General features: G+C 72.0%; 43 protein-coding genes (1 of these 43 only partly in view). 26 read left to right on the top strand and 17 right to left on the bottom strand.

Annotated features, from left to right (window positions below; translation table 11 throughout):
• Window positions 1–90 precede the first annotated feature (90 nt).
• Window positions 91–1,074 (bottom strand): helix-turn-helix domain-containing protein, encoded by a 984-nt coding sequence (locus tag AB0D85_RS45225; RefSeq protein ID WP_362334883.1) that lies wholly within the window; start codon window positions 1,072–1,074, stop codon window positions 91–93.
• Between the two features lie 130 nt (window positions 1,075–1,204).
• Between AB0D85_RS45225 and AB0D85_RS45220 the strand changes: the two genes are divergently transcribed.
• Window positions 1,205–2,017, top strand: coding sequence for a class I SAM-dependent methyltransferase (locus AB0D85_RS45220; RefSeq protein ID WP_362334880.1), 813 nt, complete (start codon window positions 1,205–1,207; stop codon window positions 2,015–2,017).
• A gap of 70 nt (window positions 2,018–2,087) precedes the next feature.
• Here the strand turns inward: AB0D85_RS45220 and AB0D85_RS45215 are convergent, their stop codons facing one another.
• Window positions 2,088–2,918, bottom strand: a complete 831-nt coding sequence (locus tag AB0D85_RS45215) for an SDR family oxidoreductase (RefSeq protein ID WP_362334877.1) — start codon at window positions 2,916–2,918, stop codon at window positions 2,088–2,090.
• A gap of 269 nt (window positions 2,919–3,187) precedes the next feature.
• Here AB0D85_RS45215 and AB0D85_RS45210 point away from each other — a divergent pair, with 269 nt between their 5' ends.
• Together AB0D85_RS45210 and AB0D85_RS45205 are read left to right on the top strand one after the other, a co-directional pair.
• Window positions 3,188–3,574 (top strand): hypothetical protein, encoded by a 387-nt coding sequence (locus tag AB0D85_RS45210; protein WP_362334874.1) that lies wholly within the window; start codon window positions 3,188–3,190, stop codon window positions 3,572–3,574.
• A 358-nt stretch (window positions 3,575–3,932) separates the two neighbouring features.
• A complete protein-coding gene (locus tag AB0D85_RS45205) occupies window positions 3,933–5,315 on the top strand; it encodes an MFS transporter (protein WP_362334946.1) in 1,383 nt (460 codons plus the stop codon).
• A 99-nt stretch (window positions 5,316–5,414) separates the two neighbouring features.
• On the opposite strand, the gene AB0D85_RS45200 is transcribed toward AB0D85_RS45205, so the two are convergent.
• Window positions 5,415–5,957: a DapH/DapD/GlmU-related protein gene (locus AB0D85_RS45200; protein ID WP_362334871.1), complete on the bottom strand. Its 543-nt coding sequence runs from the start codon at window positions 5,955–5,957 to the stop codon at window positions 5,415–5,417.
• A 228-nt stretch (window positions 5,958–6,185) separates the two neighbouring features.
• On the opposite strand from AB0D85_RS45200, the gene AB0D85_RS45195 reads away from it, so the two are divergent.
• Together AB0D85_RS45195 and AB0D85_RS45190 are read left to right on the top strand one after the other, a co-directional pair.
• Window positions 6,186–6,602, top strand: coding sequence for a hypothetical protein (locus tag AB0D85_RS45195; protein WP_362334868.1), 417 nt, complete (start codon window positions 6,186–6,188; stop codon window positions 6,600–6,602).
• A 58-nt stretch (window positions 6,603–6,660) separates the two neighbouring features.
• On the top strand, window positions 6,661–7,599 hold the full coding sequence (locus AB0D85_RS45190) for an ADP-ribosylglycohydrolase family protein (protein ID WP_362334865.1): 939 nt from the start codon (window positions 6,661–6,663) through the stop codon (window positions 7,597–7,599).
• Here the strand turns inward: AB0D85_RS45190 and AB0D85_RS45185 are convergent.
• Together AB0D85_RS45185 and AB0D85_RS45180 are read right to left on the bottom strand one after the other, a co-directional pair.
• Window positions 7,585–7,884: a hypothetical protein gene (locus tag AB0D85_RS45185; RefSeq protein WP_362334862.1), complete on the bottom strand. Its 300-nt coding sequence runs from the start codon at window positions 7,882–7,884 to the stop codon at window positions 7,585–7,587. The genes AB0D85_RS45190 and AB0D85_RS45185 overlap by 15 nt on opposite strands.
• A gap of 121 nt (window positions 7,885–8,005) precedes the next feature.
• Window positions 8,006–8,608, bottom strand: a complete 603-nt coding sequence (locus AB0D85_RS45180; protein WP_362334859.1) for an NAD(P)-binding domain-containing protein — start codon at window positions 8,606–8,608, stop codon at window positions 8,006–8,008.
• 349 nt (window positions 8,609–8,957) lie between these two features.
• Between AB0D85_RS45180 and AB0D85_RS45175 the strand changes: the two genes are divergently transcribed.
• Complete coding sequence (locus AB0D85_RS45175) at window positions 8,958–9,242, top strand: hypothetical protein (protein WP_362334856.1); 285 nt, start codon at window positions 8,958–8,960, stop codon at window positions 9,240–9,242.
• Window positions 9,243–9,455: 213 nt separating this feature from the next.
• On the opposite strand, the gene AB0D85_RS45170 is transcribed toward AB0D85_RS45175, so the two are convergent.
• Window positions 9,456–11,105 carry an alkaline phosphatase family protein gene (locus AB0D85_RS45170; RefSeq protein ID WP_362334853.1) on the bottom strand — a complete coding sequence of 550 codons (1,650 nt, stop codon included), beginning with the start codon at window positions 11,103–11,105 and terminating at the stop codon, window positions 9,456–9,458.
• Window positions 11,106–11,291: 186 nt separating this feature from the next.
• On the opposite strand from AB0D85_RS45170, the gene AB0D85_RS45165 reads away from it, so the two are divergent.
• Window positions 11,292–11,861: a hypothetical protein gene (locus AB0D85_RS45165; protein ID WP_362334849.1), complete on the top strand. Its 570-nt coding sequence runs from the start codon at window positions 11,292–11,294 to the stop codon at window positions 11,859–11,861.
• A gap of 106 nt (window positions 11,862–11,967) precedes the next feature.
• Window positions 11,968–13,803 carry an FAD-dependent oxidoreductase gene (locus AB0D85_RS45160; RefSeq protein WP_362334845.1) on the top strand — a complete coding sequence of 612 codons (1,836 nt, stop codon included), beginning with the start codon at window positions 11,968–11,970 and terminating at the stop codon, window positions 13,801–13,803.
• Between the two features lie 54 nt (window positions 13,804–13,857).
• Here the strand turns inward: AB0D85_RS45160 and AB0D85_RS45155 are convergent, their stop codons facing one another.
• A complete protein-coding gene (locus AB0D85_RS45155) occupies window positions 13,858–14,265 on the bottom strand; it encodes a MerR family transcriptional regulator (RefSeq protein ID WP_362334841.1) in 408 nt (135 codons plus the stop codon).
• A gap of 17 nt (window positions 14,266–14,282) precedes the next feature.
• Window positions 14,283–15,284 carry an NADP-dependent oxidoreductase gene (locus AB0D85_RS45150; RefSeq protein WP_362334839.1) on the bottom strand — a complete coding sequence of 334 codons (1,002 nt, stop codon included), beginning with the start codon at window positions 15,282–15,284 and terminating at the stop codon, window positions 14,283–14,285.
• A gap of 229 nt (window positions 15,285–15,513) precedes the next feature.
• Between AB0D85_RS45150 and AB0D85_RS45145 the strand changes: the two genes are divergently transcribed.
• Window positions 15,514–16,728 carry a cysteine desulfurase-like protein gene (locus tag AB0D85_RS45145; RefSeq protein ID WP_362334836.1) on the top strand — a complete coding sequence of 405 codons (1,215 nt, stop codon included), beginning with the start codon at window positions 15,514–15,516 and terminating at the stop codon, window positions 16,726–16,728.
• 41 nt (window positions 16,729–16,769) lie between these two features.
• On the opposite strand, the gene AB0D85_RS45140 is transcribed toward AB0D85_RS45145, so the two are convergent.
• The gene (locus tag AB0D85_RS45140; protein WP_362334833.1) at window positions 16,770–18,278 is read right to left on the bottom strand and encodes a tryptophan 7-halogenase; all 1,509 of its coding nucleotides are present in this window, start codon (window positions 18,276–18,278) and stop codon (window positions 16,770–16,772) included.
• Entirely contained in the window at window positions 18,275–26,674 is an 8,400-nt protein-coding gene (locus AB0D85_RS45135) for a type I polyketide synthase (protein ID WP_362334830.1), read from the bottom strand. The genes AB0D85_RS45140 and AB0D85_RS45135 overlap by 4 nt, the downstream gene beginning before the upstream one ends.
• A gap of 477 nt (window positions 26,675–27,151) precedes the next feature.
• Between AB0D85_RS45135 and AB0D85_RS45130 the strand changes: the two genes are divergently transcribed.
• Window positions 27,152–28,696 carry an FMN-binding glutamate synthase family protein gene (locus AB0D85_RS45130; RefSeq protein ID WP_362334827.1) on the top strand — a complete coding sequence of 515 codons (1,545 nt, stop codon included), beginning with the start codon at window positions 27,152–27,154 and terminating at the stop codon, window positions 28,694–28,696.
• Window positions 28,697–28,961: 265 nt separating this feature from the next.
• Here AB0D85_RS45130 and AB0D85_RS45125 read toward each other — a convergent pair whose 3' ends face one another.
• Window positions 28,962–29,939, bottom strand: a complete 978-nt coding sequence (locus AB0D85_RS45125; RefSeq protein ID WP_362334824.1) for a zinc-binding dehydrogenase — start codon at window positions 29,937–29,939, stop codon at window positions 28,962–28,964.
• Between the two features lie 137 nt (window positions 29,940–30,076).
• Here AB0D85_RS45125 and AB0D85_RS45120 point away from each other — a divergent pair, with 137 nt between their 5' ends.
• The gene (locus AB0D85_RS45120) at window positions 30,077–30,421 is read left to right on the top strand and encodes a helix-turn-helix transcriptional regulator (protein ID WP_362334820.1); all 345 of its coding nucleotides are present in this window, start codon (window positions 30,077–30,079) and stop codon (window positions 30,419–30,421) included.
• A gap of 174 nt (window positions 30,422–30,595) precedes the next feature.
• Here AB0D85_RS45120 and AB0D85_RS45115 read toward each other — a convergent pair whose 3' ends face one another.
• Window positions 30,596–31,492, bottom strand: coding sequence for an SDR family oxidoreductase (locus AB0D85_RS45115; RefSeq protein ID WP_362334817.1), 897 nt, complete (start codon window positions 31,490–31,492; stop codon window positions 30,596–30,598).
• A 140-nt stretch (window positions 31,493–31,632) separates the two neighbouring features.
• Between AB0D85_RS45115 and AB0D85_RS45110 the strand changes: the two genes are divergently transcribed.
• Window positions 31,633–32,220: a TetR family transcriptional regulator gene (locus AB0D85_RS45110; RefSeq protein ID WP_362334815.1), complete on the top strand. Its 588-nt coding sequence runs from the start codon at window positions 31,633–31,635 to the stop codon at window positions 32,218–32,220.
• A 5-nt stretch (window positions 32,221–32,225) separates the two neighbouring features.
• Here AB0D85_RS45110 and AB0D85_RS45105 read toward each other — a convergent pair whose 3' ends face one another.
• Window positions 32,226–33,032 (bottom strand): class I SAM-dependent methyltransferase, encoded by an 807-nt coding sequence (locus AB0D85_RS45105; RefSeq protein ID WP_362334812.1) that lies wholly within the window; start codon window positions 33,030–33,032, stop codon window positions 32,226–32,228.
• A 116-nt stretch (window positions 33,033–33,148) separates the two neighbouring features.
• On the opposite strand from AB0D85_RS45105, the gene AB0D85_RS45100 reads away from it, so the two are divergent.
• Together AB0D85_RS45100 and AB0D85_RS45095 are read left to right on the top strand one after the other, a co-directional pair.
• Complete coding sequence (locus tag AB0D85_RS45100; protein WP_362334809.1) at window positions 33,149–33,712, top strand: GNAT family N-acetyltransferase; 564 nt, start codon at window positions 33,149–33,151, stop codon at window positions 33,710–33,712.
• A gap of 162 nt (window positions 33,713–33,874) precedes the next feature.
• Complete coding sequence (locus tag AB0D85_RS45095; protein ID WP_362334806.1) at window positions 33,875–36,541, top strand: SpoIIE family protein phosphatase; 2,667 nt, start codon at window positions 33,875–33,877, stop codon at window positions 36,539–36,541.
• Between the two features lie 15 nt (window positions 36,542–36,556).
• Here AB0D85_RS45095 and AB0D85_RS45090 read toward each other — a convergent pair whose 3' ends face one another.
• Window positions 36,557–37,366 (bottom strand): SGNH/GDSL hydrolase family protein, encoded by an 810-nt coding sequence (locus tag AB0D85_RS45090; protein WP_362334803.1) that lies wholly within the window; start codon window positions 37,364–37,366, stop codon window positions 36,557–36,559.
• Between the two features lie 169 nt (window positions 37,367–37,535).
• On the opposite strand from AB0D85_RS45090, the gene AB0D85_RS45085 reads away from it, so the two are divergent.
• The 11 genes from AB0D85_RS45085 (at window position 37,536) to AB0D85_RS45035 (ending at window position 49,118) form a co-directional block, all read left to right on the top strand.
• Window positions 37,536–38,768: a histidine kinase gene (locus AB0D85_RS45085; RefSeq protein WP_362334800.1), complete on the top strand. Its 1,233-nt coding sequence runs from the start codon at window positions 37,536–37,538 to the stop codon at window positions 38,766–38,768.
• A gap of 32 nt (window positions 38,769–38,800) precedes the next feature.
• Window positions 38,801–39,502: a response regulator transcription factor gene (locus AB0D85_RS45080; RefSeq protein WP_362334943.1), complete on the top strand. Its 702-nt coding sequence runs from the start codon at window positions 38,801–38,803 to the stop codon at window positions 39,500–39,502.
• A 176-nt stretch (window positions 39,503–39,678) separates the two neighbouring features.
• Entirely contained in the window at window positions 39,679–40,104 is a 426-nt protein-coding gene (locus tag AB0D85_RS45075; RefSeq protein ID WP_362334796.1) for a hypothetical protein, read from the top strand.
• A 28-nt stretch (window positions 40,105–40,132) separates the two neighbouring features.
• Window positions 40,133–40,903 carry an ABC transporter ATP-binding protein gene (locus AB0D85_RS45070; protein ID WP_362334793.1) on the top strand — a complete coding sequence of 257 codons (771 nt, stop codon included), beginning with the start codon at window positions 40,133–40,135 and terminating at the stop codon, window positions 40,901–40,903.
• On the top strand, window positions 40,900–43,518 hold the full coding sequence (locus AB0D85_RS45065; RefSeq protein WP_362334790.1) for an FtsX-like permease family protein: 2,619 nt from the start codon (window positions 40,900–40,902) through the stop codon (window positions 43,516–43,518). Before AB0D85_RS45070 ends, AB0D85_RS45065 begins: the two co-directional genes overlap by 4 nt.
• A gap of 95 nt (window positions 43,519–43,613) precedes the next feature.
• Window positions 43,614–44,183, top strand: coding sequence for an RNA polymerase sigma factor (locus AB0D85_RS45060; RefSeq protein ID WP_362334787.1), 570 nt, complete (start codon window positions 43,614–43,616; stop codon window positions 44,181–44,183).
• Window positions 44,180–44,998, top strand: coding sequence for a zf-HC2 domain-containing protein (locus tag AB0D85_RS45055; protein WP_362334784.1), 819 nt, complete (start codon window positions 44,180–44,182; stop codon window positions 44,996–44,998). The genes AB0D85_RS45060 and AB0D85_RS45055 overlap by 4 nt, the downstream gene beginning before the upstream one ends.
• A gap of 20 nt (window positions 44,999–45,018) precedes the next feature.
• A complete protein-coding gene (locus AB0D85_RS45050; RefSeq protein ID WP_362334940.1) occupies window positions 45,019–45,828 on the top strand; it encodes an ABC transporter ATP-binding protein in 810 nt (269 codons plus the stop codon).
• Window positions 45,825–47,219, top strand: coding sequence for a hypothetical protein (locus AB0D85_RS45045; protein WP_362334781.1), 1,395 nt, complete (start codon window positions 45,825–45,827; stop codon window positions 47,217–47,219). The genes AB0D85_RS45050 and AB0D85_RS45045 overlap by 4 nt, the downstream gene beginning before the upstream one ends.
• A 25-nt stretch (window positions 47,220–47,244) precedes the next feature.
• The gene (locus AB0D85_RS45040) at window positions 47,245–47,820 is read left to right on the top strand and encodes a hypothetical protein (protein ID WP_362334778.1); all 576 of its coding nucleotides are present in this window, start codon (window positions 47,245–47,247) and stop codon (window positions 47,818–47,820) included.
• A gap of 143 nt (window positions 47,821–47,963) precedes the next feature.
• Window positions 47,964–49,118: a PP2C family protein-serine/threonine phosphatase gene (locus AB0D85_RS45035; protein ID WP_362334775.1), complete on the top strand. Its 1,155-nt coding sequence runs from the start codon at window positions 47,964–47,966 to the stop codon at window positions 49,116–49,118.
• A gap of 56 nt (window positions 49,119–49,174) precedes the next feature.
• Here the strand turns inward: AB0D85_RS45035 and snpA are convergent, their stop codons facing one another.
• Together snpA and dacB are read right to left on the bottom strand one after the other, a co-directional pair.
• A complete protein-coding gene (gene snpA, locus AB0D85_RS45030; protein ID WP_362334771.1) occupies window positions 49,175–49,972 on the bottom strand; it encodes a snapalysin in 798 nt (265 codons plus the stop codon).
• A gap of 543 nt (window positions 49,973–50,515) precedes the next feature.
• Window positions 50,516–51,637: a D-alanyl-D-alanine carboxypeptidase/D-alanyl-D-alanine-endopeptidase gene (dacB, locus tag AB0D85_RS45025; RefSeq protein ID WP_362334937.1), complete on the bottom strand. Its 1,122-nt coding sequence runs from the start codon at window positions 51,635–51,637 to the stop codon at window positions 50,516–50,518.
• A gap of 1,118 nt (window positions 51,638–52,755) precedes the next feature.
• On the opposite strand from dacB, the gene AB0D85_RS45020 reads away from it, so the two are divergent.
• Window positions 52,756–54,894, top strand: coding sequence for a transglycosylase domain-containing protein (locus tag AB0D85_RS45020; RefSeq protein WP_362334768.1), 2,139 nt, complete (start codon window positions 52,756–52,758; stop codon window positions 54,892–54,894).
• Between the two features lie 97 nt (window positions 54,895–54,991).
• Here the strand turns inward: AB0D85_RS45020 and AB0D85_RS45015 are convergent, their stop codons facing one another.
• Window positions 54,992–57,671, bottom strand: partial view of a CHAT domain-containing protein gene (locus tag AB0D85_RS45015; RefSeq protein WP_362334764.1) — the 3' portion only. 1,712 nt of this gene lie beyond the right edge of the window; only the last 2,680 of its 4,392 coding nucleotides appear in the window; the start codon falls outside the window, past its right edge; its stop codon occupies window positions 54,992–54,994.

Raw genomic sequence — 57,671 nt, 5'->3', positions numbered from 1 at the left:
GCCGTTTCGGGTCCCGCGAGCCGCGAGCCGCGTTTTGGGATCGGGACGGGCTGGGGACCGGGACCGGAATCGGAATCGGAGAGAGAAGTGTCAGACGGTCATGCGGAACCGCCGCCGGTAGGCCGCGGGCGTCGTGCCGATCTGCTTGCGCAGCGCGCGGTGGAGCGTCTCCACCGAGCCGAGTCCACACGCGGCGGCGACCTGGTCCAAGGGCTGGTCGGTGCCCTCCAGGAGACGGCGGGCCGCTTCCACTCGCGCGGCCTCGACGTAGGCGCCCGGAGTGGTTCCGGTCTCCTGGCGGAACACCCGCGCGAAGTGGCGCTCGCTCAGGCACATCCGTGCCGCGAGCGCGGCGGCGGACAGGTCACCGTCCAGGTGGTCGACGATGTACATCCGCAGCGCGTCGATGTCGCGGCGGGCCGCGGGCGGCCGGCTCAGCGGGACCGAGAACTGGCTCTGGCCGCCCTGGCGCCTGACGTACATGACGAGCTGCCGCGCAACTGTCAGGGCCACCTCCTCGCCCAGGTCCTCGGCGACCAGTGCCAGTGCCAGGTCCATGCAGGAGCTGATCCCGGCGCCGGTCCAGATGTTGCCGCAGCGCACGAAGATCGGGTCGGGGTCGACGGTGACCTCGGGATGCTCGGCCGCCAACTGCGCCGCGGTCGACCAATGGGTCGTCGCCGTCCTGCCGTTGAGCACCCCGGCGGCGGCCAGCAGGTGCGCGCCGCCGCACACCGACACGACCCGCCGGGCCAGCGGCGTGACCCGGGCGATCCACGCGACCACGTCGCCGTCCACGCGGGCGACCGCGCCGCCGGGGTCCGTGCCGATCGCCCCGGGGACCAGCAGCGTGTCCAGTACGCCGTCCACCTCGTCGAAGGAGAGGTCTGCGACCAGTCGTAGCCCCGCTGACGTGGCCACCTCGCCGCGAGTCCGCCCCGCGAGTTCGACCCGGTAGCCCGCGGCGCCGCCGGTCTCCCGGTCGGCCAGGGCGAAGACCTCGGCCGGGCCGGTGACGTCGAGGAGGTCGACGCCGGGGAAGACCGCGATGACGACGCGGCGGGTGCTGGACATGGGTCCATCCTGACCCGCGTGACTCGGAGGCGGCAATGACGGTCTGCTGGCAGATCCGGACATGACGGTCCGGCAGGTGAGTGCCACGGCCAGGTGAGTGTCACGGCCTGCCGGTGGGCAGAGGGAACGGATGGCGCAGACGGCGTTTGACGAGTCCGAGCGGCGGGCGTGGGCAGGGCAGGCCGAGGCCTACGCCGCGAGTTTTGCCAGACTGTGCGCGTATCCAGTGCCCGTGCTCCTTCGTGCCGCCAAGGTTCGACAGGGGGACCGGCTCCTCGATGTGGGGACGGGTACCGGCACCGTTGCCGCAGCCGCGTGGGCACGGGGAGCGAGGGTGACGGCGGTGGACGCCGAGCCGGGCATGGTGGCCCGGGCCGCGCGGGCGGTTCCGGAAGCCGATGTGCGGCTTGCGTCCTTGCCTCGTCTTCCGTTCCCCGACGACGAGTTCGACGTCGTGGTCGGCAACTTCGTTCTCAACCATGTCGGACGCCCTGGTGAGACCCTGCGGGAGCTGCGCCGGGTGACGCGGCCTGGTGGCCGTATGGCCGTCACCATCTGGGCAGCTCCTCCAGCGGCCGGGCAGGCACTCCTCGGCAGGGCGGTCCAGGCGGCCGGTGTCGCCCGTCCCGCTTTCCTGCCGGCCCTTGCGCCCGAAGACGACTTCCCGCGCACTGAGCAGGGCTTGGCCGCGTTGTGGGGCGAGGCCGGACTACGGAACGGTGTGTGCAGCACCCTGGTCTGGAACCATCGGACGACGCGCGAGGAGTGGTGGAGCGGACCGGCGGCCGGAGTGGCGACGATCGGACAGGTCGTCACCAGTCAGGCACCAGCGGTTGTCGCAGAGATCAAGGAGCACTTTGAGCTTCTGTGCGGCGAGTTCGCCGGTCCCGATGGCGTACTGCTGTTGCCCCACGCAGCCCTGATCGCGCATGGCCGGGCATGACGGCCGGGAGAGGAGGCGGAGGCGGCTTCGGGCGTGGGCGGCAACGACCGACCAGGTCTGCTGCCTTCCCTCAGACCTGCTGGCCGCCCGCTCCCGCGCGGGCGTCCCGGCGTCCTTCGCGTGTTCCGACCGTCGGACGCTGGTCGGGGGAGGTGATGATGCCGCCCGCTCCATGGAAGACCAGGTTGTTGGCGCTGATGCCCGGGCGGTCGAGGAGCTGGGCGAGCGAGGCGCTGATGAGCTCACTGACGTCGTCGCAGTCGAGGAGCGTTTCGGAGAGTGCGCCGTGGGCCAGCCAGAGAGGCAGCAACTCCTTGCGGGTGTCGAGATCGAAGTCGCGATTGAAGTCGGTGCCCGCGGTGTCTCCCACCTCCACCCGGGTGAAGCGGTGATGGGGATGCTCCAGGCGCAGGCTCAGCAGCGCCTGGTCAAGAGCGGCCTTGCTCGCGCTGTAGGCGCCGACACCGTGGTAGGGGCGCCCCACGCTTCGTGACGAGACGAACGCCGTGACACTGCCGGGGGACAGCTCGGGCAGCAGGCGGGAGGTGACCAGGAGGGGGCCCACCACGTTGGTGGCGAACAACCGTTGCCACACCGACGCGGTGGTCTTGGTGATCGGTGTGATGGGGGAGACGGCGGCGCAGTGCACCACCAGATCGATCCCGCCCAGCCCCGCGAGCGCCTGCTCGGCGATGCGCGTGCAGTCGTCGGGGTCGGCGAGATCCGCTGGTACGGCGAGGCCGTCCACCTGACCCGCGACAGCTTCCAGCAGGTCCTTGCGGCGCGCGGCGACAGCGACGCGTGCACCGCCGGCGGCGGCGGTGAGGGCGATGGAACGCCCGATCCCGGAGGACGCGCCGACGACGAGCACCCGTCGGCCGGTGAAGTCCGTCTGCGGCATGGAATCTCCCTGGGCAGGCAAGTAGGGGCAGGCGTCGCCGAGTCTCGGAGCCTCCGAAAGTGTATTGCTGTATCGCGATTATGAGAATGGTCTTCTCGTCCACCGTGTGTCTGCTTCTTCAATGCAACCGCTCCGGGCGGGTGGTTCGCACAGGCGTGCGAGTGGTTCGCCAGTGCCGCCGACGGTGAACGACCCGTGGCCGTCGGCACCCTGACGGTCGATCAGTTGATCCGATCGTCTGATCACGTGTCCGATGAATCGCCCATACGATGAGGAGACCCGCCCGTGCCACCCGGAAGATTGGCTCAACCGGCGATCCCGCCAGCCAGGCGGCGTGGACCTGGAACGGCACCCCCACCGCACCCGTCAGCGGCACCAGCACCACCGCCGACCAGCCCCGGCCGCTGGTGAACCGCCACCCGTCCGACGCGAGCCAGGACGACCTCTACGTCTCCTACGAGGACACCACCGCCCCGCCGACGGCGCAGGTCTTCGCTGAAGTCCTCCGCCAACTCGTCCGTGTACGGCTGGCCGGTGAACTTCACCGCGACGGTCACCCCCGTACCCGACGGCGGCACCAACTGCAGTTGTGTGCAGGTCGGCACGCCGAACCTGCTGCCCGGAACGCGCACCGTCACCGCCCGGTACAGCGGTGACGGCAACTACCTGGCGGGCGGCCTGGAGTCCGCCGCTCGGACGGTGACCTGCACCAGGACCAGCACCGGATCGGTGAACGTCGTGAGGGGGTCGCCGGCTAGGCGGCGCTGTCCGGCAACCACAGCGGTGCGCGGCTCCCTGATCTGCTACGGCAATGTCCCGCCGCCCACCAACGACGGGCATCCCAACTCCGTGACCGGCGCACGGCAGGGGCGGTGCGCGACCCTGGGATCACGAACTGGACCGCCATCACCATCCCGCATATGTCCCGTATTGTGACCTTTGGTGTCATGTCTCGGCGGATGGGATGGAGTTGGGTCCGTGGCGTTCGCGGAGTCGGCCGGTGGTGGTGAGTCGATGTCCTCTCCCGGGTCGGCTCAAGAGAACGCGCGACGGTCCCGGGCACCGCTGCTGGCGGTGTGCGCCGGGTATTTCATGGTGATCCTGGATGTCACGGCCATCAACGTCGCCGTGCCGGTGATCGGCCGGGAGCTGTCGGCCTCGCTCACCGGCATCCAGTGGATCACCGACGGGTACACCCTCGTCTTCGCCGGGTTCCTGCTGACCGGTGGCGCACTGGGGGACCGGCTGGGCAACCGTCGGGTCTTCTGCTCGGGCGTGGCGGTGTTCACCCTGTCCTCGGCCGCGTGCGCGCTCGCGGCGAACGCCCCGTTCCTGGTCGCGGCCCGGCTGGTGGAGGGGCTGGGCGCGGCCCTGATCGTGCCCGGTTCCCTGGCCCTGCTCCAGCAGTCCTACCCGACGCCGACCGCACGCTCACAGGCCTTCGGGCTGTGGGGTTCGATGGCGGGCATCGCGGCCGCCGCCGGCCCGCTGCTGGGCGGGCTGCTCGTCTCCACGCTGGGCTGGCGCTGGGTGTTCCTGATCAACCTGCCCGTCGGTGCGGCCTGCCTGGTGCTGACGCTGCGGCATGTGGCGCGCTCGCCCCGGCGCGCCGACCGGGCTCTGGACTGGCCGGCGCAGTGTGCGGTGGTGACGGCGGCGGCACTGCTGACCGCGGCGCTCAACGAGGCCGGACGGCGCGGCTGGTCCGATCCGGCTGTCCTCGCCGGGGTGGGCCTGGCCGTGCTGGCCGCCGCGGCGTTCGCGGTGCGCGAGCGGCTGGCGCGCTCTCCGGTCCTGCCGCCGAGCCTGCTGCGCTCCCGTGCGATGAGCGGTGGAGCCGCCATCGGCCTGCTGTTCAACTTCGGCTTCTACGGCATGGTGTTCACCGCCAGCCTCGAATTCCAGCACCAGCGCGGCTTCAGCGCCCTCGGCACCGGGCTGGCGCTGTTCCCGGCGGTGGCGATGACCATGTTCGCCTCCGTCCTGTCCGGACGGCTGTCCCGCCGCACCGGCGATCGTCCGCTGGTGATCTCCGGCATACTCCTGGCCGCCCTGGGGCTGGCCGGCTGGGCCGCGGCCGGAGCCGACCCCGCCTACCCGCTGCTGATCGCCCCGATGATGGCCGCGGGATTCGGTACCTCCTTCGCCCTCACCGGTTCGACCGCCACCGTGATGGGTGCCGCGCCTCCGGCGTACTCAGGCGCCGCCTCCGCGCTGTTCAACACCACCCGCCAGATCGGCAGCGCCACCGGCGTCGCGCTCGGCGGCAGCCTGCTCGCCACGGCCACCGACTACAACACCGGGCTGCGCACCAGCATGGCCGTCGGCGCGCTCGCCTACCTGGCCGCCGCGGGCCTCGCGTGGCTGTGCGTGCCGGCGAAACCGAAGAAGACCTAGGCGATCAATTCCCGGGGGTCCGGGATCGTACGGGGTGAGCGGGCGGAGATTGACCTGCCCCTGGACCGGATCCAGTTGGCTCTGGAAGGGACTAGGTCGTCACCATCGTCGGTGCACGGTTGCCTTGCTACCGGTCACCAGGCTGGCCGGCGGAACATCGTCGGCCACGACCGCACCAGCGGCGACCACGGCGTCACGGCCGATGCTGACGCCGGGCAGGATCGTGGCACCGGCGCCGATCCACACGTTCTCCGCCACGTCGATGGGTGCGCCCGTGAGGTACAGCCGCCGCTCCTCGGGATCGACCGGGTGGCCGCTGGTGATGAACGTGACCTTCGGGCCGACCATCACGCGCTCGCCGAGCCGGATGCCGGCATAGTCCAGGAACGTGCAGTTCTGGTTGATGAACACCCGCTCGGCGAGGTCGAGGCGGAGTCCGTGGTCCGTGTAGAAGGGCGGATAGATCGTGACTCTCGACGGCAGTGGCTTGCCGAGGATCTGTTCGAACAGCTCCGCCTTGCCTGCTTCGTCCTCGAAGGGCAGGAGGTTCAGGCGGGAGGTGAGTTCCGTGACCCGCAGGACCCTCTCGGCCATGGCCTGGAACTCGGCGCTGTGAATGCGCATGAGACGGTCGCCGGACATGGCACGTTCCTTTCTGGCGTACCGGGGTACCGGCGGAGACGGGAACGAGGGCATCCCAGATCGTTCTGCGGCCAACGGCCTGGACGTCCCCCGCGACGGCACTCTATGCGACGACCGACGACCTCCTGGGGGAGTTGCTTCGCCTCCACCCCGGGGGTGAGCACTCTCCACGGCTGTCCGGCCGATCACTTGTAGCCTGGCGTCGCCGTACGTCGGGGGGAGCTGACCGTGGAGAACATCCTGTCCGTGGCCGTCGGGGCCGCTGCCGGCCTGATAGGGGTGGTGTTCGGTTCGTGGTTCACCGCGCGTCGGCAGGACCGTATGTGGCTCCGTGAACAGAAGCTCAAAGCCGGGATCGGCTTCAACACGGCCGTGGTCCAGCTCCTGGACTACCTGAAGGAGACCCAGCTGAGCGACGACGGTCCCGGAGCCAACGAGATGGCGAACCGGATGCAGGAAGCACGCTCGGCCCTCTACCTGCTCTGCGCCGACGACACCGTCGATCTCGCCGATGCTCTCGCGCGCCGGGTCTGGAGCACCCGGCCCACCGAAGGAAGGGACGACCGCCGGGCCGAGTTCCGGGAGACGCTGGACCTGCTGCGTCGCTTCACCCACCAGCTCCGGCAGGAGATCGCCAGAAGGTAGTTCCCATCGGATCACCGGGTGGACCGGCGCCGATCCCGGACACGCGTAGCCTCCTCACGTGGATCGAAGAGCACAGGCAGTCGGCGCGGTCGTCGGTGCAGCGGTGGGGGACGCGCTGGGGGCTCCCTTCGAGTTCGGCTTGGCAGGGGCGTTCTCCGCGAAGTGCGAGGCACGTGGTGTGGACGGGGAGATGTGCGGAGGAGGGGGCTGGGAGCCGGGGGAGGCGACCGACGACACGCAGATGGCGGTCCTCGTGGCCGAGTCCCTGCTCGAACGGGGCGGGCTGGACCTGCCGGACATCTTCACCCGGTTCCAGCGGTGGGCGGCAGCCGAGCCTAAGGACATCGGCCTGCAGACGGAGGACGTGCTCACCAACGGCATGCCCTGGGACCGCGCCGCCGCCGTTCACTTCGAGACCAACCTGCGGGCTGCGGGAAACGGTTCCCTGATGAGAGCTTCCACGTCAGCCGTCTACTTCGCCCGCGAGGAACAGCAGACCACCATGGACGCGGCACGTCGCATCGCCGCTCTCACACATGGCGACCGGGCGGCTTGGGAAGGGACAGCCGTCTTCCATGAACTCGTGCGCCGGACGCTGCTCGGCACCGATCCCCTCGACGCACTACCGGCCGTCCTCGCCTCCGTGCATCCTGACCACCGGGACAGGTACGCGGTCGTTCTCGCTCCCGACTGGAGCCCCGACCGGGCGACCGAGTTCAACGGCGCCGTATGGCCATGTCTCGGCTCCGCCGTATGGGCGCTGCGCACCACCGGCAGTTACGAGGACGCGGTGCGGGCCGCGATCGACCTCGGTGGTGACACCGACACAGTTGCCGCGGTCACCGGTGGCCTCGCCGGGGCCCGCTACGGGGTCGACGCGATTCCGGCCCGCTGGACCCGGCCTCTTCACGTACCCCTGCCGGGATTCGGGGAACGGGTCTTGCGGCTGCCGGAACTCGTCGATCTCGCCGAGCGCGTCGCGTCAGCTCGTGCGTGACCTCTCGACGAGCACGCGGGCCACCTGCTCGGCGCGATCGACCGTCTGATCCACCGAGCCCATGGAGTCGGTGACACAGGCTCCCTCGTGCAGGATCAGCACCTGGGCGGCCAGTGCGGCGGGGTCCTGGAGGCCGGCCTTCACGGCGAGGTCCTTCAGGTAGGCGAGGAGCCATGCCTTCTGTTCGCGGGCGACCTCTCGGCCGGGGTGATCCGCCAGCAGTTCGACGGAAGCGTTGATGAAGGCGCAGCCCCGTTGGTTCCGCTCCCGCATCCACTTGCGCAAGGCGCCGACCCCTCGCCTCCGACGTCCGCGCGTGCGCCGAGCGGTCAGGGCATCACAGGGGGACCGGGTGGTGGGCGGACGGTCATGAACAGGTTCATCGGCGAGTCCCTTCGGTGATCCGTCAACCGTTCGCTCGGACGGGAAGTTCGGTGATGCTCAGGGCGAAGTCCACGTGCCCCACCCCGTGGTTGGCGAGGCCCACCGTGACCACGCCCGCTCCTTCCAGCCAGTGCGCCATTCTCAGGCCGCCGACGTCCAGCGGACGCATCCCGAGGCTCTCGATGAACGCCTCCACACGTGACTTGGCCTGCGCATCGTCGCCGGCGATGAAGACGTCGGGGCGGCCCTTCTCCAGGACATGACGGAAGACGGTGTTGAACGCCTTCACCACGCAGGCGTCGGACGGGGCCGCCTTGGCGACTTCCTGCGCGATCGAGGTCGCCTCGCGGTGGGCCAGCCCGTCGAACGTGGAATTGAAGGGATTGCTGATGTCGACGAGGACCTTGCCCGCGAGAGCGTCTCCGTACTGGGTGACGGCCGGCACGACACCGTCGTACAACAGGGCCACGATGACGATGTCCCCGGCCGGGGCGGTGCCCCATTCTCCCGTCGTGGCGCCGCCGCCGAGAGCCTTGGCCAGGTCGGCGGCCTTGGACTGATCGCGGCCCATGATCTCGACGGCGTTGCCGCCCGCTACCGCCCGCGCGCCGATGGTGCGGGCCATGTTCCCGGTGCCGATGATGCTGAACAGCTCGGCGAGCAGCTCGCGCTGCTCATCGACGGCGCCGCGGCCCGCACCCGGGTCCTCGACGCCGACGCCTTCCCCACCGCCGCCGCCATCGCCGCCGTCCTCATCGACAACGCCATCCCCGCCACAGCCGCCGTTGACCGGCGACGGGATGAAGCGTCAAGTTGACTTGGCTCTGCGCGGCGGGGCTGGACACGCTGCCGGTCGCTCGGCCGCACCCGCCGGTAGGCGACCGACTCCTGGTGCTGAAGTAGCTGCGGATGTCGTCGGCGAGAGGCTCGGGCTGTCGAACGAGCGCTCGGCAAAGTTGCGGGGCAACCTCTGGATGCCGACGGGGAACGGTGGCCGGGGGCTGCCGCCCAATGCGGTCGTCGAGGCCATCGACCAGCGCGCCGGCCGGATCCGCCTCTCCGCCGCCTCTCCCTGGCTGCTCGACGCCGACTTCAGGCTCGTCGACGCCCCCGACCGCACGGAACTGGCTGCTGAGAACGACCAGGTGCGACAGCACTACGCGGATGCACTCACAGCGCCCGTCGCCGACGGTGCTGATCCGACGGGCACCTACCTGACGAGCGCCGCCCCTCGCGATCGCACCAGGTCGAGCGAGTGAGAGCGAGTACGGAGGCATGGCGTGGGGCGCCGGGGCCTGCCACGTCCGCGATGGCGAGGGCGAAGGCGGCGGCGGTCGGCCCGAGCCTGTGCGCCTCGGCGACGCGGTCTTCGTGCCGATCAGCCCATTCCGTCGCTGCCCCCCTCGGGCCGCTGCTCATGGGCGGGCCGGCCGCCGGGAAGCGGCGGCCGGCGTGGCTGGTTCCGGGAGTGGTCAGCGGGTCGGCAGCGGGCGGGTGTGTTCGATGCGGACCGCGGCCAGGGTGCGGGGGTCGAGGCCGAGGAGCCGCAGGATCGTCGGTGCGATCTGGGTGGTCCTGACCGGAGCGCCGACGCGTACGTCGTGCGGGGTGGCGGGGCCGGAGACGACGAGCGGGACGTCGAGGTCGTCGGCGTGGGCTCCGCCGTGCTCGGCGATCTTGCCCTTGCCGCCTGTGTAGACAACGCCGTACTGGCTGATGCCGAACACGTCGGGCACGCGCGAGTCGCCCGGCCGGGCGTGGAAGTAGCGGGCGGCGGCCGCACCGGCGTACACGGTCTTCAGGCCGCTCGCGGTGAACGGCTTGGCCGCTGCGTCGATGTCGTTGCCGGTGCCGTTCTGGGCGAGCAGGTAGGCCTTGGCGAAGTCGGCGGCGGCCTGGGAACGGTCGCTGAGCCACAGCAGCATGGCGTCGTCGTCCACGGCGTGGGCGACCAGGTCACCGGCGCCGGGGTGGGCGGCTTTCCAGGCGGCGTTTAGGCCGTCCAGGAGCGGGCCGTCGTCGATGCGGGTGAGCGCCTTGGGGTCGGTGGGGGACTGGCCGTGCTTGGAGGACAGGATGACGGTCGTGCTGCCGGCGAGGCCCCGCTTGTGGATCTCGTCGAGGAACTCCGCGACCTGCCGGTCGATGAAGTCGAGGTTCTTGGCCAGCAGCGGGCCGGGCACGCCACTCGTGGTGTAACCACCCGTCAGACCGTCGGAGGAGGGCAGCTTCTGGGCGGTGGACACGGACTGGAAGTTCATGCCGAAGACCGCGGGGACGCCGGTCTTGCGGGTGCCGCTGTGGTCGCGGCCGTCGATCTCGTTGAGGACGGCCTTCACCTTGTATGTGTCGTACTGCTCGGTCGCCGCGTTGTCCTTCGTCCAGTCCTCGCCGGCCGGGTAGCCGATGGCCTGGCTGTTGATCTCCGGTGCGAACAGGTCCTGGATGCCGTTGCCGGACGGCCCGTCGAGGATCTCGTAGGCGACGTGCTTGTCCGACCACGCGGTGCGCAGGCCCGCCTTGCGGGCGACGTCGAAGACCGTGTTCACCTTGAGGTACGAGTGCGGGTAGACGGGCTTGCAGGTCTTCGGGTCGACGGGCAGCTTCGCCGGGTTGATGAGGGTGGCGGCGTCGCCGGTCATGTTCAGGATGCTGCCGGGCAGGCCGGACAGTCCCTGGCCCGCGTCGATGGAGTTCTGGTTCTTGTCGAGGTCCTCGGTGAGGTCGACCTCGGCGCCCGGCCTGACGCCCGCGCAGCTGGTGGTGCCGGCCGGGAGGAGGGCGTTGCTGTAGGTGTCGTCGTAGTAGACGCCGGTGACGCCCGGGTCCCCGCCGGTCAGCTGGCCGACCATGCCGGGGAAGGAGTCGGAGGGGACCGTGGTTCTGGCGTGCGTGTACTCCACACCGCCGCCGGCCAGGCGGGCCAGCGCGGAACGCGGGTGCCGGGCCACGTACCAGGCCAGGTCGGACTGGTGCAGGCCGTCGACCGACAGCAGCAGGACATGCCGGGAGCGGGGCGTGGCGGAGGCCGCGGCGGGACGGGCGGTCATGGCGGTCAGACCGCCGACCGCGGCGAGCGCGGCGGCGGCAGCCGCGACGGGACGGAGCGGGTGTCGGAACACGGTGGTTCTCCTCAAGCTGTGGTGCGTCTGTGACCGTGCGGATCGCGCACCGACATTGGAGAGGGAGAACGTGTACGGAACCGGACTTGTGTACCGGCCTCTGTCAAAGAGCGTCATCTGGGCGGGCAAAGCCCGCCGGGCGACATAGATGTGTGACGGCTGTGAGCGCTGCCTTATGGTTCCGTAATGAGCAACTCCGCCGCGTCTGCTGTCCTGACCACCGCCGACCTGTCCGAAGCGATACGGGCGGTGCGCACGTTGCTGGGCATCGCGGACGCCGCTCAGGCGGTGGTCGACTTCGAAGCCGTGATCAGGTCGCCGACCGTCCTGGCGGACGTACGCCACGTACTGCCCGACCTCGTCTGGTGGGCGTCGGCCGGCCAGGAGCACGGTTCGTCGGAGGCCGGCGACGACCCCGCGGACTGTCTGCCGATCCGTGTGTTCGACTGGAACCGTCCGCTGGACAGTGCCGAGCCTTTCATCTCCGCCCTGGGGCCGGATCCCGCAGCCGTTCGCTGGGATCTGGACGGATGGCCCGCGGTGCCCGGAGAAGGGCTGGAGGAGATCGCGCAGAAGTGGGCGTACCTCACCCTGGCGGTGAACTGCCGAGACATCTATCAGGAGGAGCCGTCGCAGGACCACACCGTCTACGTGCACGTCCGGAACCGGAACGGCGACCAGGTTCCCCGCGTCCACTGGCTCGCCGATCAGGTGGGCGGCCGGTTCACCGGCAGGGTGGAGATCGCCCCTCTGTAACCCGGACGTGGCCCGTGTCCACATCTGCTTGGTTTTGTGAGGATGCTGTGGGTGACAGGCGATAAGGCTTCCGGCTTCCGGAGCCCCTCCCTACCCTCGGGTGCCCATGACAACAGAACATGCGCAGCAGTCTCAGGGGCACGACGGACCCAGCCGCAGGCACTTCCTGACGGCGACCGGGGGAGCGGTCGCCGGAGTCGTCGGCGGGGGAGCGGCCGGCGCCTTAGGGGGTGCCGGCAGCGCGGCCGCGGCCTCCTCCGGCAAGCGCGTCGCCGTCCTCGGCGGCGGGGTCTCCGGCCTCAGCGCCGCTCATGAACTCGCCGAACGCGGCTACGAGGTGACGGTCTACGAGTACTACGACGCCCTCGGCGGCAAGGCCCGCTCCATGGACGTCCCCGGGACCGGAATGGGCGGCCGCAAGCCGCTTCCCGGGGAGCACGGCTTCCGGTTCTTCCCCGGCTTCTACCGGAACCTGCCGGACACCATGCGCCGTATCCCCTTCCCGGGCAACGCGAACGGCGTCCACGGCAACCTCCGCAACGGTACGGAGGAGTTGTTCGCGCGCGGCTCGGGCCGCCCGGACCTGCACTTCCCGCTCCGCCGGGTCACCACCCCGCCCGCCGCCGGCGACCTCACCCCGTCCTGGATCCGCGACCAGATCCTCTCCGTCCTGGACCTCGGCACGCACCTGCCCGCCCACGAGGCCGCCTACTTCGCCGACCGCCTCCTGGTCCACCTCACCAGCTGCGACGCGCGCCGCGAGGGCCAGTGGGAGAAGGTCGCCTGGTGGGACTTCATCCGGGCCGGCGAGATGAGCCGCGAGTACCAGGTGCTCCTCGGCATCGGCCAGACCCGCAACCTCGTCGCCACCCGCGCCGAGATCGCCTCCACCCGCACGGTCGGCCGCGTCATCATCGAGGCCCTCATCCTGTGGGGCCTGCTCGGCCGCGGCATGGACGGCGACGCGGACGTCGACCGGGTGCTGAACGCCCCGACCAGCGAGGCGTGGATCGCCCCCTGGGAGAGGCATCTGCGCTCCCTGGGCGTCCAGTTCGTGCTCGGCACCGAGGTCAGGGAGGTGGTGTACGACGGTGGCCGGGTGACCGGCGTACGGGTGGCGGCGCGCGACGGCAGCCGGCAGCGCACCATCACCGCCGACCACTACGTCAGCGCCCTCCCCGTCGAGCACGCGCGTGTGACCTGGGGCCCGGCCCTGCGCGCCGCCGACCCCCAGCTCGGGCGGTGCGACGCGCTGAAGACGGACTGGATGACCGGCATCATGTTCTATCTGCGCACGCCGACCCCGGTCGTGCACGGCCACATCAACTGCCTCGACTCACCGTGGGCGGTCACCGGAATCGGCCAGACACAGTTCTGGGACGTACGGGACTTCTCGCGCGACTACGGAGACGGGCAGGCCCATGAATGCCTGTCCACGATCATCTCCGAGTGGGACAAGCCCGGCATCCTGTACGGCAAGACGGCCCGTGAGTGCACGAAGGACGAGATCGTCGCCGAACTGTGGGCCCAGCTCAAGGACGGGCTGAACGACTCCGGCAAGACCACGCTCAGGGACGAGGACCGGCTCGGCTGGTTCATGGACCCGGCGGTGACCGGCCTCGGCGGCCCCGACCCGCAGAACCGCGAACAGCTCCTCATCCACCCCACCGGCACCCTCTACCACCGCCCGTCGGCGAAGACAGCGGTGCCGAACTTCTTCCTCGCGGGCGACTACGTCCGCACCGATGTGGACCTGGCGACCATGGAGGGCGCCAACGAGTCCGCGCGCCGCGCCGTCAACGCACTCCTGGACGCGGACAGTTCGGGCGCCGAGCGGTGTCACGTCTGGGAGTTGTTCCGGCCGCCGGAGATGGAACCCCTGAAGCGGGTCGACGAGGTCCGCTACCGGCTGGGGCTGCCCAACACCTTCGACCTGGGGTAGCACCCGGCACCGATCGAGGCGTGAAGGGCCGCTGCCCCGAGTAGCTGCGGCCCTTCAGGCGCTGTCGTCGCGGGGGATCGGCGAGCCCGCGGCACATGGTGGCGCTGCCGCGGCTGCGGCGAGGGCCTGCCGCAGGTGGGTGAGGCGTGTGATCTCCGCGTCCAGGGCCGCGAGGCGATCGGCCACGACGTCACTGAACCCGCCGGGGCGGCCGTTGCAGGAGGCCGACGGCTGCTCCTGGACGAGGAGGTCCAGTCGGTGGGCTCGGCGGCGGAGATCCTCCAGGGTGAGGCCCAGAGCCAGCAGGCTGCGGATGACACGGACGCGGGCCACCTCGGCGGAGCCGTACTCACGTTGACCGGAGGAGGTGCGCGGCGGGGGCCGCAGCAGGCCGCGGGCCTCGTACAGGCGTAGTGCGCGCGGTGTGGTTCCCGCGGCCGCCGCTGCCTCGCCGATCCGCATGCCTGCTCCGCCCTCTCCTACAGCACCACGACGGACGCCCCGAAGGAGCGGCCGGCGATCAGTTCGGGCAACGCCGCCGGGGCACGCTCCATTCCGTGGACCGGGGTATGGGGGAAACGGATGCGGCCCGCCCGCAGCCAGTCCCCGAAGCAGGCCTCCCACTCCGCCTGGACATCCCGGTGGTCCATGCCGTTGTAGCCGGCGATCGTGATGCCTCTGGCCAGCAGACGGTAGGTGTCGAGCACGGCCGGCGCGCTCCCGCCCGCCCGGTCCGGGGACAGCTGCCCGTCCAACGCGCCTACCAGGGCGAAGCGGGCGCCCCGGTTCGCCGCGTGGACGGCCGCCGTCAACTGTTCGCCGCCCACGGTGTCCAGGACGACGTCGATGCCGTCCGGCGCCACCCGGGCGAGTTGGCTGCCGAGCGGGGCCGCTCCGCGCAACACGGTGGCGTCGTAGCCGAGTTCCCGCTCCAGTCGCTGGGCCTTGTCCGGTGAGCCGGTGCTGCCGACCACCCTGGTGGCACCCAGCAGCCGGGCGACCTGACCGGCCATCGTGCCCACGGCACCGGCGGCGCCGGTCACGAACACGGTGTCGCCCGCCCTGACTTGGGCCAGCCGGGTCAGTGCGCCGTAAGCCGCAGCGCCCATGGCGAGATGGTCCACCGGGTCGGGCAGGGCGCCGTCCAGCAGTCTGCACTCGGCGGCGGCTGGCGCCGCGTACTCCCGCCAGCCCTGAAGGTGCAGCACCAGCCGCCCCTTCTCCAGCGGCCCGTCGACGACCTCGCCGATCGCGGGTCCGATCAGGGTGTCGCCGGGGTGCAGCGGCGGCAGCGGGACATCGTCCGTCTCGCCCCCGATGAGGGTGCGCAAGCCCGGGAAGACAAGGAAATGGGTGTTGCGGACGAGCACCTGGCCGACCTCAGGACGCGGGACGGGCGCCCGCACCAGGGCGAAGTCGTCCGGAGTCGGCAAGCGGTCGGGGCGGCGGGCCAGGCGTACAAGACGGTGAGTCGCATTCATGGCCGGACGCTAAGCCCTGCCCCATGGGGCAGGGGCAAGGCTCAGCGCCAAGAGGTTGCTCAGAACAAGCCCTTGCAGCCGGCGAAACCCGAGCTGATCCGGGTGCGGGTGGAGCAGCTTCACGCGCCCCCTGTGGGGATGGTGCGGTCGGCGCCTCCGCCCCGTGACAGGCTGGGCACCTGGAAAGACCCGGCCTCACGCCCTGGCACGGCATCGACAGGAGCCACTCGTGACGTACGACATCGCCGCTCTGCGCGCCCGGTTCCCGGCGCTGGCCGCCGGCATCGCCCACTTCGACGGCCCCGGCGGCACCCAGACGCCCGAGCCCGTCATCCGGGCCATCGCCGACGCGCTGTCGAACCCCCTGTCGAACCGGGGCCGCACGGCGCCGGGGGAGCGCAACGCCGAGGCCATCGTCACGGAGACCCGGCAGGCACTGGCCGACCTCCTGGGCGCGCACCCGGGCGGCATCGTCTTCGGGCGCAGCGCCACGCAGTTGACGTACGACTTCTCGCGCACCCTCGCCAGGACCTGGTCGCCCGGTGACGAGGTGGTCGTCACCCGGCTGGACCACGACGCCAACATCCGCCCGTGGGTGCAGGCCGCCGAGCAGGCCGGCGCCACGGTGCGCTGGGCCGACTTCGACCCGGCCACCGGGGAGCTGACCGCCGACGACATCCGCGCCGTGCTCTCCGAGCGCACCCGGGTGGTCGCCGTGACCGCCGCCTCCAACCTGATCGGGACCCGCCCCGCCGTCGCCGAGATCACCCGGCTGGTACGCGACGCGGGGGCACTCAGCTATGTCGACGGAGTCCACCACGCCGCCCACACACTGGTCGAACTGGAGCGGCTCGGCGCCGACTTCTACGTCTGCTCGCCGTACAAGTTCCTCGGCCCCCACCACGGAGTCCTCGCCGCCCGCCCGGAGTTGCTGGAGACCCTGCACCCGGACAAGCTGCTGCCGTCCACCGACGCGGTCCCCGAGCGCTTCGAACTGGGCACCCTGCCCTATGAGTTCCTCGCCGGCACACGAGCGGCGGTCGACTTCCTCGCAGCCCTCGACGCGAGCGCCACGGGCACCCGGCGACAGCGCCTTGCCTCGTCCTTCGCGGCGCTGGAGGAGCACGAGCAGGTACTGCGCACGCGGATCGACAAGGGGCTGTCCGCCCTCGACGGCATCACCGTCCACTCCCGGGCGGCCGACCGCACGCCCACCGTGCTGCTGACGTTCGAGCAGCACAGCACGGCGGACGCGTACGGCTTCCTCGCCGACCGCAAGATCCACGCCCCCGCGGGCTCCTTCTACGCCGTCGAGGCCTCCCGCCGCCTCGGCCTCGGCGACACCGGCGGCCTGCGCATCGGCCTCGCGCCGTACAACAGCACGGAGGACGTCGACCGGCTGCTGACGGGACTGTCCGACTTCCTGACACCCGGCCGCGGGTGAACTGACGGCACACCGGGGCACGAGTGCGCGGTGCGCGGGGCTCAGCGGCCCGGATCCACCCAGGTGAGCCCGTCGTCCGAGGCCACCAGACCACCGGGCCGCACCGGCCGTTCCTCCTCCAGCGGCCCGCCGAACACCCCGCGCTCCTGCAGGACCGCGCCCTCCTGGAACACCTGACGGACGGTGGCCGACTCGAAGAGCGGATTGCGCAGACCGTCGGAGTCCGGCAGCCGCCCCACGGCCGAGCCGAGCTCCGCGGAGGCCGTCGTCAGCCGGGCACCCGGGTCGGCGAGCGACGCGTCACCCGAGGCGAGCCCGCCCACCAGCTCCACGAACGCCTCCAGTTCCGTGGCGTGGACGCGGGTGACCTTGCGGGCCTTCCAGAAGTACGACCGCTCGTCCTGGTGCATGTCGTAGAAGGACACCAGGAACTCGTAGAACAGCCCGTACTCGTGCCGGTACCGGGCCTCGAACTCGCCGAACAGCCGCCCCTCGTCCGGCGCCCCGGCCGGCCCGCCGGCGGCGAGAGCGCTGTTGACGGACCGCGCCGCGAGCAGCGCGCCGTACGTCGCCAGATGCACCCCCGACGACAGCACCGGGTCGACGAAGCAGGCCGCGTCCCCGGCCAGCACCATTCCGGGCCGCCACAGCCGGGTCCGCCAGTACGACCAGTCCCTGCGCGCCCGCACCCGGTCGTACGGTGCGACGGTCGCCTGCTCCACCCCCGAAAGCAGGTCGCGCACCTCGCCGCAGGAGTCGACCAGCCGGCGCCAGGCCGTCACCGGGTCCCGCTGGATCTCGGCGGCGTTCTCCCTGCTGACCACGGCGCCCACGCTGGTGAGGTCGTCCCGCAGCGGGATGTACCAGAGCCAGCCCTCGTCGAAGGCGGCACAGAAGATGTTGCCGTCGTTCGGCGCGGGCAGCCGTTTGCCGCCCGCGAAGTAGCCGAACACCGCGATGTTCCGGAAGAAGTCGGAGTACGTCCGCTGCCCGCCGACGTGCCGGTGGATCCTGCTGCCGTTCCCTGAGGCGTCCACCACGTACCGGGCCCGCGCCTCGCGGACCGCGCCGTCCGGGCCGGTCCAGCACACACCCCGTACCCGCTCCCCGTCGGCGAGCACGTCCGAGACACGACACCGCTCCCGGACGTCCACGCCGACCCGGCGGGCGTTGTCCAGGAGGATCGCGTCGAACCGTGACCGCTCGACCTGGTAGGCGAACGACGTCGGATCGGCCAGCCGGGGCGACAGCGCGAAGGAGAACTGCCACGGATCCCGGTTCCGGCCCCACCGGAAGGTGCCCCCGCGCTTCACCTTGAACCCCGCCCGGGCCACCTCGTCCTCGACGCCCAGGATGCGGCACACCCCGTGCACGGTGGAGGGCAGCAGCGACTCGCCGATCTGGTAGCGGGGGAAGGCCTGTTGCTCCAGCAGGAGGACGCGGTGACCGCGCAGGGCGACGGCCGCGGAGGCGGTCGCCCCGGCCGGTCCGCCGCCCACCACGATCGCGTCGAACTCCTCGGCCCGCGCCTGCTCGTCGATGGGCTTCACTCGTCTCCGTCCGAGGTCGTGGGCGGTGAACCGGCCGTGCGGGCGCGGGAGTCGAGCCACGCACGGACGGCCGCCGCCGTGCTCCGGGCATGTTCCCGCATGAACGAGAAGTGGTCGCCCGGGACATCGACGGACGTGTGCGGCAACGGCCAGGAGGTCCGCCACTCGTCCGGACCCGCGCCGGCCGCCATCTCAGGGGTGGGCCGCGTCGCGCGGACGAGGAGGGTGGGAGTGTCGACCGGTTCCGGAACCCAGCCCAGGAACATCCGGGTGTACGCTCCCATCGCCGCGAGCCCCGAGTCCTCGTCCCCGGAGAACTCGCCGCCGTCGAGGCGCGGCGCGATGACGGCCGGCAGCGACAGCAGCCAGTCCTCGGCGCTGTTCCCGTCGCCGATGAGATACGTGTCCAGCAGCACCTGCCCCAGGGGTGCGGACCCCATCGCTTCGAGCCGTCGGGTCACGACGTGTGCCACGGCCCCTCCGGTGCTGACCCCGGCGATCACGAAGGGGCGCCCGCCGACGTACCGCACGACCGTCTCGGCGTGCGTGCGGGCGAGCGTCTCCGGGTCGGCGGGCACGGCCTCGCCCGCACCGACGCCGGGATGCGGGAGCTCCAGAACGTCCCACGCACCCTGGAAACACCGGTGGAACAGGGCGAACTCCCCGCCGGGTGCCGCGAACGGCGGGTGGTACCCGGTGAAGAAGACGAGCACGGGACCTCCGCCGGACCCGCTCGCGCGGCGCACCGGCGCCGGCGCGTGCTCCCGGCTGCCCGCAGCGTCGAAGGTCGGCACCGCCCAGGACGCCGTCACCAGCATGCGCATCGCGTCCACCACCTGGCCGGCCGCGCAGACCCGCCGGTAGAGCGAGGACAGCGACTGTGCGGGCCGGGCAGGTGGTGCCGCGGAAACCGTGTCGGGTCGGCCGTCGGGTTGATCGCCGGACGACCTGTCGGGCAGCTCGCCGAGCAGGCCGAGCACATGACGGGCCAGCTCCTCGGCCGTCGGGTGCTCGAACAGCACGGCGGCGGGGAGCCTGAGCCGCAGGGCCATGCTCAGCCGGTTGCGGACCTGCACCGCCATCAAGGAGTCGAAGCCCAGCTCGATGAACGACCTGCCCTCCGGCAGCGCGTCGGCGCCCTCGTGTCCGAGCACCGCCGCGATGTCACCGCGCATCAACTCCACGAGCGCGCCCACCCGTTGAGTGGCGGGCAATCCGGCCAGCACCTTCCGCCAGGCACCCGGCTCCCACGACTGCCCGGCGTCGGTTTCCCCGCTCCCGGCGGGGGACCTGCGCTGCCGCACCAGCGCGCGCAACGGCGACGGGAGCGGCGCCCGGGCGGACCGCAGGGCGGCCCGGTCCAACAGGGCGGCCACCGGCGTGGGTTCCGCTCCCCGTAGCGCCGCGTCGAACAACGCCAGCCCCTGCTCCACGGAGAGCGGCCGCAGCAACTCGCCTGCCTTCTCCGGCGCGGTCATGCCACCCGCCGCCGTCCACGGCCCCCACGCCACGGAGACCGCGGGCAGTCCCAGCCCGGCGCGGTGGCGCGCCAGGGCGTCCAGGAAGGAGTTCGCCGCCGCGTAGTTGCCCTGACCGGCCCGCCCCAGCACGCCGGACACCGACGAGAACAACACGAACGCGGACAGCTCCAGGCCCCGGGTCAGCTCGTGCAGATGCCAGGCCGCAGCCGCCTTCGGCCCGAGCACCGCGGCCATGCGCTCGGGGGTCAGCGCGGCCAGTACGCCGTCGTCCAGCACCCCGGCCGCGTGCACCACGCCGGTCAGAGCGGGCCGACAGCCCTCGATCACCTCGGCCAGTGCGGCACGGTCGGCCACGTCGCAGGCGACGATCCGAACCTCGGCCCCCGACTCCCCGAGTTCGCGGCGCAGTTCGACGGCGCCCGGCGCGTCCGGTCCGCGCCGACCGGTGAGCACCAGGTGCCGCACGCCGTACGAGGTGACCAGATGCCGGGCGATCTCCGTGCCCAGCGCCCCCGTACCGCCGGTGATCAACACGGTGCCGTCGAAGCGGGGGAGGCCCGCGGCGGTGGGGCCGGCCGCCGGGGTCCAGCGCGGTGCGCTCAACCGGCCCGAGCGGACGGAGAGTTGGGGCTCCCCGGTGGCCAGGGCCGCGGGCAGCAGCCGTACGGACTCGGGATCGGCGTCGACATCGACCAGGACGATCCGCCCGGGCAGCTCCGACTGGGCGCTGCGCACCAGCCCCCACACCGCGGCCCCGGCCAGGTCCGGCTCGGGCGCGGTCGCGTTCCGGGTGACCACCAGCAGACGGGCGCCCGCCGCCCGTGGGTCGTCCTGCCAGTCGTGGAGCGCGCCGAGTACTCGCGACGTCAGGCGGTGCACGGCGGGCAGCGGGTCGGAATCCGGGGCCGGGTCGACGGCGGTGAGGACGACGGTGCCGGTCGCGGGTACGGCGATGTCCGCCATGTTGGGCAACGACGAGCGCAGGTCCAGGGCGTCCGGGCCGAGCAGCGTCCAGATGTGCTCCTCTCCGTTGCCCTTCGCCTCGACGTCGGTCCACTCCGTACGCCACAACGCGTGCCGCACGCTGTCGAATCCGGTTGCCTGGACCGGGAGTTCACGCATGGACAGGGACTCCACCCGTGCCACGGCGCGTCCCGCGCGGTCGGCGAGCGTCACCGAGAAGGTGTCCGCCCCGACCGGAGCGACCCGCACACGCGCCTCCGACGCGCCGGAGGCGTAGAGGCGCACGCCGGAGCACGCGAACGGCACCCGGACCGCGTCGGCATCCGAGGGGCCGTCCGACGCGACGCCGCCCGCCAGCAGCGGCGCGTGCACGGCCGCGTCCAGCAGCGCCGGGTGGATTCCGTACCTGTCGGCTCCCGCCGCCTCCGCCTCGGGCAGCCGGACGTCCGCGAACAGCTCGGCACCGCGCCGCCACAGCGCCCGTACGCCCCGGAAGGCCGGTCCGTAGGCGAGGCCGCTGCTCGCGAGGGTGTCGTACGCGTCGGCGAGGTCGATCTCGGCGGCGCCCTGCGGTGGCCACGCCGTCAGGTCGGTGCCGGGATGCCCGGCGTCGGCGTCGGCGGTGTCGGCGGCTGCGCCCAGGAGGCCGGTCGCGTGTCGGGTCCAGGCGGGCCGACCGGCCGTGTCGGGCCGGGCGTAGATGTCCAGGGGGCGTCGGCCGGAGGCGTCCGCCTCGCCCACGACGAGTTGAACGCGGACGTCCGTGTCCGGGCGCAGGGTCAGCGGGGCCACGATCACGAGTTCGTCCGGGCTGCCGGAGCCGACCTCGCCGGAGGCCCGTGTCGCCAGCTCCACGAACACCGTCGCCGGGACGAGGACCGCTCCGCCGACCACGTGATCGGCCAGCCAGGGATGGGTGGCGGCGGAGAGTCGCCCGGACAGCACCGTCCGGTCGGTGTCCGGCATGGTGAACGCCGGTCCCAGTAGCGGGTGTTCGTGGGTGGAGGCGGGGGTGGAGCCGTGCACCGGAGTGCGCGGGGCGTCCAGCCAGTACCGGCGGCGCTGGAAGGCGTACGTCGGCAGGTCCACCCGTCGCGCCCCGGAATCCGTGAGGGCCGCGGGCCAGTCCACGCGGACTCCGTGGGTATGCAGGCGGGCCACGGCGTTCAGCAGGGCCCGGGGTTCGGGCTCGCCGCGGCGGGCGGCGGGGACACACAGCGGACCCGTGCCGTCCGGGCCGGCGGCCAGGCAGTCCTCGGCCGCCGCGGTGAGTGCGGGGCCGGGGCCCAGTTCCAGGAACGCCGTGACGCCGGCGTCCGCGAGCCGGCCGACGGCCTCGGCGAACCGGACCGGCCGGCGGGCGTGCCGCACCCAGTACTCCGGGGTGCACAGCTCTCCGCCTGCCCCGCCTGCCCCGCTCGCTCCGCCATCGACGCCGTCGGCGCGCTCGACGCCCTCGACGAGGCGGCCGGACACCGCCGAGACGACCGGTATGCGCGGCGGCCGGAAGGTCAGGCCCTCGGCGACCCGGCGGAAGTCGGCCAGCATGGGGTCCATGAGCGGCGAGTGGAAGGCGTGGCTCACCCGCAGCCGTACGGTCCTGCGGCCCCGCGCCTCGAACCCGGCCGCCACGGCGAGCACCGGCTCCCGGGCGCCCGAGATCACCACCGCACGCGGGCCGTTGACCGAAGCCAGGGCAACCAGCGGCCCGGCGGGCTCCAGCGCCGCGGCGGCCTCTTCCTCCGTCGCGTCCAGCGCCACCATCGCCCCTCCCTCCGGCAGGGCCCGCATCAGCCGCCCACGGGCCGCGACCAGCGCCGCGGCGTCGGGCAGGTCCAGCACGCCGGCGGCATGGGCCGCCGCGAGTTCCCCCACCGAGTGACCGGCGAGGAAGTCGGCGCGGACGCCCCAGGACTCCAGCAGCCGGAACAACGCCACCTCGAAGGCGAACAGCCCGGCCTGGGTGAAGTCCGTACGGTCCAGCAGCGCCGCCTCGGGCGATCCCGGGCGAGCCGACAGCACCGGCTCCAGCGGTTGGGCGAGGTGCCTGTCCAGCTCCCGGCACACGTCGTCGAAGGAGGCGGCGAACACGGGGAACGCGCTGCGCAACTCGACGCCCATACAGGCGCGTTGGGCTCCCTGGCCGGTGAACAGGAAGGCCGTACGGATACCCGGATCCGCGACCGCCCGCACGGCACCCCCACTCGCCCGGCCTTCGGCGAGCGACTCCAGTGCGCGTAGCATCCGGGCCCGGTCTCCGGCCGGGACCACTGCCCGGTGGGTCAGCGCCGACCGTGACACGGCCAGCGAGAAACCGACGTCGGCCACGGACAGACCCGGCCGGTCCAGGAGCCGGGCCGCCAGCCGCCGTGCCTGGGCACGCAGGGCACCCTCGCCCGCGCCGGAGAGGAGCCAGGGGAGGGGAGAGGGCTGAGGGGCGCGCGCTTCGGAAGAGGACTGAGGCGTGCTCGCTTCGGCAGAAGGCTGAGGGGCGCACTCTTCGGGAGCGGGCTGAGGGATGCTCACGTCGGGAGTGGGCTCGGGGGTGCTCACCGCGCCCGGCGCCGCGGCGCCAGGGGCGCGCGCAAAGTCCGTTGCCGCGGGGTCGGGTGCGCGCGCAGTGTCCGCTGCCGCCGCACCAGGGGTGTGCACCGGGTCTGTCGCCGCGCGGCCAGAGGTGCTTGTCTCGCCCGGCGCTCGGGACGACCCGCACCGGGCCGACGCGGCCGTACGCCCGGTGTCCGCGGCGGCCTGCGGCGGCTCCTCCAGGATGACGTGCGCGTTCGTCCCGCCGATGCCGAAGGCCGACACCCCGGCCCGGCGTGGCCCGGAATCCGAAGCCGGCCAGGGACGTGCCTCGGTGAGCAGCTCCACCCGGCCGGCGGACCAGTCGACGTGCGGGGTGGGCCGGTCGGCGTGCAGGGTGCGGGGGAGTTCCCCGTGCCGCATCGCCTGCACCATCTTGATGACGCCCGCGACTCCGGCGGCCGCCTGGGTGTGACCGAGGTTGGACTTCACCGAGCCCAGCCACAGGGGCGGCCGGTCGGCGGGCCGCGCCTGCCCGTACGCGGCCAGCAGGGCCCGCGCCTCGACGGGGTCGCCGAGCGTGGTGCCCGTGCCGTGCGCCTCCACCGCGTCGACGTCCTCGGGGCGGAGTCCCGCGTCGGCCAACGCCTGTGCGACCAACCGCTGTTGGGCCTGCCCGCTGGGCGCGGTGAGTCCGTTGGAGGCGCCGTCGGAGTTGACGGCGGAGCCGCGCAGCACGGCCAGGACCGGATGGCCGCGGCGGCGGGCGTCGGACAGTCGTTCCAGGAGCACCAGTCCCGCACCCTCGGCCCACGCGGTCCCGTCCGCCGCGGCCGAGAACGACTTGCAACGTCCGTCGGGCGCGAGACCGCGCTGCCGGCTGAACGCCGTGAACGGTCCGGGAGTCGCCATCACGGTGACGCCGCCGGCCAGCGCCAGCGAGCACTCGCCGGAACGCAGCGCCTTCGCCGCCCAGTGCAGGGCCACCAGCGAGGAGGAGCAGGCGGTGTCGATCGTGACGGAGGGTCCGTGCAGCCCGTACACGTACGAGATCCGGCCGGAGGCGATGCTGCCGGCCGCGCCCAGGGCCAGGTGGGCCTCCAGCTCGTGCGCGGTGAGACGGGAGGAGTAGTCGCCGTGCATCACGCCGACGAACACCCCGGTGTCGCTCTCGCGCAGTGCCCGAGGCGCGATCCCGGCGCGCTCCCACACCTCCCACGAGGTCTCGAGGAGCAGCCGCTGCTGGGGGTCCATGGCCAGCGCCTCACGCGGCGAGATCCCGAACAGGTCCGCGTCGAACTCGCCCGCCCGGTGCAGGAATCCGCCGCTACGGGTGTAGGAGGTGCCGATCCGGTCCGGGTCGGGGTCGTAGAGGGCGTCCAGGTCCCACCCGCGGTCGGTGGGGAAACCCGAGATGGCGTCCCGGCCCTCCACCACCAACTGCCACAGGTCCTCGGGGGAGTTGACCTCACCGGGATAGCGGCAGCCCATGGCGACGACCACCACCGGATCGTCGGCGCCGGCGTGCGCGGCGGAGTGCGGTGCGGCCGTGGATGCCGCCGTGAAGAGGGTGTCGTACAACTGCCGGGCCAGTGCCGCCGGAGTCGGATGGTCGAAGACCAGTGTGGGGGCGAGCCGCAGTCCGGTCGCCTCGCCGAGCCGGTCGAGGAGTGCGACGGCGTCCGCCGACGTCAGCCCGAGATCGGTGAACGCGTGGTCGGCGCCGAGCCGTTCGGGCGGGCCGCCGTCGCAGACCGCGGCCGTCTCGGCGAGCACCTCCTCACGCAGGACGCGTTCGCGGCCCTCGGGCGGCAGGGACAGCAGCCGCTCGCGCAGCGCTCCGGCGCCCGTGGTGACCGTGGCCACGCTGCGTGCCGCTGCCGGTACGACCGCGTGGCGGACGATCTTGCCGGATGCGGTGCGCGGCACGGCCGCGATCTCGTGGATCTCGACGGGCACCTTGTAGGCGGCCAGTTCGGCACGGCACGTGTCCAGGATCCGGCGCGGTTCGATGCCGCCCGGTTCCGGGACGACGTACGCCACCGGTACCTCGCCGAGGACGTCGTCCGGCAGGCCCGCCACCACCGCGTCCCGCACTCCGGGGCAGCGCAGCAGGACCTGTTCGACCTCCGTGGGGTGGATGTTCTCCCCGCCCCGGATGATCAGCTCGCTGACCCGGCCGGTGAGGGTGAGATGGCCGTGTTCGAGCCGTCGGCCGAGGTCGCCGGTGCGGTACCAGCCGTCCCTCAGCGCGGCCTCGCTCTCCTCGGGCCGCCGGTGGTACCCGCTCATGAGGCTCGGTCCGCGCACCCAGATCTCGCCCTCGGCACCGGCCGCGACATCGTTGCCGGAGCCGGGATCGACGACCCGGACCTCCATGCCCGGCACCGGCGGTCCGCAGGAGCCCTCCGGCCGGGGTCCGTCCGGCCGGTTCACGGCGATCATGCCGCAGGTCTCGGTGCTGCCGTAGGCGTCGAGGAGCGGAGCCCCCAACAGGTCCTCCACCGCACGGCGCAAAGTCGGCGCGCTCGGAGCACCCGCCACGACACAGGCGCGCAGACTCGGCGGGGACGCCGCACCCTCGGCGGACGCGACCAGCCGGTGGTAGGTGGCGGGTACCCCGGCCAGCACCGTGTAGGGGCCGCCCAGTGCCTCGTGCGGTGCGCACAGCTCACGCAACAGGCCGTCGGGCGGGAGGAGTTCGGCGGTGATCCGGGCGCTCGCACCGACGGCGGTGACCCCGAGGACGGCCAGCGAGTGCCCGAAGCTGTGGAACAGGGGGAGCGGCCACAGCAGCCGGTCCTCGGAACAGAGCCCGAACAGCGGGGCGTAGCAGGCCGCCGGTGACCAGAGCGCGGCACGCTGGGTGGACAGGACCCCCTTGGGGCGGTCGGTGGTGCCGGAGGTGTAGAGCATCCACGCCGGCTCGTCGAGACCCAGGTCGTCCCGCGGTGGTCCCTCGCTCTCGGCCTCGGCCGCGGTGGTGAACAGGGCGGTGCCCGCAGGGGCGTCGGCGGGCAGCGGGCCCGGGCCGGTGAGCAGTACGGGGATACGGCGGTGTGCGGGAGCGAGGCGGCGCAGCCGGGCCGCGTCCGTGATGAGGACCGAGGCGCCGCTGTCCGCCAGGAAGTGCGCGAACTCGGCGTCGGAGGAACGGGGGTTGAGCGGTACGCCGATCGCGCCCGCCCTGACGACGGCCAGGATGCTCTCCACCGTCTCGACGCAGTTGCCGAGGCAGACCGCCACCCGGTCGCCGCGCCGCAGTCCCGTCCGGGCGAGGTGGGCGGCCAGCCGGGCGGTACGCCGCTCCACCTCGGCCCAGCTGACGGCGCGCCGGTCGTCGGCGAACGCCACCCGCGACGGCGATGCCTCGGCGTGTGCCTTCAGCAGTTCGGGCAGCGGCCGGATCAGCTGGTCATGGATCATGCTTCCGCCCCTCTGGCGCGTGCCCGCGGCACGACAGCCGTCAGTCCCCTTGCTGCACCATGACATTGACCCCAGGTGCATTGCCGCATTTGAGCCGATCTTGACCGTGGCGTGCGGTTTGGGGAGTGCGGCCGTGCCACGGGCCGCGCAGGCCGAGGCACCGGTCGGGCAGCGGCTGCCGGATCACGTCGCGTCGGCAGTCGGGCGGCTTGCGCACGCACACGACTACGGCCGCTTCCGTGTGCCGTTCCCTCCCGTCGGCACGAAGCCGAACCGGACCCGAACCCGGACCCGGACCCGGACCTGAACCCGGATCCGCCCCCTGGCGGAAGCCCTGCCCGAGCGGCCTCTTAACATCATTTCGCATTCTTCGACGGACGCTGATGCCCGCTTGGTCGTGTGCCCGCCGTCCAACGCCCAGCACGACACAACGGCCCCACGCATCGCGAGGGAGCCGTGTATCGAGGAGGAACGTTCATGCAAGCCCGAAGGATCGGCGCGGTCGCCGTAACGGCGTTGGCGGTCGTGGCTGCCCGCGACCTCATGCAGAAGAAGCACGCACTGCTGCGGAACTTCCCGGTCATCGGGCACGCCCGGTACCTGCTGGAGACGATCGGGCCGGAGCTGCGGCAGTACATCGTGACCTCCAACGAGGAGGAGCGCCCCTTCAGCCGCGACCAGCGCAGCTGGATCTATGCGTCGGCGAAGGAGGAGAACAACTACTTCGGGTTCGGAACCGACGTCGACGTCGAGCACGTACAGGGGAAGGCCTACCTGAAGCAGCGCACGTTCGCCGGCGCCCTGCCCGACGCGCACGACGCGCAGGTCCCGCTGCCCTCGGCCAAGGTGCTGGGCGGGCCGCGCGGGCGCGCCAAGGCGTTCCGGCCCGCGAGTGTGGTGAACATCTCGGCGATGAGCTTCGGATCGCTCTCCGGCGCGGCCATCACGGCGCTCAACAAGGGGGCGGCACTGGCGGGCACGATGCACAACACGGGCGAGGGCGGCCTCTCGCCGTACCACCGCAGCGGTGGCGACCTCGTCCTGCAGATCGGTACGTCGTACTTCGGCTGCCGCAACGAGGACGGCAGCTTCAACCTCGACAAGCTCAAGGACGTGGTCGCCGGCGCCCCGGTCAGGGCGATAGAGATCAAGCTCTCCCAGGGCGCCAAGCCAGGGCTGGGCGGGATGCTGCCGGGCGCCAAGGTGACCCAGGAGATCGCCGGGATCCGCGGCATCCCGCTCGGCAAGGACTGCGCCTCCCCGTCGCGGCACACCGCGTTCAGCGACGTCGACTCGATGCTCGACTTTGTCGAACTGCTCGCCACCGAGACCGGTGTGCCGGTCGGGATCAAGAGCGCCGTGGGCGAGATGGGCTTCTGGCAGGAGCTGGCCACGCTGATGGCGCGTGGTGACCGCGGTGTCGACTTCGTGACCGTCGACGGCGGCGAGGGCGGTACCGGGGCGGCGCCGCTGATCTTCACCGACTCGGTGTCGCTGCCGTTCCGGATGGGCTTCTCCCGGGTCTACGGCACCTTCGCCGAGCTGGGGCTGACCGACGAGCTGACCTTCATCGGCTCCGGCAAGCTCGGCCTGCCCGAGAACGCCGCGGTCGCCTTCGCCCTGGGTGCCGACATGATCAACGTAGCCCGTGAGGCGATGCTGTCCATCGGCTGCATCCAGTCGCAGAAGTGCCACACCGACACGTGTCCCACCGGTATCGCCACCCAGAACCCGTGGCTGGCCCGCGGCCTCGACCCGACCTCGAAGGCCACTCGTGCCGCGGTCTACCTGCGCACCCTGCGCAAGGAGCTGATCAAGGTCTCGGCGGCCGTCGGCGTCGCCCACCCCGCACTCATCACGGCCGACGACATCGAGATCATGAACGGCGACTACGAGGCCCGCACTCTGGCCGCCGTCTACGGCTACAAGGACGGCTGGGGCGAACTCGGCCCGCGCCTCGCCGAGGACATCACGGCCCTGCTCACCACCAAGCCCGCCTCCGACGAGCGGCCGTCCGCCTGACACGCCGACAGCGACAGGCGCCGCGCTCAAGGCTTCCGGCGCGGAGCACGAGCGCACTCGGCAAGGACTCGCCGGCCGCCTCGCGTGTCAGCAAGCAGCTGGCACGCGAGGGGACCGGCACGGTCAAGAGCGGTTCGTCGGCGGGTGGGCCCTGGTCCTCAGGCGTGCCTTCGTCGACGACACAGCCAACTCCGGGGAGATCTCCCCCAAGGCGCGGCACCCGCGAAGCCTCGTCTCGCCCGCCGCGCCGGAGCCGCGGCGGTGTTCAGTCGGCCACCCGCAGCAGCAACTTGCCCGTCGATGCGCGCTCGCCCATCAGCCGATGGGCCTCGGCCGCGTCCGACAGCGGGAACTCCGCGGTGACCGGAAGAGTAACCTTGCCGTCGGTGACCATACGGAAGGCGCGCTCCGCGAGCGGGCGTAGCGCCTCGGGCGCCGACTGGGCGAGAGACAGGATGGAGAAGCCCGTGACCGAACGGCCCTGCGCGTAGAGGTCGGGCTGTCCGACCTGCCACGGTTCCGCCCCGCTAGCGTTGCCGAAGGACACCAGGCGTCCGAAGACGGCCAGCGCGCCGAGGCCGCGGCGAAGGGTGTCGCCGCCCACCGGGTCGAGGATCAGGTCGACCCCCCTGCCGCCGGTGGCGCGGCGGACCTCGTCGGGGAAGGAGTCGGTGGTGAACACCTCGTCGTAGCCGTGCTTGAGGGGGTACTCGGCCTTGGCCGCGGAGGAGACCACGCCGTACACCGCGCCGGCCCCCGCCGCCCGGGCCAGTTGGCCGGCCACCGTGCCGATGCCTCCCGCGGCGCCGTGCACCAGCACGCTCTCTCCGGCGCGCAGTCGCCCCACCTCGTGGAGCAGGGCGCGCGCGGTCGGCAGCACGATGGGGAGCGTGGCCGCGGTCCGCAGGTCCAGGCCCTCGGGGAGCGGGAAGACAGTGGCCGTCTCGGCGACCACCACTTCCGCGTAGGCGCCGCCGTCGACGAGCGCGGCGACCTGTTGCCCCGGGCGCAGCCCCTCGACGCCGGGGCCGACGGCCCGGATCCGCCCGGAGACTTCCAGGCCGGGGACGAACGGCAGCGATTCCACCCGGTACCCCTCGGCGCGCGCCTTGAGGTCCGCGAAGTTCACGCCCACGTAGGCGGCGTCGATGGTCACCTGGCCCGGTCCTGGCTCGGGGATCTCGGCCTGCACGACCTTCAGTACCTCGGGACCGCCGTACTCCCGGACCTCGACTGCGCGCATGAGCGGAATGCTCCCCTCGACAGAGTGTTCAACGAAAAGCGAACACTAGGACTGTAAGATACGCATCGAACACTGGGCAAGCGGCCGGAGCACTCCGCAGGGTTCCCGGCGAGGTCGCGCACGACGAGGGTGGGAGCATGGCGAACCAGGCCGCGGGCGGCAGTCACCGTGCGGCGCCCGTACACACGGATCCCGGCGATGTCTCCGTCCTGACCGCGCTGTCCGCGCTCGCCGACCCTGTGCGCATCCAGCTGATCCGCGAGCTGGCGGGCTCCGCCGACTGGACGCGCAGTTGTGGCAGCTTCGACGTGCCGGTCGGCAAAGCCGCCCTCAGTCACCATTTCTCGGTGCTGCGCGGCGCGGGTCTGGTCGAACAGCGCGACCAGGGGCCCAAGCGGGTCAACCGACTGCGCCGCGAGGAGTTCGAGGCACGCTTCCCCGGGCTGCTCGCCCTGCTCCTCCGCGGTGACGGCGCCGAGTGAGCGTCACCCTCGCCGGGTGATCGAGGACGAGCAGGTCGCCGTCATGCGGTGGATGGTGTGTGGGGCAACGCCCAGACGCAGTGCACGGCCTGTCCCGCGACGCGGGGGACTGTCCGCCCACCGACTGCCGCCCATCGGCCCTCGCGGCATTGGCCGGGCCCTGTTCGCCGGCCGTCAGCTACCCGCGTAGGCCCCGGTGTTGATGTCGTCGAGCAGGGTCGGGCCGGTGGGCTCCCAGTCGAGGAGCGTCCGCGTGGCCGTGCCGGACGCGGACAGGTCCATGGAGAAGAAGGAGCCGATCCACCCGAAGTGGTCCGGGACCTGGTCGGGGGCGATCGAGGCGACGGGCAGATCCCAGGCGCGGGCGATCGCCTCCGCGATCGCACGGGTCGGGACCCCCTCCTCGGCGACGGCGTGCAGCCGAGTGCCCGGCGAGGCCTTGTCCAGGCCGAGCCGGACCAGCCGGGCCGCGTCGGCGACGTGCACCGCGGACCAGCGGTTGGTGCCGTCGCCGGGGTAGCCGGATATGCCCGTGCGGCGGGCGATCGCGGCGAGGATCGCGATGAAGCCGTGGTCGCCGGTGCCGTGCACGGTCGGCGCGAAGCGCAGGCTGACGGCGCGCACACCGCGGTCGACGAACTCGAACGCGAGGTTCTCGCTGCCACCACGCGGTGAGCCGGGGCCGTGGAACGGCGACGGGTCGGACTCCATGGCGGGCCTGCCTCGGACGAGACCGGCCACGCCCGACGCGAGCAGGAACGGCCGACCGGTGCCGGTGAGGGTCTCGCCGATGGCCTGGACGGCCGCCCGCTCGGCAGCGCTGGTCCCGGCCGGGTCGGCCCAGTCGTGCTTGTTGGCGAGGTGGACGACCGCCTCGGCGGACGCGGCGCCCCGGCGCAGTCCGTCGAGGTCGTCCAGATCCCCGCGGTGAACCAGGGCCCCCTTCTTCTCCAGGGCCGCGGCCGAGGCGTCGGACCGGGCCAACCCGGTGACCTCGTGACCGGCGTCCAGCAGTTCGCCGACTACGGCGGAGCCGATCCAGCCGGAGGCTCCGGTGACGAAAACGCGCATGACGTGACTCCTTCGGCACTCCGCCCGCACGGTGCGGGCGGTCTCCCCGTAGGGGCGACGAGTGATGTCTGTGACTGACGTCAGTCACAGACATCACCGTAGCGTGGATGTCAGCCACTGTCATCACTAGACTCGGACCCATGACGCGTTGGGCACCAGGGACCGCGGAACGTCTGCAGGAGGCCGCACTGGCCCTTTTCGCCGACCGCGGTTTCGAACAGACCACCGCCGCGGACATCGCGCAGTCCGTCGGCCTGACCGAGCGGACCTTCTTCCGTCACTTCAGTGACAAGCGCGAGGTTCTGTTCCATGGGCAGCGCCTGCTGGCGGAAGCGTTCACCAGCGGTGCCCAGGCGGCCCCGGACGGCGCGTCGCCGATCGAGATCGTCGCGTGCGCCCTGCGCTCCGCGGCCTCGGTCTTCCCCGACGAGCGCAGGCCCCACTCACGCGCACGGCGGTCCGTCATCGAGCAGAACCCGGCGCTCCGGGAACGCGAGCTGCACAAGCTCGCCGGCCTCTCCGCCGCGCTCACCGAGACCCTCCGGGCCCGGGGCGTCGCCCCCCTGGCCGCCGCGCTGGCCGCCCAGTGCGGTGTCACCGTGTTCGGCCTCGCGTTCACCCAGTGGATCGGCGAGGGCGAACAACGCTCGTTCGACGCCCTCACGACGCAGACCCTGCAGGAACTGCTCGCTCTGGCCGCCAAGGGGACGCCGCGCATCGCGCCGTGACCGCGTCAGTCCTCGGAGGCGGTCCGGTCTGCTCGCAGGACGAAGAACAGGAAGCAGAGGAAGCGGGGCTTGTCCGCGATGACGTCGGGGAACAGTTCGGCGGCGGCAGGATCAGGCTCCGGCTCGCTGATGACCGTGATCCGGAAGCCTGCCGCGGTGAAGGCGTCGATCATCGCGTGCAGCGGCCTGTGCCAGAGACTCATCAGGGCGGTCTGGCCGCCCATGGTCCACTCTTCGGTCCAGTTGGTGGTGTCGAAGTAGTTGTACTCGGCCGCGCGGCCCTCCTGGCGGTGCATGAGGTTGATGGCAAAGGGGTGGTCGACCGACGCGATGAGCCGGCCGCCGGGCTTGAGTACCCGTCGCAGCTCGGCCAGCGCCGGCCCCCAGTCCTCCAGGTAGTGCAGCACCAGGGACGCGACGACATCGTCGAACGTGTCATCGGCGTAGGGAAGTGGGCCGCCCAGGTCGGCCAGCCGCAGGTCCGCGTCGTCGCCGAGCCGTCGGTGGGCCAACTCCAGCATCCCGGCACTCGCATCGAAGCCACTCACGAGGGCGCCGCGGTCGCGGAGCGCCGCGTACAGGGGACCGGAGCCGCAGCCCGCGTCGAGGATCCGCCGGCCGGCCACGTCGCCGGCGAGGGCCAGCATCGCGGGACGCTCGTAGTGGGCGTTGATGAGGTTGGTTTCGTTCTCGGCCGTGTACGCCGCAGCGAAGCTGGTGTAGTCGTTGACCTTCGGCGGATCCACGGTCACAACGGACGGCGAGGCGGGCCCGGTGTGGCGCGTGTGCTCTTGCGGCTTGTCAGAGGTCATGGTGCGAGAGACGTGTGACTCACCGGCTCGGTTCCTGGCCTGTCTGACACATGGCGGGAGGCGGGGACCGAGGAAAACCGCTGGGCCGCCCGACGCGCCTCGGGCATGATCGGCTCGTGGACACCTACCTGGAGACCGAGCGCCTGACCCTGCGCCGCTTCACCGCCGCCGACGCGGACCTGCTGATCGAGCTGGACAGCGACCCGGCGGTGATGCGCTATCTGTCCGGCGGCAAGCCGACCGCGCCGGAGGTCGTCCGCGAGCGCTACCTGCCGAACATCCTTGCCGGCTACGAGAAGTGGGGCGGCGATCTCGGACTGTTCGCCGCGCACGAGAAGGACGGCGGCGTGTTCATCGGCTGGTTCATCCTGCGTCCCGAACCGGAGGGCCCGCTGGACGAAGTCGAACTCGGCTACCGGCTGCGGCAGGCGGCCTGGGGCAAGGGGTATGCCACCGAGGGCTCGCGGGCCTTGCTGGGCAAGGCGTTCACGGAGCTCGGTGTGCGCACGGTCTGGGCCGAGACGATGTCCGTGAACCGCGGTTCGCGCCACATCATGGAGAAGCTCGCGATGACGCTCATGGAGACCATCCCCACCCCCTCCGACATGGAGATGGTCGAGGGCTCCGAACACGGAGGCGTACGGTACGAGATCACCAAGGAGCAGTGGGAGCAGCAGTAGCGGCGAACGGCCGTCCTGCCTCCACGCCACCTCGCACGCAGCCGTACCCGCGAAACCTCCCTCACCGATGGCGCATGGTCCGCCACGCAGTGCATTCGCGGGTGAAAGGTGCACCGTTCCAGGGGTGATGTCACCTTACCCCTTTGGTGTTATATGAGCCGTATGCACCAACTGCTCCGGCGAGTGTGGTCCCGGCGTGGGATACGCAGCGTTGCCGGCCAGATGTTCGTTCTGCAGGCTGTGGTCGTCCTGGTTCTCGTGGCGGCGGCAGTCGCCGCCCTCCTGCTGCAGTCGCGGAACGACGCCGAGCGCGAGGCGCAGACGCGCTCGCTCGCCGTGGCCGCCTCCGTCGCTTCGGATCCCACGGTGCGGCAGGCCTTGGCGGGCGCCCATCCGAGCGCCGTGCTCCAGCGGCAGGCCGAGGAGACCCGCAAGCTCTCCGGCGTGGACTTCGTCGTCGTGATGAGCCCCAAGGGTGTCCGCTACACCCACCCGAACCCCGCCATGATCGGGCAGCACTACATCGGCAGCATCGCGGCGGCACAGCACGGCGGCACCGTCACCGAAACGACCACCGGAACGCTGGGCCCCTCCGTCCGGACGGTGGTGCCCGTGACCGACCCCCAGGGGAAGGTCATCGGGCTGGTGTCCGCCGGTATCACCATCCACCAGGTGAGCCTGGTGGCCGGACGGCAGATGCCGCTCGTCCTGGCGGCCGCGGGACTGGTGCTCACTGCGGCCACCGGCGGAAGCGCCCTCATCGGCAGGCGCCTGAGCCACCAGACACACGGTCTCGGACCGGTCCAGATGACGCGCATGTACGAGCATCACGACGCCGTGCTGCACTCGGTACGCGAAGGGGTCCTCATCGTCGATCCGCGGGGCCGGCTGCTCCTGGCCAACGACGAGGCCAGGCGCCTGCTGGGGCTGGCGGCCGACGTCGACGGCCGGCCCGTCACGGACCTGGGACTCGACCAGCGGGCCGAACAGCTCCTCCTGTCGGGCCGGGCGACCACGGACGAGGTGATCGAGGTCGGCGGCCGGCTGCTGGCCATCAGCCAGCGCCCCACGGCACAGCCGGCCGGATCGGGAGGCTGGGTCGCGACGCTGCGGGACACGACCGAACTCAGCGCGCTGATGGGCCGGGTGGAGCTGGTCCAGGAACGGCTCAGGCTGCTGTACGACGCCGGAATACGCATCGGCACCACCCTCGACGTGACACGCACCGCCGGAGAACTGGCGGAGTTCGCGGTGCCCAGGTTCGCCGACTACGTCACCGTCGACCTGGCCGACGAGGTGCTGCGCGGTGAGGAACCGAACCCCCTGCGCGCCGCGGAGCTGCGCCGTGTCGCACTGTGCGGCGTCCGGCCGGACGTACCGTTCTACCGGCCCGGTGCGCTCATCCAGTTCGACCCCTCGACCCCCCAGGCGGCGGGTTTCGGTTCCGGCCAGATGGTGCTGGAGGCCGACCTGGCGACGTTCTCCGGCTGGCAGGCACAGGACCCGGAACGCGCCCGCAGGCTGGTGGCGCACGGCGTCCACTCCATGATCACTGCTCCGCTGCGGGCCCGCGGGGCGATTCTCGGCGTGGCGACCTTCTGGCGTTCCAAGGAGCCGGCACCCTTCACCCACGAAGACCTCTCACTCGCGGAGGAACTGGTCGCCCGTGCCGCGGTGAGCATCGACAACGCGCGCCGCTTCACGCGGGAGCGCACCATGGCGATCACGCTTCAGCGCAGCCTTCTGCCGCACGCCCTGCCGGAGCAGAACGCGGTCGACGTGGCGCACCGCTACCTTCCGGCCGAGGCGGGGCTCGGCGGTGTCGGCGGCGACTGGTTCGACGTCATACCCCTGCCCGGGGCGCGGGTCGCCATCGTGGTGGGCGACGTCGTGGGACACGGGCTGCACGCCGCGGCCACCATGGGCCAGCTGCGTACCGCGGTCCACAACCTCTCCACGCTCGACCTGCCGCCCGACGACCTCCTCTGGCACCTGGACGAGCTGGTCACCCGCATCGACCAGGACCGGGACGGAGACGCCGGAACGCCGACGCTCACGGGCGCCACCTGCCTGTACGCGATCTACGACCCGGTCTCACAGCGGTGCACGATGGCCCGGGCGGGCCACCTGGAACCCATCCTCGTGCACCCGGACGGCCACGCCCACCTGCCCGGAGTACCGGCCGGTCCGCCGTTGGGGCTGGGAGGGATGCCGTACGAGAAGACCGAGGTGCTCCTGCCCGAAGGCAGCAGCATCGTGCTCTACACCGACGGTCTGGTCGAGGACCGGAACCAGGACATCGACGAGCGCATCGAACGCCTGCGCCGCGCCGTCGAGCCGGCGGGGCGCACGCCGGACCAGATGTGTCGGGCCGCGATGGACGCCATGCTGCCCGGGCCGCCGCGTGACGACGTGGCCCTGGTCGTCGCCCGCACCCGGCTGCTCGACGACAAGCACACCGCGTCCTGGGACGTGCCGTCCGACCCCGCCGCGGTCGCCGGAGTCCGGGCCGCCGCCGCCGAGCTGCTGCGGGACTGGGGTCTGGAGGAGGAGGCGTTCACCCTGGAGCTGATCCTCAGCGAGCTGGTCACCAACGCCATCCGGCATGCGACCGGCCCCATAGGTGTGCGCCTGATCCACGACCGCAGCCTCATCTGCGAGGTCTCCGACGGCAGCAGCGTGTCCCCGCACCTGCGCCGGGCCACCACCATGGAGGAAGGCGGCCGTGGCCTCTTCCTGGTGGCCCAGTTCGCCGACAGCTGGGGGACGCGCTACACGTCCGGAGGGAAGGTCATCTGGACCGAGCAACGGCTCGCCGCACAGCCTTGACCCGCCGGCCTCACCTCACGCCCCGGACTTGCCCCAGGTCGCCTTGAACTTGGCCGCGTAGCCGTTCGTGTAGCCCGCCAGGTTCGGGTGGAAGACCGCGGACGCGTTGGTCAGGTCGTTGAACCAGGAGTCGGAGCCGCAGGCGCCGTGGCCGGTGAACTGCTTGCGCATGTCGACGAAGTAGACGGGCTCCTTGACCGAGGCGGCCCTGGTGCCCTCGGCCAGCGCGTCGGCGAAGCCGTTCATGTACGTGCGCTTGGCGGCGTCGAGATCGATCACCGGGCACGTCCCGGACGAGGAGAGGACCTCCGGGTAGCCGAAGACGAGGATCAGGGCCTTGGGCGCGCGGGCCTTGATGTCCTTGTACAGGGCGGCGAGGTCGTCCACCATCTGGTGCTGGGCGTAGTACGACATCCACAGCGTGGCCGTCTGGCAGTAGCTGTCGTTCTGGGTCAGACAGCCCTGGACCACACTGGAGAACTGGGCGTCGTTGCCGCCCACGGTGAGGGTGACCAGGCTCGTGGAGGAACTCAGCGCGGAGAGCTGGTTGTTGCGCACGTCGGCTATGGTCGCGCCGCTGCAGGACACGTCGTTGAGCTTGTACTCGGGGTTCGCGGCCGCCCACTGGTGCGGGTAGTTGGACGGGCTGCGCTTGCAGTCGCCGCTGGCCGCGTCGTACGTGCCCGCGCCGACGCCGGAGGCGTACGAGTCGCCCAGGGCCACGTACTCCGCCTGTGCGGCCGCCTGGGCGGGGGTGCCGGCCATCGTCGACAGACCGGCGAACGCCAGCACGGTACTGGCGGCGACCGACGTCAATTTACGCATGATTTCCCTCTGGATCGGGGATTTCTGGATCGGGGATTTCGTTGTCCCGGAATCGATGACCCGGGCGAGGAAGCAAGATCGTACAGTGGACCGGTTGTCATCCAACTCCTGCTTGTTGCACAGGAATTGCCGAATTGTTGTCGCGTCCCGGTGTCGTAGCCTGTGGCGCATGGTGCGCCGGATACTGGCCTTGCCGTGGGTCCACACGGCGTACGACATCGCCCTCGCGGTGCTGGTGGTCTGCCTGACCAACAGCTACGACATGTCCTACGACCAGCCCATCGGCTGGTCGATGGCGCTGGCCGTGGTGTTCCGCCGCCGGTGGCCGATGACCGTGATGACGGTGGTCGGCGGGCTGGCGCTGGTGCAGTACGTGCTGGCCGAGTACCCGGACGACATGCTGGCGTCCGTCGCCGCCGCCTATGACGCGGCGCTGCTCATCGCGATGGTCTCGGTGGTCACGCACGCCCGGCGGACCTGGCAGATCTGGGCCTCGGGGGCGATCCTGCTGTTCGGCGTCGCGCTGGAGTCCGGGTTCGGCCTGCCCGGCGCGCGGGACAGCGAGGTCGACGTGGTCACCCTGGCCATCTACAGCGGTATCTTCTCGGCGCTGTGGCTGACCGCCATGGTGCTGCGCACGCGCCGGCTGTACGTCGTCAGCCTGGAGGAGCGGGCCGCCACCGCCGAGCGGGAGCGCGAGCACCTGGTGCGGCTCGCCGCCGCCGAGGAACGGGCCGAGATCGCACGGGAGTTGCACGATGTCGTGGCCCACAGTCTGGCCGTGATGATCCTGCAGGCCGACGGGGCCGGTTATGTCCTCAAGTCCGACCCGGAGAAGGCGACTTCGGCCCTGAAGGCCATCGGCGACACCGGGCGGGACGCGCTGGAGGACATGCACCGGATCGTGAAGGTGCTGCGCACCGGACGGTCCTCGGTCGGGCGGGACGAGGTGGCGGACACGGAAGCCGCCCGGCGCCGGGTGTCGCTGGACGATCTGGAGACGGTCGCCGAGCGGGCCCGGGCGGCGGGCCTTGAGGTGGATCTGGTCGTCGAGGGCGAGCGGGGCGGGCTGTCCACGGCCGACGGGCTGACCGTGCTGCGGATCGTCCAGGAGAGTCTGACCAACGTGCTGCGGCACGCCGGGCCAGGCGCCCGGGTCTCGATCACCCTGCGGTTCGGGAAGGACGTCGTGCGGATCGGCGTGGTCGACGACGGGGCCGGCAGGCTCACCGGTTCGCGGGCCGTGACGGACCGGGGGAGCGGCGGGAACGGGCTGGTGGGGATGCGCGAACGCGTGGAGGTGTCCGGCGGCACGTTCACCGCCGGGCCGCGGCTGGGCGCGGGATGGCAGGTCGACGCGGAGATCCCCGTCAAAGAGGCTTCGGTGAGGACGGCGGGATGAGCGAGGGGACGAGGAACGGGATGGCGGACGGCATGACGGGCGCGAACGGGACCGGCGGACCGGGCGGATCGAGTGGACCGATTCGGGTCGTCGTCGTGGACGACCAGCCGCTGATCCGGGCGGGGTTCGCGATGGTGCTGGCCGCGCAGGACGACATCGAGGTCGTCGGCGAGGCCGAGAACGGCGCCGACGCCCTCGCGCTGCTGGCCCACACCAGGGCGGACGTCGTCATCATGGACATCCGGATGCCCGTCATGGACGGTGTCGAGGCCACCCGGCGGCTCGGTGAACGCCCCGGTTCCCCACGGGTGTTGGTGCTCACCACCTTCGACACCGACGAGGACGCCTTCGCCGCGCTGCAGGCCGGGGCGAGCGGCTTCCTGCTGAAGAACACCCCGCCGGAGGAGGTCGTGGCGGCGATCCGGGTGGTGTCGGCCGGCGAGTCCGTCGTGTCGCCGCGCGTCACCCGCCAGTTGCTGGACCGGTTCGCGGGCAAGCTCGCGCCCACGGACCGCACCGACGAGCGACTGGAGCAACTGACCCTGCGCGAGCGGGAGGTGCTCGGCCTGGTCGCCGAGGGCCTGTCCAACGGTGAGATCGCGGCCGCCCTGTTCATCGCGGAGGCCACCGTGAAGACCCACTTCGGGAAGGTCCTCACCAAACTGGACCTCCGGGACCGGGTGCAGGCCGTCATCTTCGCCTACGACTCGGGGCTTGTCAGACCACGGTCGTAGTCCCCGCCTGCCACCGCGGTCGCAGAACCGGGGCGCGCGGATCAGTTCACGATCCGATGTCCCGGACCGCCCGGTCTTCGAGAATTTCATCCATACCGAACGGCGAGAAAGCCCGCGAAAAAGCGGGACGCAAACCGCCGGACGAAAAGCATCGGATCGAATTCCCGGAGGCCACCATGTCTGTTTCCGCACGCCCGCGTCGCACCCTGGCGATCGTCATCGGCTCCCTCGCCCTCGTCGTTCTCACCGGCGTCGGCATCGCCGGCGGTCACTGGTGGCACGAGCGCCACCTGCCCAGCCAGGCCTCGAAGGCCGACTGCACGCTGGCCCAGCAGATCATCGACGAGGCGCAGAAGCTGCCCACGGGCGACAAGAAGGCCATCGACAAGTGGGAGAAGGACACGGCGACGCTGCGCCGGGCGCAGATGAAGGACGGCTACCTCGGCTACAACATCGCCCAGTACGAGGGTTGGGTGACCACGAAGGCGAAGGGCGAGGCCGTGGAGCAGTCGAAGAAGGACATGCTGCACATCGCCGACCAGGCCAACTCCCACTGCTCGGACGCCAAGGTCACGCTCGCGTTCCCGTCGCTGAACTCCTGAACCCGGCCCGGCGAAGGACGTTCACGTCATGACCAACACACACACCACCGACCACCCTGCCGTCGAGGGCCGGATCGCCTCGGCCGTCGCCCTGGTCAAGACCTACCGGCAGGGGCAGACGGAGATCAGGGCCCTGGACTCGGTGACGGTCGGCTTCGACCGCGCACGGTTCACGGCCATCGCCGGCCCCTCGGGCTCGGGCAAGTCCACGCTCATGCACTGCCTGGCCGGGCTCGACTCGGCCACCTCGGGCCAGGTCTTCCTGGGCGGCGACGAGTTGACGGGCATGTCCGACGGCGAGCTGACCCGGGTGCGTCGGGACAAGGTCGGTTTCGTCTTCCAGGCCTTCAACCTGCTGCCGCAGCTGACGGCGCTGGAGAACATCGTCCTGCCCGTCACCCTGACCGGCCGCCCCCTCGACCGGGACCTGCTGGACCACCTCGTCGGCGTCCTCGGCATCGGCGACCGCATGTCCCACCGGCCGTCCGAACTCTCCGGCGGACAGCAGCAGCGCGTGGCCCTGGCCCGCGCGCTGCTCGCCCAGCCCGTCGTCCTGTTCGCCGACGAGCCCACCGGCAACCTGGACTCGCGCTCGGGCGCCGAGGTCCTCGACTTCCTGCGCCGCTCGGTGGGCGACCTGGGCCAGACCGTGGTCATGGTGACGCACGACCCGCGCGCCGCCGCCCACGCCGACCGCGTGCTCGTCCTCGCCGACGGCCGGATCGTCGACGACGTCGACGCGGCGTCCGGCGCCGACGTCACGCGGGCCCTGCGGGACCTGGGGAGGGCCGCCCGATGAGCACCCCCTGGCAGCGGGGCACCCCGTGGCGGGCCAGTGTTCTCGGCTCGCAGCTCGCCGAACTCCTGCGCCGCCCCGGCCGGTTGGTGACGACGGGGCTGTCGGTCCTGGTGGCCGCGTTCGTGGTCTTCGCCACGATCATGGCCCAGCAGATCACCACGAACACCGCCGTCGACAACTACCGCGGCACCCCGAAGGCCGTGGACCTGGTCGCCAAGGCCGGCGACAGCAACATCAGCGCCACGGCGCTCCGGCGGATCCGCGCGCTGCCGGGGGTGGCGGCGGCCGTCGGCCGCGTCAACTCCGGCGCCCCGGTCACCGGTCCGTCCGAGCACTGGCTGGAACTCCGCTCCGACCCCGGTACCGGCCCGCTCTCCCAGGTCGAACTGGTCGAGGGGAGCTACCCCGACCGCGCCGGTGAACTCGCCGTCAACCGCCGGGCCGCCGAGGAACTGGGGCTCGCCCCCGGCACCCGGACGACCCTGAAGGTCCAGGACCCCAAGAATCCCGAGGACGGGGAGAAGACCGTCGAGGTCACCGTCACCGTCACCGGAGTGGTCAAGAGCACCGCGACCGCCGACCAGCAGTCCGGTGGCTACACCACCGACGCGTTCATCGGCCCCTTCGCGGACCTGCCGGGCTACGACCACATCGACATCGAGGCCAAGTCCGGTGTCGCGCAGGCCGAGTTGACGAGCCAGGTGCGCGCCGCGCTCGACGGGGCCGGCAAGGCCTCGGCCAAGGCGAAGCTCGTCACCGGCGGTGGCGTACGTGCCGCGGAGGAGCGCGAGGCGGTCAGCGGGGACCTCCGTGAGCTCTTCCAGCTGATCTCCGTGTTCCTCGCCGTCGCCGTCGGGGCCGCCGCCCTGGTCGCCACCTCCGCCTTCCGGATCGTCTTCGCCCAACGGCTGCGGCAACTGGCGCTGCTCCGCGCCATCGGCGCCCCGCAGCGCCGGGTGGTAGCCGCGCTCGTCGTCGAAGGCACCGTGGTCGGCGCGGTCGCCGGCGGCATCGGGGTCCTGCTCGCGCTGGGCGCCGGTCAGTTCGCCCCGACGGCCGCCCGCGTCCTCGCCGGACAGCGACTGTCCGCGCCGGGGCTCCCCGTCACGGACGCCGCGCTGGTCGTCGCAGGGACCATGCTCGTCAGCGTCGGAGCGGTCCTCGCGCCCGCCCTGTCGGCGGCCCGGGTCTCGCCGCTGCAGGCCCTGCGCAGTGCGAGCACCGTCGCGGGCGAACGCCGGATCGGTACCGGCCGTCTCACCGTCGGCGTCGTCCTCGCCGCCGCGGCCACGGGAATCGGCGTCCTGCTGCTGCGCAGCCTCCCCGAGCCCGGCGACCAGGACTACGACCGGGGCCTCGGCATGCTGGGCACCGTCGCCTCGGCGGGCCTTGCCTTCCTGGCACTGGTCGTCCTGGGCCCCCTGCTGGTCCGCCCCGTCCTGGCGGTGACCGGCTGGCCGCTGCGCCGGCTCGGCACCACCGGCCGGCTCGCCGTCAGCGGCGTCGGCGGCACCCCGCGCCGGGCCGCGGCGGTCTCCGTCGTCGTCGCGCTCGGGGTCGCCCTGGTGTCGGGCGCCCTCGTCGCCGTCGCCTGTCTCACCGGCTACACCCAACGCACCGACGCGGTCGACGCTCCTGCCGACTTCCGGGTCACGTCCGAGGCCAAGGGCCTGGACCCCGCCGTCGTACGGCGGTTCGCGGCACTGCCCGAGCTCACCCACGTCACCGCCTACCGGACCGTCCAGGTCACCGCGGGCCCCAAGGACGCGCACATCCAGTACGAGGTGTCGGACCTGGACCCGGACGCCCTGCCCACGGGCCGGTACATCGACACCGCCACCGGCTCCCTGTCGGACCTGGGCCCCGGCAGCGCGGTCCTCGCGTCCGGCGTGGCCGACGCACTCGGAGTGCGCGCGGGCGACTCGCTCACCGTCACCCCGTCGAGCCGGGGGAGTATCCGGCTGACCGTCGCCGCCACGCTGCCCGCGGACGGCCCGGGACAGGCCGACATCCTCGTGGTCCCCGCCGACCTGACCCGCATGGGAGCCGCCGGGAACGCCGGCGGCATCTTCGCCGACGCCGCCACGTCCGGCCTCGCCGCCCGCGGCCAGGCGCAACGGGCCCTGGAGACCGTGATACGGGAACACGTCAAGGACCCGGACGACGTCACCATCAGCGTCCTGGCGGACGACCGGGACAGCAACCGGGCCACCATCGAGACGATGGGCGTCACCGCGCTCGGCCTCGTCGCCCTGACCGTCCTCATCGCGGTCGTCGGTGTCACCGCCACCACCAGCCTCACCGCGATCGAACGCGCCCGTGAGTTCGGCCTGTTGCGCGCGCTGGGCCTGGGCGGCGGCGCACTGCGCCGCACGATCACCATGGAGGCCGGACTGTACGGCGTCCTCGGCGCCTCCCTAGGCCTCGCGCTCGGCGTCCCGTACGCCTGGCTCCTCGTCCGGGTCACCGTGAGCAACGCGCCCCTGGTCCTGCCGGGAGCCCAACTCGCCCTGGTCTTCTGCGCCTTGGCCGCCCTGACCGCACTGGCCGGCCTGCTCCCCGCCCGCCACGCGACCCGCGTCACACCGATGACCGTCCTGGGCGGTGCCGAATGAGCGCCTCCGGAAGACCGCGGGCACGCATCGCCGTACACGTGACGTGGATCACGGAAAAGGGAAAACCGGCGGTCCCGGCCCGGCGTCTAGCGGGTGTGAGATCAGTCAGGAAGGCGCCGAAGGCACCGGGCGAGCTGGACGAGGAGCATCTCGTCCAGCTGGTGGCCACGGGTGACCGCGCGGCGTTCGAGGAGCTGTACCGGCGCACCGCGCCGTGGATGGCGGTGAGGCTGCGCCGTCGCTGTGCCGACGAGCAGATCGTCGCCGAGGTCATGCAGGAGACGTATCTGGCGGTGTGGCGCGCGGCGGGCGCGTTCGCGGGGGCCGCGGTGGGCGGGACGGCCGTCGGATGGCTGTGGACGATCGCGGCGCGCCGCCTCGTCGACGCCTTCCGGCGCAGGGCCCACCATGCCGAGCCGCCGCCGTCCGCCGCTCTCGCCGGCGTGGCGCCCGCCGCCGAGGAGGAGGCGCTCGCGGTGACCGTCGGCGGGGACGTCGGTGACGCGCTGCGGCGCCTGGCACCGGAACTCAGGCAGGTACTGCAGGCCATGGTGCTCGACGGGCTGTCCGTCCGGGAGACCGCCGTCCTGCTCGGGGTGCCCGAGGGCACGGTCAAGACCCGTGCCCGCCGGGCCCGGATCGCGATGCGGGAGGCGCTGGCATGAGCGTGGAGCACGCGTCGATGCGGATCATCGACGGTTACGCACGCGGCGGCACGGACCTGGCCGTCGACGAGGTGTGGGCCCTGGAGGCCCATCTGGAGGCGTGCCGGGTCTGCCGTGACCGGCTGTCGGACGCCGTCGCGGCGCAGGCGCCGGCCGTGGCGGCGCTGGTCGGCACCGTGTGGTCCGACCTCGAACCCCAGCTGGGCGCCACCGCCCCGGTGCCGCGCCGGCGGCACCGGCCGACGCGGCTGTCGAGTTGGCTGACGCCCGTGATGGCGCCGTGGCTGGCCATGGTCGTCAGCGTGACACTGCTCGCGCTGCTGCTCGACCTGGTCGACACCGGCTCCGGCGGTGTGTCGCTGGTGCTGCTGCTCGCCCCGGTCCTGCCGGTGCTCGGCGTCGCGGCGTCGTGGTCGCGCGGCCTCGACCCGGCGTACGAGCTGACGGCGTCGGTGCCCAGGGCCGGGCTCTACCTGGTGCTGCGGCGCACGGCGTCCGTGCTCGCCGTGGTCGTCCCGGTGCTGCTGGTCGCCGGCTGGATGACGGGGGTGACGGCGGCGCAGTGGCTGCTGCCCTGTCTGGCCTTCACCTCGACGACCCTGGCGCTCGGCGGTGTCGTCGGGGTGACCCGCGCCGCCGTCTCGCTGGTGGCCGTGTGGGCCGCGGTGATCGTGGCACCGACCGTGGCCACGAGCCGTACGACCGTCGCCCTGCACTCGGGCGGCCTGCCCGTGTGGGGGCTGATCCTCGCGCTCGGCACCGCTGTCGTGATCGCACGCAGGGGCGCCTACTCCGTGCTGGGAGCCCATCGTTGACCACCGGAAAGGACCACCACATGATGTCCGCGGTGAGCGCGGCCGACATCGCGCCGACGGCCTACGCCTGGGAGATCCAGGCCACCGGACTGAAGGTCAGGGTCGGCAGGAAACGGATGGCCGTCGACGGGCTCGACCTGTCGCTGGGCACCGGCGTACACGGCGTCCTCGGCCCCAACGGGGCGGGCAAGACCACCCTCATCCGGACACTGGCCACCGTGCTGCGCCCCACCGAGGGCACCCTGGAACTGCTCGGCGAGTCCGCGGGCGGCAGGGGCGAGCACCGCGCGCTGCGCCGCCGTATCGGCTATCTGCCGCAGGAGTTCGGCTACTACAAGCGCTTCACGGTGCGCGAGTTCGTCGAGTACATGGCATGGCTGAAGGAGGTGCCCAAGGCGGAGATCCCCGCGGCCGTGCAGCGCGCCGTGGAGCGGGTGGGGCTGGCTGACCGCGCCGACTCGCGCATGAAGACGCTGTCGGGCGGCATGGTGCGGCGGGTGGGCATCGCCCAGGCCATCGTCAACGATCCGTCGATCCTGCTGCTGGACGAGCCGACGGTCGGTCTGGACCCGGCGCAGCGGCTGCGCTTCCGCGAGCTGCTGCAGGAGCTGGGCACGGACACCTGCGTGGTCGTCTCCACCCATCTGGTGGAGGACGTCGCCGCCGCCTGCACCGACGTGGTGGTCTTCGCCGAGGGCAGGCTGGTCTTCCAAGGTCCTCCCGACGAGCTGGCCTCGGTGGGCGGTCCCGAGCACGTGGGGGACAGCCCGCTGGAGCGCGGCTACTCGGCGCTGCTGCAGTACCCCGAGCAGGGAAGGGGCACCTGGTGAACACCCGAGTCCTGCGCATCGAGCTGAGACGCTCCGTCGCCCCCTGGGCCGGCGCCGTGGTCCTCACGACCGCGCTGGCGTTCCTGTACCTGCTGAACGGCGCGTGGGGAAGGGGCACCACGGCGTGGACGGCCGAGTGGACGACGCTGGCCCTGTGGACCCGCGCCCTGCTGTTCTACCTGTGGCCGCTGGCCGTCGGGTTCGGGGCGCTGCAGGGACTGCGCGACCACCGCTCCAAGATGTCGGAGCTGCTGACGAGCACACCGAGGCCTCCCTGGCACCGCGCGGCCACGTCGGCGGGTACGACGGCGACGGCCCTGGCCTCGGCCTTTGCGCTCCTCGTCCTCGTGGGCGGGGTCCAGGTGCTCGCCCACACCTCGTACACGCACCTCGGGTGGCTGCCGATCTTCCTGGTGGGGGCCCTGTTCCTCGTCGCCGGTGCCGTGCTGGGCATGGGGGCCGGGCGGACCCTGCCGTCCCCTCTCACCCCACCCGCCATGGCCATGGGCGCCTTCGCGTTCACGGCCCTCATGAACAGTTCGCTGGGCCGGACGCGGACGTCCACGGTGGAGGGCATCACGAGCACGGAGCCGAACCAGGTCTCCCTGCTGTCACCGGCGGTGGACGAGGTGCACGACGCGTTCGTCACGCTCTCCGCCGCCGTGCACATCGGGCAGACGATCTGGCTGCTCGGCATGGTCACGACCGGCTTCGCGCTGCTGGTCGCCGCGACCCCGAGCACCCGGCTGATCGCCCTGATACCCGTCCTGGCGGGGGCGACCCTCGCCCTGCTCGTCCTGCCCACCGACCCGCACCGGATGTACGTCGTCGACGAGGCCGCCGCCAGGCCGGTGTGCGACGGCCCGGTGTGCGTGACCCGAACGCACCAGGGGCAGCTCACCGACCTGGCGGGCCCCGGCAAGGAGGCGCTGCGCCTGCTGCACGGCGCCCTGGGCGGCCGGGCGCCCGTCGCGATCCGGGAGAACACCGCCGTACTGCCGCAGGGCGCCATGCCACCGCGGTCCCGCACGACCGTGCTCCTCGACTTCGACGACGAGACCATCGCCGGCGCGAAGGGCGCGGAGCTGACCCGGGCCCTGGTCGCCGAAGGCATGGTGCCGTCGTGCTCCCCCGTCGGCTGGAGCGGCACGACCGGGGAACTCGCCGCACAGGTCGTCGCGGCGGGCTGGGTCCTCGGGGACCTGAAGCCGATGCCCGGCGCCTCCGGCACCCTGCGGGACGTCATCGACGAACTGGCCCGCCCGGTCTGGAAGAAGCTCAAGGCGCTTCCCCCGGCAGAGCAGCGCTCTCGGATCGACGCGATGCACGCCGCCGCGCTCTCCTGCAAGGGCGACGCGCTCGACGCACTGAACGGCGGTGCGTCCCGATGAGGCTGAACGGCGGTGCGACCCGCCGATGAGATGGCTGACGCTGTACGCGCGCTCGCGGCGGGTGCCCGCGTCGCTCGCCGTGGTGGTGATCAGCGCGGTGGCGGTGTGGGCACTCGCCCGGGACGGGGGCGGAGGGCCGGGTGATCAACGGCTGCCCGTGCTCGTCCTCGCCGCGGGGGCGATGGCGGCCTCGACCGGGCTCGGCGGGCAGGATCTCGCGCTGGACCGGACGGCCGCGATCCGCTGGGTGCCCCGGAGAGCCGCGCATGTGCTGCTCGCCGGCGCGGTCGTCGCCGCGGTGCTGCTGACGGTGCAGGCGGCGGGCGGGTCCATGGCCACCACCGCGTTCGTCGTCCGGGACAGCGCGGGCCTGACGGGGCTGGGCGCCCTGGGCGCGGCGCTGCTGGGCGGCCGGCACGCATGGACGCTGCCGTTCGCCTGGCTCTCGGTCTCGTTCTTCGCCCCGCCCGCCACGAATACGCCGATGCGGGTGGCGGCCTGGATGCTGCTGCCACCCGGGACGGCGTCGGGCACCTGGACGGCCCTGGCCCTCACGATCGCCGGCACCACGGCCTACGCCTTCGCGGGACCGAGGCGGTAGCCGGTCCGCAGGTTCTGCTGTCGCAGGCACACAAGGGCGCGTCCTGCGCGGGCGTGCCCTTGAAGCACGGGAGGCCGGGCTCGGGAATGGGAGACACGTCGCCATGCGTTGGTGGGGCAGGGCGACGAGTACCGGAGCACGACGTGAGCGCTGCGATGATCACGACATCTGTGGTCGAGACCCTGCGGGCATGGCGCCGTTCCGCGCCGGGACCCCTGTGGCTGGCCGGGCCTGTCCTGCTGATCGTCGCGATCCCGGTGGCCGACTGGTTCCTGCCGCCGGACATCCATCTCGCCCACCTGCTCGTCGTCGCCGTGGCGGTCACCGCGGTCGGTACCGGGCCGCGCGCCACCGCGCTGATCGGCGCACTGGCGGTCCTCGCACTGGTCGTCGCCGGCTTGGAGCGACAGACGCTGGTCACGGAGAGTGTCCTCGTCGAACTCTCCGCCCTTCTCGCCGTCTGTGCCTTCCTCGTCCTCTTCACCCGTCTACGCGATCGGCGCGAACGGGAGCTCGTCCGGGTGCGCTCGGTATCCGACGCGGCACAGCGCGTCGTACTGCGGCCGTTGCCCGAGCGGGCCGGACCCGTCACCCTCGCCTCGCACTACCGCAGCGCCGAAGCGGACGCGATCATCGGCGGCGACCTGTACGCCGCCGCCAGGATCCCCGGCTCCACGCGGCTGCTCATCGGGGACGTCCGGGGCAAGGGACTCTCCTCCATCAGCGACACGGCGATCGTGCTGGGTGCCTTCCGCGCCGCCGCACACCGCATGATTCCGCTGCCGGAGCTGGTCGCCTATATCGAGGACGCCGTCCGGTGGGGACTCGCCGAGTTCTCGGAGCCGGAGGAGGACGCCGCGGAGCGCTTCGTGACCGCCGCCGTCATGGACATCCCGGACAACGAGCCCGTGGTGCACCTGGTCAGCTGCGGGCATCCGCCACCCCTCCTGCTGGGCGGCCGGACCAGGGCGGCGCTGGCGCTGACGGTCCCCGAACCGTCGCCTCCGCTCGGCCTGGGCGTGTCGCCCGCCGAGGCGAACAGCGCGGACGGTGCCGACGGCTGCTACCTACCGGCGACCTTCCCGTTCGAGCACGGCCACCGGCTGGTCCTGTACACCGACGGCGTCAGCGAGGCCCGGAACGCGGACGGCGACTTCTATCCGCTCGCCGAGCGCGCCACGGCCTGGGCGGACAAGGCACCCGGTCCGCTCGTCGAGCGGCTCGCCGCGGACGTCCGGGCGTACACGGGCGGTCGGCTGAACGACGACATGGCGATGATCGTCGTTCAGCGCGACTGAACAGCGCCACGCCTACAGGTACTGCCAGGCGGCCGGCACCACCCGACGGAACGCGATCATCTCCACCAGGGCATGCCCTGGAGCGGATACCCCGGCCACTGGCCCGGCACCACGGTCCCCACCTGCGGCGCGGTGCTCAGGCCGGTGCCGGGCTGGGTCTGGGTCCCCGTGCTCTGGCTCTGGGTCCCCGTGCTCTGGGTCTGCGAGCGTCCGGTGGTCCACAGTTGGTCGACACGCGCGCGCTCGGTGGCGTTCGGGTAGCGGTTGGTGCAGGACGTGCCGGCGGTGCCGCCCGACATCAGCTCGCTGCACGGCCCGCCGTAGTCGTCCGGCAGGCCCAGCACGTGCCCGGTCTCGTGGGCGGCGACGCGGACCGAGTCGTACTGCTTGGTCTGGGTGTAGTCGAGGAAGACGTAGCCCTTTCCGTGGCCGTCGGTGGAGGCGTAGGACCCGCGCGAGTCGTTGCCCTCGTAGTAGGAGAAGTCGGCACCGCTCGACGCCTGCTGGAGCTTGACGTTGGACTCGGAGCTGTTCCAGATCGAGGCCGCGCTCGATATCTGCGAACGGAAGCTCGGTGCGTGGGAGTCGTTGTAGTAGATCGTCACCGCCTGCGCGTTCGGCTGGGCGGCACGCTTCGCGGCGACCGACTTGAGCACGGCCTCGAAGAACGCCTTGTTGTTCGCGGCCTCCTCGGCCGACCCGCCGCCGTACCGTGCCACGGAGGTACCGGCGGGAGCGGACGGGGTGGCGGCGGTCTGGGCGCTCGCCGGTACCGCCGCGCCCAGCGCGCTGGAGGCCAGACCCAGGCCGAGAGCGAGGGTGAGGAATCTCGCGGACGTGGGGGACGACTTCATGTGGGGGGCTCCTACTCACTCGGTGACGCCGAGCGCCGGGTGCGCGGTCGACGATGCGTGCACACCGGTTCCGAACTGCGGCGACGTCCTGTGGGTCGTCATTCTTAGAACGGCCCCACAGGGAGCGCAAAGGGTCCCCACCACTACGTCGCCTCGTAGGTCCCGGGACCCCGCCGGGGCGGTGCGCGGATCTCCGGTCCGCACGTGGCGGCAGGAGGGAAAGGTGTCGCGGCGTCAGAAGCCTTACGGCGGTGGGCGATGCGCGTGTGAGTCGGCAGGGCGGAATCCCGGGACGCGAGGCTGGGCCCACATCTGGTCCAAGACGGACAAATGCCTAGATGTCCGCCGTGGCGCATCTACTAAGCGCGCCGGTTGATTGACGGAGTGCTGTGACCGACGTCATAGAACGTGTCGGCTTTCGCCTCTTTCGCGCCCCGCCGGCCCCCGGGGCGCCCCAGGGAGTCCCCTCGGCGCCGGGCGGCATCCCTCACCGCCGCGCCGCCGCCGAGCCGGGCAGGGGCGGGCCTCAGCCCGACGTGCAGATCACCAGCAGCCCTCGACCGTGGCGGCAAGGCCGTCCAGGCCTTGGGTGACGGTGGCGGTGGGCGCCAGGCCGTTCTCGACGAACGCGAAACTCTTCCAGCGACCGTCCCCGCCTTTGACGACCCCGGCCAGGGCGGACACATCACGCAGGGTGCCGGTCTTGGCGTCGACCTTTCCTACGGCGCAGGAGGCGGGTGTGCTGGTGAAACGGTCGTAGGAGGTGCTGAGGGTGCCGTCGACGCCGGCGACCGGCAGGCCCTTCAGGATCGGCCACAACGTGGCCTGGTAGCGGGTGTCGACGGCCAGCCCGGCGATCGCGGACAGGGCGTCGGCGGTCATCCGGTCGCTGCGGGACAGGCCGCTGCCGTCGTACTCCCGTACGCCGGTCAGCGGTATGCCGTACTTGACGAGCACGGCGTGCACCGCGGCGGTGCCGCCCGCGAAGGTGGCGGCCCGGCCCTGGCCGAGCGCGGTGAGCCGCAACAGGCCCTCGGCGATGTCGTTGTCGCTGTGCTTGAGCATGTATTCCACGGTCGTCGACAGCGGCTTGGACTTGTGGGTGGCCAGAACCGTGCTGCCCGACGGCGTCTTGGCACGCGCGGACTTGCCCACCGTGATGCCCTGCGCCGTGAGCTGCTGGGCGAAGTAGTCGGTGGCGGTGAGCGCGGTGTCCTGGGTGTTGTCGCCCTCGATCCGCAGGGCCCGGACCGGAGCGACGGTGTCCGGGTAGTAGCCGCTGTTCCAGCCGGTGGCGAGACCGGGGGCGGCGAAGAGGTGGTCGTCGAACATCAGCCGCACCGAGTGCTGGCCCTTGGCCTTCAGGGCCTTGGCGGCGGCGGTCGCGAGACTCTTCAGGTCGGCGGAGCTGAGCTGCTGATCGCCGCCGCCGACCAGATACACCGTGCCGGAGCGGTATACGGCCTTGGTCTGCACCGTGTGGCCGGGACCCAGCACGGTGAGCGCGGCGACCGCCGTCGCCAGTTTGTTGGTGGACGCGGGCATCACCCCCGTCGCGTGGTTCTTCGCCCACACCGTCTGCCCCGAGGCGACGTCCCGGACCTCGCCCACCACATTGCTTCCCAGGCCCGCGATGCCCACCCGCTGGTTCAGCTTCCCGGTCATCGCCTTGTCGGCCGCCGTCAGCCCGCCGGCCGCTGATGCGGAGGTGGCGGTCACCGCCATCGCGGTCACCACCGGGGCCGCGATCACGACCGCCCGCTGGACGGCCTTTCCGTATGTCCCGTTCCTGCCACGCGGAAGCGCATGCCTGCCCAAAGTCTTCTCTCCTTCGTCCCGGGTTCGTTTCGTCTCGGTTCTGCGACTGCAGCGTTCTCGTCGGCTCAGGAGCAGGCCCTGTCGAAACCGCCCGCGTGCCACGCGGCATGACCCGGACCCGCACCGTCAGCTCGGCCGGTGCCGTTGAAGGTGCGGCAGAGATCGGCGAGTTCGCCGGAGCCGGGCCAAGTCGTCGGCGAACGCCCGCAGTTGGCCGAGTCCCGGGGAAAGCGGATAACCGGCCACGATGGTGTTCACGTGATCGCGGAACTGCCGGATCGCCGCGTCCCGTGTCGTCGGCCGTCTCACGGGGAACTTCGGCGGCCTTCTCAACGCTGCCCGAGCTGGTCGTACCGGCCGGCTCGGCCCGCACCCGGCGCAGCCGCTTGACGCAGGCGTCCAGCAGCCGGGCGTCGATGGCCAGTTCGCCATGGGCCTCGGTCTTCGGCACGCCCCCGTCGGGGGAGGCGCCGACACGCCGGAGGACGGCACGGATACGGGCTTCGAGGACACGTGGCATGCGCGCAAGTATTCGCAAGCCGTGACCCTCGTACTGGACGATCACCCAGTCATGGCCGATTTATTGTCATGGCTGATTCACGACAGGCGTGACCGGCTGTGAGTGCGCGACTCCGACCGATCCGCCGTTACGGTCCCGTGACAATCTGATCCAGGTCCGATCACATGGCCCCTCCAGCCTCTACGGACATGACGCTGCGAAGATGACGCCGGGCCTCGCCCCGCCCTCGGCCGGTCACCGGTCGACGGACCTCCATCCTCGGCCTCGCCCACGGCGCTCCCCGCCGGAGCCGCCGTCGGAGTCCTCACCGGCCGCCGCCCCTCTCCCCTTGGGTCGTTTCCTGACGACCGTTCGCGTTCCCGCCCTGGTCTCGTCGCGGAGCGCGGACCACCCGCGGATGCCGTCGCCCTCCGGGACGACTGCCCGAACAAGGAGTCCCCCTACGATGCGTAAGTCCCCGTCGCAGGAACCGTCCTCGCTCCCGGCACGCAGGCACCGTGTCGCCGGATCCGGACGCAGGCGCTTGATCGACTACCCGCGCCGCGGCAGAACGGGCCTGCGCCGCTGGCTGCCGTCGTGGCGGCTGCTGCTCGGGGGCTTTCTGCTGTCCGTCGGCACCCTGTGCGGGCTCTTCGCCTATGTGTACTCGCAGGTCGGCATACCGGACGAGAACGCGGCGGTGCGGCAGGAGGCCAACGTCTACTACTGGGCCGACGGCAGCCAGATGGTGGCCGTGGGGGCGGTGAACCGGCAGATCGTGCCGCTGGCCGAGATACCCGTTTCGATGCGGAGCGCGGTGGTGGCGGCGGAGAACGCGAGTTTCTACAGCGATCCCGGCGTCTCGTTCGCGGGCGAGTTACGCGCGGTCGTCAACATGGCCAAGGGCGAGGAGGTCCAGGGCGGTTCGACCATCACCCAGCAGTACGTGAAGAACACCTATCTGTCCCAGGACCAGACCTACACCCGCAAGGTCAAGGAGTTCTTCATCGCCCTGAAGGTGAACCGGACGAAGAGCAAGGACATGATCCTCCAGGGCTATCTGAACAGCAGCTGGTTCGGCCGCCAGGCGTACGGGATCCAGGCCGCGGCATACGCGTACTACGGCATTCCGGCCAAGGACCTCAGTCCCAGCCAGGCCGCGATGCTGGCGGCCACGCTGAAGGGCGCGGAGCAGTACGACCCCGCGCTGAGCGCGGCCAACCACGCCCGGGCCGTGGCGCGTTGGAGCTGGATCCTGGACCGCGAGGTCAAGGTCGGGCTGATGACCGCGACGGAGCGGGCCACGTACCGGACGTTCCCGGAGCCGAAGAGGGTGTCGGTGTCGACGAGTCTGGCCGGCCAGACCGGCTATCTCGTCAACGTCGCCAACGCCTACATCACCAAGCGCACCGGGCTGACCGACAGGGACCTCGCGCGGGGCGGCTACCGGATCCACACCACCTTCGAGAAGGACAAGGTGCAGCGGCTTCAGCAGGCCGTCGAGGACGTCACCAGCCGGGGCCTCGACCCGAAGAAGCGTTCCACCGACCGCAATGTCCAGGTCGGCGCCGCCACCATCCGGCCCGAGGACGGTGCCGTACTCGCCCTGTACGGCGGCTCGGACGCCACAGAGCACTTCACCAACAACGCGGACACCTCCGGCGTCGCGGCCGGTTCGGTGTTCAAGCCCTTCGCGCTCGCCGCCCTCATCGGCGGCGGGCGGCGCGCCCGGCCCGTCCGTGATTCGGTGGACACGCCTCCCCCCACGATCCAGGACATGCAGAGCGCTCTGGTGACCTCGGCCCATGCCCCCTTCGTCCAACTGGGCAAGGCCATCGGCTGGGGTCTGATCCGGGACGCGGCCGTCAAGGCAGGGCTGCTGCGGAGCAGCATGGCCCCCTTGGAGCAGACCTTCCCGATAGGCACCTCGACACCCAGCGCCATCCGGATGGCCGACGCCTACTCGACCTTCGCCAACGGAGGCGAGCAGAACGATCCGTACTCGGTGACCCGGGTGCTCAGGCACGGCAAGCCGGTCGGAGGACTCGACCACCCGCACCCCCGCGCCGCCTTCGATCCGCGGGTGGCCGACACCGTCGACAAGGTGCTGCAGGGTGTGGCCCGCCAGAACGGCACCGAGTCCATCGTCCCTGGCTCCAGGTCGGTGGCCACCGGCGCGGACGACCTGACCAAGTCGGCCTGGTTCGTGGGCTACACCAAGAACATGTCCACCGCGATCACCCTCTTCCGCAACGAGCCCGGCCAGGCCCAGCTCCTTCCCCTCACGGGCGTGGGCGGCGCCGGCTCCATCCGCGGCAACATCTTCCCGCCGCGGATCTGGGCCCGTTTCATGGGCTTCACCGGCGCATTCGACCTGAACCGCACGAAGCCCGTGGAGGAGGACCCGGCCACGCAGCCCGAATCGTCGACGCGGCCGTCCGATTCGGGCGAGGACCGGACCACGACGGAGCAGAAGTCCGACCAGGGCGCGTCGGCGTCCTCGAAGCCGACGGTCGCACCCACGGCGACGGGCCAGTCGTGGCTGACCGGGGAGCCGCTGGCCAACAGCTCTGCCTCGGCGGCCACTTCGGGCGACCGGCCGTAGGTGACGCAGCCGAAGGACAGCGACTGGAGCCAACGGCGTGACTCCGTGCGGTGACGAGCCGGTCCGAGTCAGGGACGGTGTCCCCTCCGCGCCTGCTCTACGTCCCCGCGTGGACGTACGCCGCCCAGATGTGCGGGCGGTCGGGGATGCGACGGCGCAGTTGGCGGACCGTGTCGTGGAGGGCGTGGGCGGCGCCGGGGGCGTCAGTGGCTGTCGTGCGGCGGTAGAACTCACGGGTCATGTGCTCGGCGTGGGTGCTGTCGATCGTCCACAGGGTGCCGACCGCGGTGGGGAAGCCGGCCAGCAGGAAGGAGCTGGTGATGTGGATCGCCTCGTCGGTGAGGCGTTCCGCGGTGCGGGCGGTGCCGCAGGCCGCCAGGAAGGCGAGCTGGGCCGCACGCGGGCGGGCCCGGCAGATCTCCAGGACCGAGACCGGCTCGCCGCTGGGCAGGTGGAGCAGGGCGCCCGAGGGTTCCGACGGGTCCGTCGCCGCGTGGCAGCCGAAGTGGGCCCACGAGGCGTCGTGCAGCGCGGCCAGCACGGCCTCTCGGGTGGCCGCCGGGCCGATCAACGGCTCGTTCGCGCCGAGGAGTTCGGCTGCGTGCGCGGCGGCCGCCGCGACGCCCGGCAGGTCGTCCTCGGGCGCGGCGACCAGCAGGGCACTGCCGTGATCGGCCGTGCCGCGCCGCCGGGCGCGGGCACGGGCGTAGGCCAGGGTCTGCAGACCGGGTACGTACGACGACACCACGGCGTCGAGGGCCGCGCCGCAGTTGCCGAGTTCGCAGTCGGGCGCCGTGCACTGGGCCGCGTGCAGCGGCAGGGCGCTGAAGGGACCGGTGGGCACCCACCAGATGCGCGGCCAGCCGTCGTGCGGGGGAACGGGGTCCGCCGAGCCGGCCAGCTCCAGCACCGGGCGCACGATTTTGTGCCAGGTCCACGCGAGTGTCTCGCGGACCGTACGCCCTGCGGCGACGAGCTGGAGCGGGGACGGACGGGACATGCCCCGCGCGTTGATGGCGTCCACGGCATCACGCAGCTTCCGCGCCGTGTCGGTGACCTCGTCGGCCTCAACATCGAGGTGCAGGGCGGTGATCGACCCGTCCGTGACGACAAGGGCGTGGCAGAGGCGCCTGCCGTGGTTGAGGACGACCACCGGGCCGTCGGCCGCGAGCGCCCTCGACTCCTCGGCGGTGAGCGGCCGTAGGAAGCCTTCGAAGCCGGGCCGCGTGCGGATACGGCCTACGACGTCGTCGAGTTCGCGGGAGGCGCGCAGGCCCGTCAGCCGGGCCCACTCGGCGTCCCCGGCGGCGGCAGCCCCGGGCGGTGCCTCGGTCGGTGCGTCGAGCTGCTCGGTCAGGCGCTCGAACTCGTCGGCCAGCTCGGGGTGTTGGGCACGCAGGTCGCCGATGTCGGCGCGCGCCTCGATGCGCCGGGCCAGCAGCAGACCGCGGCCGCGTTCCAGCAACTCCGCCGCGCGGTCGACGTCGGGGCCCTCGGCCGTGCGCCGGAGGGAGGCGGGTAGGTGCGGCGTCTGCCCCGCCCGGACCGCGCGCACGCTCTCTTCCAGTGCCTTCACATGGGCGGGCAGCCGGTCGACGATCGACTGGCCGACGAGGTTGGCGAGGAGCAGCTCGGTGATCGACCGGATGTCCCCTTCGAAGGTCGACAGACCGTGCTCGGCGGACGCCTGGTCGCTGCCGCGGTCGGTGACACCGGCCATGGCCTCGACGCCCGCTTCGAGATGCGACAGCGCCAGGTCGACCCGGGGCGGCCGGCGGCCCAGCGCACCGGCCGCGGCGCCGATCTCGCCGTGGGCCCGCATCCACACCGGGATCCCGGCGCCCCGCCACGCGTCGGGGTCCGCGACGCCGGAGAGCCGCTCCTGGATGGGCGCCAGGACGGCGGAGAGGAAGTCCGCCGGGTCGGCGGCGAGGAGGTCCTCCGGGTCGGCGGGACGGGCAGCGCCCGTCTCGGTGGTCACCTCCGGCAGGCGGCCCCGGCCGAGGAGGTCGAGGAACGTCCGCATCGTGGCGCCGACATCGACCGGGGAGCCCTCGGGCATCTCCACCGTCAGGTCGCGGCTCAGCTCCTCCGCCTCCGCCAGCAGGGACTGCGCCCGCTCCGGTTCGGTGGCCCGCAGCAGGATGGCCCGCTGCGCGAGGGCGCGGACGAGCGTCATCGCGATCATCGGCCGCATCGGGTGTCCGGGGGCACACCGGGCGAAGGTCGCCCGGCACTGGTCGACGACGGCGTCGTCGAGGTCCTGGCGCGGGCCGCCGCCCGGTCCGATGGTCTCGACGAGGTCGACATAGGCATCGCCCATCAGGTCGTACCAGGGCCGCTCGTCCCCGGCGGGCGCGGCGGCGCGGGTGACGTCCCGCATGCGGCGGGCGACCCGCCGGGCCCGTTCCAGCTGGGCCGGTTCATGGCCGAACAGATAGTTCTGAAGGGCGTTGTGGAGCTCGGTGCGGCCCGCCAGGACCGTCTTGTCGGTCTCGGACAGCACCGGATCGCCGGGCCGGGGCGCCCCCTCGACCGCCGGTATGCCGGGTGCGCCCTGTGCCGAGGCGAGCAGGGCCGCCGCCTCGCGCGCGCCCTCCGCGTCGAAGCGGCCGATCGACAGGGTGGTGAGCGCGTCCGCGAGGATCCGGTCGAACTCACCAGGCATGTCGGGGGCGTTGGAGCGGGCGTAGCGCAGCAGTTCCACGATCTCCGCGAGTGCGGCGGGGTCGGCCCGGCCGGCGGAGCGGGCCGACAGGGCAGTGCCGAGGACGGCG

This window comes from Streptomyces sp. NPDC048277 (assembly GCF_040652235.1).
In the GTDB taxonomy this organism is placed as follows: domain Bacteria; phylum Actinomycetota; class Actinomycetes; order Streptomycetales; family Streptomycetaceae; genus Streptomyces.
This window is presented reverse-complemented; position numbering and strand designations above follow the sequence as displayed.

Coding starts and splice junctions, on each gene's coding strand:
- AB0D85_RS45225 (WP_362334883.1), bottom strand. CDS start 1,074: ATGTCCAGCACCCGCCGCGTCGTCATCGCGGTCTTCCCCGGCGTCGAC.
- AB0D85_RS45220 (WP_362334880.1), top strand. CDS start 1,205: ATGGCGCAGACGGCGTTTGACGAGTCCGAGCGGCGGGCGTGGGCAGGG.
- AB0D85_RS45215 (WP_362334877.1), bottom strand. CDS start 2,918: ATGCCGCAGACGGACTTCACCGGCCGACGGGTGCTCGTCGTCGGCGCG.
- AB0D85_RS45210 (WP_362334874.1), top strand. CDS start 3,188: ATGAGGAGACCCGCCCGTGCCACCCGGAAGATTGGCTCAACCGGCGAT.
- AB0D85_RS45205 (WP_362334946.1), top strand. CDS start 3,933: ATGTCCTCTCCCGGGTCGGCTCAAGAGAACGCGCGACGGTCCCGGGCA.
- AB0D85_RS45200 (WP_362334871.1), bottom strand. CDS start 5,957: ATGTCCGGCGACCGTCTCATGCGCATTCACAGCGCCGAGTTCCAGGCC.
- AB0D85_RS45180 (WP_362334859.1), bottom strand. CDS start 8,608: ATGGCCCGCACCATCGGCGCGCGGGCGGTAGCGGGCGGCAACGCCGTC.
- AB0D85_RS45175 (WP_362334856.1), top strand. CDS start 8,958: ATGCCGACGGGGAACGGTGGCCGGGGGCTGCCGCCCAATGCGGTCGTC.
- AB0D85_RS45165 (WP_362334849.1), top strand. CDS start 11,292: ATGAGCAACTCCGCCGCGTCTGCTGTCCTGACCACCGCCGACCTGTCC.
- AB0D85_RS45160 (WP_362334845.1), top strand. CDS start 11,968: ATGACAACAGAACATGCGCAGCAGTCTCAGGGGCACGACGGACCCAGC.
- AB0D85_RS45155 (WP_362334841.1), bottom strand. CDS start 14,265: ATGCGGATCGGCGAGGCAGCGGCGGCCGCGGGAACCACACCGCGCGCA.
- AB0D85_RS45150 (WP_362334839.1), bottom strand. CDS start 15,284: ATGAATGCGACTCACCGTCTTGTACGCCTGGCCCGCCGCCCCGACCGC.
- AB0D85_RS45135 (WP_362334830.1), bottom strand. CDS start 26,674: ATGATCCATGACCAGCTGATCCGGCCGCTGCCCGAACTGCTGAAGGCA.
- AB0D85_RS45130 (WP_362334827.1), top strand. CDS start 27,152: ATGCAAGCCCGAAGGATCGGCGCGGTCGCCGTAACGGCGTTGGCGGTC.
- AB0D85_RS45125 (WP_362334824.1), bottom strand. CDS start 29,939: ATGCGCGCAGTCGAGGTCCGGGAGTACGGCGGTCCCGAGGTACTGAAG.
- AB0D85_RS45120 (WP_362334820.1), top strand. CDS start 30,077: ATGGCGAACCAGGCCGCGGGCGGCAGTCACCGTGCGGCGCCCGTACAC.
- AB0D85_RS45115 (WP_362334817.1), bottom strand. CDS start 31,492: ATGCGCGTTTTCGTCACCGGAGCCTCCGGCTGGATCGGCTCCGCCGTA.
- AB0D85_RS45110 (WP_362334815.1), top strand. CDS start 31,633: ATGACGCGTTGGGCACCAGGGACCGCGGAACGTCTGCAGGAGGCCGCA.
- AB0D85_RS45105 (WP_362334812.1), bottom strand. CDS start 33,032: ATGACCTCTGACAAGCCGCAAGAGCACACGCGCCACACCGGGCCCGCC.
- AB0D85_RS45095 (WP_362334806.1), top strand. CDS start 33,875: ATGCACCAACTGCTCCGGCGAGTGTGGTCCCGGCGTGGGATACGCAGC.
- AB0D85_RS45090 (WP_362334803.1), bottom strand. CDS start 37,366: ATGCGTAAATTGACGTCGGTCGCCGCCAGTACCGTGCTGGCGTTCGCC.
- AB0D85_RS45085 (WP_362334800.1), top strand. CDS start 37,536: ATGGTGCGCCGGATACTGGCCTTGCCGTGGGTCCACACGGCGTACGAC.
- AB0D85_RS45080 (WP_362334943.1), top strand. CDS start 38,801: ATGACGGGCGCGAACGGGACCGGCGGACCGGGCGGATCGAGTGGACCG.
- AB0D85_RS45075 (WP_362334796.1), top strand. CDS start 39,679: ATGTCTGTTTCCGCACGCCCGCGTCGCACCCTGGCGATCGTCATCGGC.
- AB0D85_RS45070 (WP_362334793.1), top strand. CDS start 40,133: ATGACCAACACACACACCACCGACCACCCTGCCGTCGAGGGCCGGATC.
- AB0D85_RS45065 (WP_362334790.1), top strand. CDS start 40,900: ATGAGCACCCCCTGGCAGCGGGGCACCCCGTGGCGGGCCAGTGTTCTC.
- AB0D85_RS45055 (WP_362334784.1), top strand. CDS start 44,180: ATGAGCGTGGAGCACGCGTCGATGCGGATCATCGACGGTTACGCACGC.
- AB0D85_RS45050 (WP_362334940.1), top strand. CDS start 45,019: ATGATGTCCGCGGTGAGCGCGGCCGACATCGCGCCGACGGCCTACGCC.
- AB0D85_RS45040 (WP_362334778.1), top strand. CDS start 47,245: ATGAGATGGCTGACGCTGTACGCGCGCTCGCGGCGGGTGCCCGCGTCG.
- snpA (WP_362334771.1), bottom strand. CDS start 49,972: ATGAAGTCGTCCCCCACGTCCGCGAGATTCCTCACCCTCGCTCTCGGC.
- dacB (WP_362334937.1), bottom strand. CDS start 51,637: ATGACCGGGAAGCTGAACCAGCGGGTGGGCATCGCGGGCCTGGGAAGC.
- AB0D85_RS45020 (WP_362334768.1), top strand. CDS start 52,756: ATGCGTAAGTCCCCGTCGCAGGAACCGTCCTCGCTCCCGGCACGCAGG.